Raw genomic sequence first — 40558 nt, 5'->3', positions numbered from 1 at the left:
TGTGTGTTTTCCGGTTGTAAGTTCGGCTAAAATTTTCAGTTTAAAGGGTTCTGAATACCGTCTAATTACTTTGTCATTTCTATACATAATGTTTAAAATTATGTAGCCTTTATTCAGGACGGGTCAGAAGTTTCGCTAACGGTTTTGTATAAGATTAGTTGCGTGGTTTAGCAACGAATTTAGCAAATACAAACCGAATAGAAAATCCGCGAGGATTTTCGTAAGCTGGCTCGTACCAAGCAATTAATTTTATACGTTGTTGCCAACTGGCTTTTTTCAATTAATAATCTTGAATTAAAACTTCAGTAGGAATATGTAGAGTAGTGTTGAGTTTTCTAATCATATCTAGAGTCAGTTTTCTTTTTTTATTCAAAATTTCGCTAACTCTACTTTTAAATCCGACAACTTCTGCTAAATCCTTTTGTTTCATTCCCATTTGTTCCATTCGGAATTTAATTGCTTCGATTGGGTCAGGCATTCCGATTGGGAATTGTTCATTTTCATATCTATCAATCAAAATTGACAGGATTTCCAATTCGTCTCCATCTTCCGTTCCTTTTTTTGCATCAAAAATTTCCTCAAGTCTGTTGAGTGCGTTTTGATAGTCTTTTTCGTTTCTAATTGGTAATATTTTCATAATTAGATATTATTTGCGTCAATTTTATCATATTCAGCGTGAGTTCCGATAAACCTTATCCAGCATATTCCGTATTCAAAATTAAATTTTGCAATCAAACGATAATTATTACCTTTTATATTGTAAACAATTCGATTGTCTTTTAAAATACTAGCACTCGGATATTCACTTTTTAATTCGTTAATATTTTTCCATTCGGATTTTTCAGTTTCTCTATACCACGACTTTAATTGTTCTTCACAATCAGCGTGTTTTTCCCAAAAATCTCGTAAAGTTCGTTTTGCGATTACTCTCACATTATAATTGTTTGACGCAAATATAATAAAAAAGTTACCAATTTGGTAATTAGTTCGGTTTTTTTTAGCTTGTTGGCAATGCATTTTGATATGAATCCGTTTTAATGATTTATATCAGCAGTTAGCGAAGTTACCGAAAAAGGGTTTTAGAAACAAGTTAAATTAATTTCCAATATCCAAAGCTTTGGTTATCTTTGATTCTTTATGAAAAAAGTCAAAATTATAGAATGTCCACGTGACGCCATGCAAGGAATAAAATCGCATTTTATTGCTACAGAAGACAAGGCAAACTATATCAATGCGTTATTGCGTGTAGGTTTTGACACAATTGACTTTGGAAGTTTTGTTTCACCGAAAGCGATTCCACAAATGCGGGATACAGCAGCAGTTTTGGCAAAATTAGATTTGTCATCAACACAAAGTAAATTGTTGGCAATTATTGCCAATGTTCGTGGTGCAGATGATGCTGCTCAGTTTGAAGAAATTGATTATTTAGGCTATCCGTTTTCAATCTCAGAAAACTTTCAAATGCGAAATACGCATAAAACCATTGCAGAATCTATAGAAACCTTGGACGAAATTTTAAACATCGCCAACAAAACCAATAAAGAAGTGGTGGCGTATTTATCAATGGGATTTGGAAATCCGTACGGAGATCCTTGGAATGTTGAAATCGTGGGGGAATGGACAGAGAAATTATCGAAAATGGGCGTTAAAATTTTATCGCTTTCTGACACGATTGGTAGTTCAACTCCAGAAGTTATCGAGTATTTGTTTTCTAATTTAATTCCAACGTATCCACAAATAGAATTTGGTGCACATTTACATACAACTCCAAATTCTTGGAAAGAAAAAGTTGATGCTGCGTATAAAGCTGGTTGTCATCGTTTTGATGGCGCAATTATGGGTTACGGTGGTTGCCCGATGGCAAAAGATGATTTAACTGGAAATATGCCAACAGAAAAATTATTGTCTTATTTTACTGAGCAAAAAGTAGAAACCGGAATTAAACCAATGAGTTTTGAAAGTGCTTATAATGTGGCAATGAATGTTTTTGGATAAGTAGCAAAGGCGCAAAGGTTCTAAGTTGCAAAGTGGCAAAGTGGCAAAGGTGTAAAGTTTAAAAGTTGTCACCTTGAACATTAGCAAAATCAAAATATATTTTGATTGAAGGTAGCTAGTGAAACTAATCGAAACCTTAAAAAATATATTAAAATGAAATCAATCAAATCAATTTTATACTTTTTATCAATAGTTCTATTTCTTTCATGTTCTCGAGACGATGGAAAAATAGATTTCACTTTTTTACAATTGAATGATGTGTATGAAATTGCTCCGATTCAAGGTGGCGAATTTGGCGGAATGGCACGAGTAGAAACGGTGCATCAAGAATTATTACAAGAAAATAAAAACACATTATTGGTGATGGCGGGCGATTTTTTAAATCCGTCTTTATTAGGAACCGTAAAATATAATGGAGAACGAATTCGTGGAAAACAAATGATAGAAACCATGAATGCCATGAATTTTGATTTGGTGGCTTTTGGAAATCACGAGTTTGATTTAAGTGCCAACGATTTACAAAAACGAATGGACGAAAGTAATTTTGATTGGATTACAAGCAATGTTTTAGAAAATAAAGACGGAAAAATAGCTCCGTTTTCTAACAAACACAATCGTATAAACGAAACCATTATCAAAGAATTTACCGACGCAGATGGAACTACAATCAAAGTCGGATTTATTAGTGTTTGTGTGCCTTCTAATCCTAGAAGTTATGTTACTTATAAAGATGTATTTGAAGAAGCAACACGTTCGTATAACGATTTAAAAGACCAAGTTGATGTGGTTTTTGGGTTGACACATTTAAGCATCTCAGAAGATAAAAAAATTGCAGAATTGTTGCCAGACATTCCGTTAATTATGGGCGGACATGAACATATAAATATGATGATTCCTGTCGGAAATTCGTTTGTAGCAAAAGCCGATGCCAATGCAAAAACGGCATATATTCATAGAATTTCTTTTGACACAAAAACCAAAAAAGCTACAATTCAATCAGAATTAAAAGAGATAAATGCATCTATTGAAGAAAATGAAAGAGTAGGAGTAGTTGTTAAAAAATGGCAAAACATTTTAAAGAAAGAGATAAAAGAAATTATTGATACTCCAGAAGAAGTAATTTTAAATGCAATAATTCCGTTAGACGGAAGAGACAAACCGATAAGAAGCGAACAAACAAATTTAGGAACTCTTATTGCAACATCAATGTCTTTTGCGTTTGATGACGAAGTAGATTGTGCATTGGTAAATGGTGGTTCTATAAGAATTGATGATGAATTGGAAGGAAATATTACAGCAGTCGATATTTTTAGAGTGTTGCCTTATGGCGGCGCTGTTTTAAAAGTTAAAATCAAAGGAAGTTTACTATTAAAAGTGTTAGATTATGGTGAAAAAGCTGCAGGTACAGGAGCTTATTTACAACGCTATAATGTTTCAAAAGCAACTTCTACATGGCTGATAAAATCAAAACCAATCAACCCAAACAAGACCTATACAGTTGCTTTTTCTGATTACCTTTTAAAAGGATTCGACATTCCATTTTTATCCGAAAAAAACAAAGAAGTACTTTCTATTTATCAACCAATTGCTACAGATATTTCTTCTGATATTAGAAATGCTGTAATTTTATACTTAAAATCTTTGTAGGTAAATAACAGTATTTCAACTTCTTATTTTAATCTCATTATTTTTTATTTAAAATAAATCTAAATAAGCTTTTTTAAACTAAAAAGTGTTTTTACTTTTGCGGCATAATTAAAACTATTTATAATTAATCTAAATAAAAATGAAAAGAATTTTATTACTTGCAATTGTAAGTTTATCAATCAGTTTATCAGCACAAGAAAATGCTGCACAAAAATTATTAACCACAAATGGTAACCAAAAAGGGCTAACAATTGGAGGTTATGCAGAAGCACATTATAATAGAGCAACAGGAAAAAATGCAACATTAGACGTGCATAGAGTTGTATTATTATTGGGATATAAGTTTAACGAAAGAACTCAATTTATAACAGAATTAGAATTTGAACATGTTAAAGAAGTTTATGTAGAACAAGCATTTTTACAGTATTCTTTAACTGATAATATTAATTTAAGAGCTGGTTTAATGCTGGTTCCGATGGGAATTGTAAACGAATATCACGAACCAACTACATTTAATGGAGTAGAAAGACCAAGTATGGATAAATCAATTGTGCCAACAACTTGGAGAGAAATTGGTTTAGGACTTTCTGGAAAGTCTAACGAAGCTTCTTTGCGTTATCAAGTATATATGTTTAACGGATTTGCTTCTAAAAACGGAAGTAAATTATTAGGAGGTTCAAATGGATTAAGAAACGGAAGACAAAAAGGAGCAGAATCTACCATGAACAATGTAAATTTTTCTGGTAAATTAGATTATTACGGATTGCCAGGATTGCGTTTAGGGTTATCTGGTTATTTTGGTAGAACACAATCTGATAAATCAATAGAAGATATTGATGGTGCAGATGTTGGTGTTGCAATGCTTGGATTGGATGCGCGTTATGCATACAAGCGTTTTTCTGCTCGTGGACAATTTATCCACACAAACATTACAGACAGTGAAGCATACAATGCATATTATGGATCTGATTTAGGTTCTTCGCTACAAGGTTGGTATGTAGAAGCTGCTTACAATTTATTATCTCAAGAAAAAGAACAAGAATTAGTAGGATTTGTACGTTTTGAAGATTTTAATACTCACGCTTCAACAGAAGGAAATTTAGCTCAAAATTTAAGTTATGATAGAAACGAAATTACTTTTGGTTTAACGTATAAAGTTGCTCCAGGAGCAGCGTTTAAAGCAGATTATCAATTTAAAAAAACTGCAATTCCGGGTGCTGATACTGTAAAACAATTAAACTTAGGATTCGGAATTTGGTTCTAAGAAAAACTATTAGTATAAATTTTAAACTAGGATATTGTTTTAAAATAGTATCCTAGTTTTATCCGTTTTAAAAACATTCATCTATTTTTGCAACATGAAAACTAGAAAATTTATATTTCTAATTATATTCTTTATAACAGCACAATTATTTGCATATCAATTACCAAAAAATATTGCAAAAAAAGTAACTAAAGAGCTTGTAAGAAATTTTAATAAAGAAAATTTACAATTAGTAAGTGTTACAATTCCTGTTGAAATAAATAATCAACTCGGTAAAAAAATTGGAAGCGCTAATTTATTTAAAATTGTTGATGGTAAAAGTGTTTTGGGTTACGCATATATTGATAAAGCACCAAGTAAAACAGATGAATTTGATTATTTAATTCTTTTAAATAAAGAGTTGATAATTCTTAAAACAAAAGTTTTAATTTATAGAGAAGATTATGGCGGAGAAATTGGGAGCGGTCGCTGGTTAAAACAATTCATAGGAAAATCGTCTAAAGATCAATTAAAATATAAAAACAACATCATGGCAATTTCTGGTGCAACAATTTCCGCATTGTCTATGACCAAAGCTGTAAATCAGTTTTTATTGGATATTGGTATTTTACATAAAAACAACATTTTATAATGCAAATTCACGGTAGTATTTCTCAGTTTCCAAAAGAAATTAAAGGCTTAGTAATCGCATTTATACTTACGCTAAGTATTGGTTTTTATTCAGGAATTCGTTTTGTTGATGAAACCAGTAATTCCAATCCAACCGGAATTGAAGAACGCTATATAGGAAACGAAAATGATGAAGATGCTACGGTTATGAAATTTAAAAAAAGCAACCAAGAAGTAATGACATTGGTTCACAATCATATTTTATCATTGTCTGTTATCTTTTTTTTATTAGGCGGAATAGTTGCTACAACTGGAATCAATAAAAAGTTAAAAGCATTTTTAATGATAGAACCTTTTGTTTCTATCCTTTGCACTTTTGGCGGAATTTATTTTATGTGGATAGGAATTTTGTGGATGAAATATGTAATTATGATTTCTGGAATTTTAATGACAATCGCATTTACAGCCTCAGTTTTTTTTATTTTAAAAGGTTTATTAATTAAAAAATAGAATTTTAGTAGCTTTTCAATTAATAATTGTAAATTTGCCTGCAATTAATTTATAAGTTGATTGTAACATGAAAGCTCACAATTCAAAACTTGTTGGAGAAGGTTTAACCTACGATGATGTACTTTTAGTACCCGCCTTTTCTGATGTGCTTCCTAGAGAAGTAAATATCCAAACAAAATTTACCAAAAACATAACGATTAACGTTCCAATTGTATCCGCAGCTATGGATACCGTTACAGAATCTGCTATGGCAATTGCTATTGCTAGAGAAGGCGGAATTGGTGTTTTACATAAAAATATGACCATTGAGCAACAAGCTCAAGAAGTTAGAAAAGTAAAAAGAGCAGAATCAGGAATGATTTTAGATCCAGTAACTTTGCCTTTAAATGCCACAGTTTTAGAAGCAAAAGTATTAATGCAAGAGCATAAAATTGGCGGAATCCCAATTGTTGATAATGCAGGTGTTTTAAAAGGAATTGTTACCAACAGAGATTTGCGTTTCGAAAAGAAAAACGATAGAATAATTACCGAGGTAATGACATCTAAAAATTTAATTACTGCTGCTATAGGAACTTCTTTAGCGCAAGCAGAATTAATTTTACAAGAAAATAAAATTGAAAAATTACTTATTGTAGATGCTGATTTTCATTTATCAGGATTAATTACATTTAGAGATATTACAAAAGTAACTCAAAAACCAACAGCAAATAAAGATACATTTGGTCGTTTACGTGTTGCTGCTGCATTAGGAGTTACTCCTGATGTTGTAGAAAGAGCAGAAGCGTTGGTAAATGCTGGAGTTGATGCAGTTATAATTGATACAGCTCACGGACATACACAAGGAGTTGTAAATGCGTTAAAAGCAGTAAAAGCAAAGTTTCCTAATCTAGATGTTGTAGTTGGTAATATTGCAACCGCAGAAGCGGCTCAATTTTTAGTTGATGCTGGAGCCGATGCAGTAAAAGTAGGAATTGGACCTGGATCAATTTGTACAACAAGAGTGGTTGCAGGAGTTGGTTTTCCACAATTTTCTGCAGTAATAGAAGTTGCAGCAGCAATAAAAGGTTCTGGTATACCAGTTATTGCCGATGGTGGAATTCGCTATACTGGTGATATCCCGAAAGCAATTGCAGCAGGAGCAGATTGTGTAATGTTAGGTTCATTATTAGCAGGAACCAAAGAATCACCTGGAGAAACTATTATTTACGAAGGAAGAAAATTCAAATCATATCGAGGAATGGGATCTATTGAAGCGATGAAAAAAGGTTCAAAAGATCGATATTTTCAAGATGTAGAAGACGATATTAAAAAATTAGTTCCAGAAGGAATTGTTGGTCGTGTTCCGTATAAAGGAGAATTAGAAGAAAGTATTCATCAATTTGTTGGTGGTTTAAAAGCAGGAATGGGCTACTGTGGCGCAAAAGATGTGGCTACTTTAAAAGAAACTGGAAAGTTTGTTAGAATTACTGCAAGCGGAATTAATGAAAGTCATCCACACGATGTTGCAATTACTAAAGAGGCACCAAATTATAGTAGAAGGTAAAACGGTTATCAGTTTTCAGTTAACAGTTATCAAATTAGTTGTCATTCGTAAATGAGTTGTAAAACGATTGAGGAATCTCATATTAGAAAAAGCAAAATATAATTTTATTGCTGCGTATAATAGCTATAATCTTTCAATACAATTTCAATAAAATCCATTGCATTTAAATCTGTTTTTATTTGTGTTAAATTGATGATTTTTGCGTGTAACTTCATCAATACTTTATGATTACGTTTTCTTTTGGCTTTATAATACACACTTTTTATGGTTTGCATATCTTTATCAGTTAAAACAGTTACTTGCGGAAAACGAGGAACGTAATTTTCTGGCAAATCTACAGCCACAGTTTGCGCTATACTTACTCTTTTCTTTTCACTAATTACAGTTGTTCCGGCTGCTAAGTCTCCTAAACGTTGTCCTTTTCCAGTTAATAAAATACTAACTATAGCTACAGAACCTGAAGACAAAGAAAAATCAATAAAATTCAACATCCAACGTAATAAATAACTACTAAAAGTTGGTTTTGATCCGTCTAATTTTACAACACGAATTTTGTTAAAATGTTTTCCAGGAGTTTGTCCGTTCATCAACATTTCAAAAATCAACGTATAAAAAAAGATTGGCAATCCAAATAATAAATAAGCAACCCAAGCATCAAAACCATTGTCTAATTTTGTTAAATTCATTATAATAACAATGATGATGATATAACCAACAATAATCAACCTATCAATTAGGTACGAACCAATTCTTGTGGTTAAATGTGCAACATTTTGATTGATAGAAATATTTTGAGCAGTTTCTATTTGAAAATTATCCATTTTTACCGTTATTTGTTAATCGTCTTTTTCATATGAAGAGCGAATATAAAAAGATTCTATGACTACTTTGATTACTTTACAGATTTTGTTATTAAATAGGTTTTTTAGTTAATGAGAGAAGCCGCATTTATAAAGAATCATAAAGAAAAGTGGCAACTCTTTGAAGCTATTTTAGCAAAGAAAAAAAGTGTTTCTCCAGATAAATTATCTGATTTATACATAGAAATTACTGACGATTTAAGTTATGCTAAAACATTTTATCCTAATAGTAAAGTAGTTACTTATTTAAACGGTGTCGCTGCTGCTGCGCATTTAAAAATTTATGTTACTAAAAAAGAAAGTAAAAATAGATTTATTACCTTTTTTAAAACGGAATTTCCTCTAGAGTTTTATCAACATCAAAAACAATTATTAATTGCGTTTTCTGTGTTTTTATTTTTTGCTTTAGTTGGTGCATTTTCTGCTGCTAACGACGGTGATTTTGTGCGTGTAATTTTAGGAGACTCTTATGTGAATATGACTTTAGAAAATATTGCAAAAGGCGATCCGATGGCTGTGTATAAACAGCAAGCAGAAATGGATATGTTTTTAGGAATTACCATTAACAATATTAGAGTTGCAATGATGGCTTTTGTTTTGGGAATATTGTTTTCTGTAGGAACTTTATATGTAATGATGCAAAACGGAATTATGTTAGGCTCTTTTCTGTACTTTTTTTATGATAAAGATTTGTTATGGGAATCGTCTAGAACAATTTGGATTCATGGTACAATCGAAATTTCTGTAATTATAATTGCTGGTTGTGCAGGAATGGTTTTAGGAAACGGTTTGTTGTTTCCGAAAACGTATTCGCGGTTAGAATCGTTTAAAAAAAGTATCAAAGCTGGTTTAAAAATTATGGTAAGTACCATTCCGTTTTTTATCGTTGCAGGATTCTTAGAAGGTTTTGTAACTAGACATACAGAAATGCCCGATTGGTTAGCCGTTTTTATCATTGTATCATCTTTAAGTTTAATAATATTTTACTACATTATATACCCAATTAGAATCACAAAAAAACTCCAAGAAAATGAATAACAATAACTACATCGAGTTTAAAAAAGAAAGAGATTTAGGAGCAATAATTTCTGATACGTTTAAGTTTTTAAGATTAGAATGGAAACCTTTTTTTGGTGCCATTTTAAAAACGGCTTTTTTACCAATTATTATTGCAATTGGTGCACTATTTTTCTACATGTATTCATTTCCGTCTATTTTTGGGAGTTTAGATACTTCTGATTTTGGTGTTTATGAAGAACCAAATTTTGGGTTGCTATTTATCTCAATTGCATTTATGATGGTTTTCTTTTTAATTGCTTATGTGATAATGAATATTACAGCATTGTATTATGTAAAATCATACATAGAAAATAATGGATCTGTAGATTTTATGATGATTCAAGATAGAGTTAAAGATAAATTCTGGTCTTTTACAGGATTATTTTTCTTGGTTGCTTTAATTGTTTTAGCAAGTGCTTTATTATGCTTTTTCCCTGCAATTTACACAGGAACAGTGTTAGCGTTAGCTGCACCAATATTGGTGTATAATAACTTGGATGCAACAGAATCTATTAGTTATTCATTTAATTTTATCAAAGGACATTGGTGGGAAACTTTTGGAGTAATGTTAGTAGTTGGAATAATTGTAAACATTATTGGATACGTTTTTTCTGTACCAGCAATCATTTATTTTTTCATAAAAGCAGGAACTGTAATAACAACAAACGATCCAACTGCTTTTGCAGAATCGCTAACAGATCCAATTTATTTGATGTTAAACGGAATTTCTTATATCGGTCAGTTTATTTTGTATGGAGTAACTTTAGTGTCAAGTGTTTTTATTTATTTTGATATTGATGAGCAGAAAAATGGAAGAGGAGCAATGGATAAAATTGATAGCTTAGGAAGTTAATTAATTTGAAAAAAAGCCTCTTATATATCGTTTTCTTTTTTATTATTTCAGGGATTTCTGCACAAGAAAAATTCCCTGAAATAAAAATTGATTCAACATCAATTATAAAAAAACAGTTTGATAAAAACAATATAGAAGATTACAAAAACGATTCTGCTTTTGATTATTCTGAAAATACATCTGGACCTTCTTTATATGAGCAAATTTCTAATTGGTTTAATAGAGTTTTACAAAAAATACTTTCTTGGTTTTTTGATGATATTGAAGCTCCGTTAGGGTTTATAAAGAGTTTTTTAAAGCTGCTGCCATACATTATTGCAGTTGTTGTTTTGTATTTGATTATCAATTTTTTCTTAAAAATTAATTCTAGAAACATTATTGGCGGTAAAAGCAATAAAGAGATTGTACACTTACAAGTTGATGAAGAATTGTTACATAGTAAAGATTTGCCAACATTGATAAACGCTGCAGTAGAAGCAAAAAACTACAGATTAGCAACTAGATATCAATATGTTTTATTGTTGCAGAAACTATCTAATAAAGAGCTAATTGTTTGGGAGCAACAAAAAACAAACGAAGATTATAGTAAAGAACTTCAAGATAAAAATATTCATATAGAGTTTGATAAAATAACCCAACTTTACGATTATGTTTGGTACGGAAATTTTGAAATTAATGACAAACAATATTTAAAAGGAATGGAAAATGTTCAAAAAATAGAACATAAAATTAAATAGATTTGGATAAGAAACTAAAAATATATTTTTCGGTTTTCATACTCATGTTTGCACTCATTATTTTTATGGAAGCAAGCAAGCCAAAACCTATCAATTGGTTTCCTAGTTATGCAACTAATCATAAGATTCCGTACGGAACTTTTGTGTTTACAGAAGAGTTTAAAAAACTATTTAAAGAAACAGAAATTAAAACGATTACCGAACCACCGTATCAATTTTTAAAAGATACTACTCAAAACGGAACCTATTTTTTTGTTGATGGTGCTTTAAATTTCGGAGAGGTTGAATTTGAAGAATTATTAAAATTTGTAGCACGTGGAAACGAAGTTTTTATGTCAACAAATGGCGCAAATATTGATACACTAAATCTAAAAACAAAACAATTAGCAACCAGCTTTTTTAAAGAAGAATCTTTTTATAAACTATTAAATAAGAACCTAGACACCACAGAATATATGTTCGACAGAAAAAATAGCAATATTGTTTTTTCTGAAATAGATACGTTAAAAACAACAGTTTTAGGAAAGCTAATTATTAAAGATTCTGATTCAATAAAAGGAGCAGAAGGCATCAATTTTATTAAATATAAACACGGAAGAGGACAGTTTTATTTTCATACATTTCCGTTAGCTTTCACTAATTACAGCATGTTAAAAGATGCAAATCATCAATACATTTCTTCGGTTTTATCTTATATTGATGAAAGCAAACCGATATTTTACGATGATTATTATAAAACAGGAAAATCAAAAATAACATCACCAATGCATTATATTTTAAGCTCAGATAATTTGCGTTGGGCGTATTATACAGCTTTAATTGGTGTGCTATTTTTTGTTGTTTTTAAAGGAAAAAGAACACAAAGAATTATTCCAGTTATAACATCATTAAAAAATCAAACAGTAGCTTTTACAAGAACTATTGCTATGATGTATTATCATAAATCAGAACATAAAAATATAGCAGAACATAAAATTAATTACTTCTTAGAATATATCAGAACTCAATTATATATTTCTACACAAACTATTGATGCTGAATTCTACAAAACTGTAGCATTAAGAAGTGGAAATGCGTTCGAAGATGTTCAAGATTTATTTAAAAACATAAACACAATACAACGTTTGAAAGTAATTTCTAAAGAGCAATTAATCGCATTAAATTCTCAAATAGAGCAATTTAAAAAACAAAGAGTATAATAAAAAACATCATATGGAAACACAATCAGAACAAAACCCAGAAGAAAACCAACAATTTTCTAGCAGAATAGATTTATCGAAGTTAAAAGAAGCTGTCGATAAAATTAAAGAGCAATTAGGAAAAGTAATTGTTGGTCAAGATGAATTTGTTGAGTTATTATTAGTTTCTTTATTAGCAGACGGACATGTTTTAATTGAAGGCGTTCCTGGAGTTGCAAAAACAATTACGGCAAAATTGCTTTCTAAAACGGTTCATACTGCGTTTAATAGAATTCAATTTACACCAGATTTAATGCCTTCGGATGTATTAGGAACTTCTGTTTTAAACATGAAAACGTCTGATTTTGAATTTAAAAAAGGACCCATTTTCTCGAACCTAGTATTGATTGATGAAATTAATAGAGCGCCTGCAAAAACACAAGCTGCTTTGTTTGAAGTAATGGAAGAAAAACAAATTACAATTGATGGAAATCAATATAAAATGAAAGCTCCATTTATGGTTTTGGCAACTCAAAACCCAATTGAGCAAGAAGGAACATACGCATTGCCAGAAGCACAATTAGATCGATTTTTATTTAAAATCAATGTTGGTTATCCAAATTTAGAAGAAGAAATTACAATCATTAATAATCACAATAATAGAAAAGGAACATCGGTAGAATCTGCAATAGAAGCGGTTTTAACAGAAGAAGAATTAATTCTATTTAGAGCAAATGTTCACGATATTATTGTAGAAGAAAAAATTGTAAAATACATCGCAGAAATTATTTTAAATACCAGAACACATCCGCATTTATTTTTAGGCGGATCGCCAAGAGCAAGTATTGCTGTTTTAATGGCTTCAAAGGCTTTTGCTGCAATAAACGGTAGAGATTTTGTGATTCCGGAAGATGTAAAGAAAAGTTTATTTCCTGTGCTTAGACACAGAGTTATGTTAACTCCAGAAAGAGAAATGGAAGGTTTTACAACAGATAAAGTGATAGAAATGATTATTCAAACCATAGAAGTTCCAAGATAATTTTGACAATCTTTAAACAACTACATATTCACAACAGGTTTTTTAGCTATATAGCAGTTCTTTCGGGAGTATTTTTACTTTCATATTGGATTTCTATTTTATTGGTTGTTGCATGGTTTTTGGCAATCACTTTTACAACAATTGCTCTTATTGATATTGTACTTTTATTTAGATTTAAAAATGGAATTACAGCAAATAGAGTAGTGCCAGAAAAATTTTCTAACTCTGATGAAAATAAAGTTTCTATCACATTAAATAATCAATATCCGTTTGCAATAAAATTAACAACTATTGATGAATTACCAATACAGTTTCAGAAACGAGATTTTGTTCATTTTAAAAGTTTAGAAAAACACGCAGCTGAAACTTTTGATTATACAGTAACACCTTTTGAAAGAGGCGAATACCATTTTGGAAGCTTAAATGTATTTGCTGCAACAGCATTATCATTTTTTTCTAGAAGATTTCGATTTGATGCAGATAAAATGGTCGCTGTGTATCCTTCTTATATTCAAATGAAAAAATACGAATTCTTAGCAATTAGCAATAAATTAAATGCAATTGGCTTAAAAAAAATAAGAAGAATCGGACATACTTTAGAGTTTGAACAAATTAAAAATTATGTTGTTGGAGATGATGTTAGAACGATAAACTGGAAAGCAACAGCGAAGAAAGGTGAGTTGATGTTGAATCAATATCAAGATGAAAAATCGCAACCAATATATTCTATTATTGATACTGGAAGAGTCATGAAAATGCCGTTTAATGAATTAAAATTATTAGACTATGCCATTAATGCAACTTTAGCTTTTTCTAATATTGCGTTGCTAAAAAATGATAAAGCTGGAATGTTAACGTTTTCAAAATCAGTAAATAACTTGGTTTTGGCAAGCAATAAAAAAACAAATTTATCAGTAATAAACGAAACGTTGTATAATATTAATACAGAATATTCAGATTCAGATTTTGGACTGTTATACGGAACCATTAAACGTAAAATTAATCAACGAAGTTTATTGATTTTATATACAAATTTTGAACATATTTCTTCTTTAAAAAGGCAATTGCCTTTTTTATTAGCCCTTTCAAAAAAGCATTTATTAATTACTGTATTTTTTGAGAATACAGAATTAGATGAATTAATTAAAAACAATGCAAATGATTTACAAGAAGTTTATCACAAGACCATTGCAGAAAAATTTTCTTACGATAAAAGGCTTATTGCTAAGGAGTTGGAAAGCAAAGGAGTAAATACTATTTTAACTAAACCAGAATTACTTTCTGTTAATGTTATTAATAAATATTTAGAGTTTAAATCTAAAGGATTGATATAAAAAAAACCAGCACAATTGTACTGGTTTTTGTTCAATAAAATTTAGTGTTTATTCTTTAATTCCTAATTTGGCTAAAACCAATTTAGTAATGTCATGATTTATGTCTAAATACGCAAAGTTATTACCAGATACAGTTAATATTTGTGTGTATCCTTTTTCTTTTGCAATTCCTTCAATAACTTCATTTACTTTTTGATATAAAGGACGCATAAAGTCGTTTCTTCTTAATTGCATCATGGTAGTTCCGTTTTGTTGAAACTGAGTAATCTCTTGTTTTAGTTTAGAAATTTCTGTAAATTTTATTTTTTTATCAGCTTCAGATAGCGTTTTAATATTATCATTAAATTCTTTTACAGAAGCATCGTGTTTTGTAATTTTTGATTTATTTATTGAATCTAATCTTGCACCATATTTACTAATACGATCTTGTACAGTTTTTAATTGTGGCATTTTTGCAATAATAAATTCTCTATCTACAGTTCCAACTTTTGTTTGTGCAGTTATGGTTAAGCAAACAAAAAAAGTAGCAATGATTAATGTAATTTTAGTTTTCATTTTTATAAGTTTTTGGCAAATATAAGAAAGCGAGTGCTTTCACCTAATTTATTAAGAGTTTTTAACAGCTTTAAAGCCTTTTTCTATCAATTTAATAATAGATGTAACTTCTGTTTTATAATTAAACCAAGCAATACTTTCGTCTTTTTTAAACCATGTTATTTGTCTTTTAGCAAAACGTCTCGTGTTTTTTTTGATTTCATCTATAGCAAACCCTTTAGTTATTGTACCGTCAAAAAAGGAAAATAATTCTCGATAGCCAACGGTTTGTAAAGCATTTAATTTTTTATTTGGATATAGTTTTTTAGCTTCATCTATCAATCCGTTAGCAATCATCATATCAACACGTTGATTAATTCTATCGTATATAATTTCTCTTTCTGCTGTTAAACCAATTTTTATCGATGTAAAATTCCTAGGAGTTTTTGGTTTATTTTTAAAACTCGAATACGTTTTACCAGAACCAATACAAATTTCTAATGCCCTTATAATTCTATGCGGATTATCAATTGCAATAGTTTTATAAGTTTCTAAGTCTAATTCTTTTAATTGTTGTTGTAAACTTTCTATTCCGTTTTTTGCTAAATTTTCGTTTAATTTTTTTCTAATTGATGGGTCTACATCAGGAAAATAATCCAATCCATTGATTACAGCATCAACATATAAACCGCTTCCGCCAACCATAATTACAACATTATTATTTAAAAAAAGTTCTGATATTTTTTTTAGAGCATCACGTTCAAACTCTCCAACATTATAGTTCTCAAAAATACTTCTATCTTGAATAAAGTAATGTTTTGCAGCGTTTAATTCTTCTTTAGTTGGAGCAGCAGTTCCGATTGTCATTTCTTTATAAAACTGACGAGAATCACAAGAAATAATTTCGGTATTAAAATAGTTTGCAAGCTGAATACTCAAAGCAGTTTTACCAATTGCAGTTGGGCCAACTATTGTAATTAAATAGGTATTGTTTAATGAAGACATTTAGTGAATTTTACTTCCACATTTGTAACAAAACTCTGCTTTATCTTTATGCTTATCAGCTAAGCAATTTGGACAAGATTGTGTGTTGGTATTAACACTGTCCATTTTAGTCATTTCTGAGCTTATAATTCCTGTAGGTATTGCAATAATTCCATAACCTAAAATCATAATAATACTTGCAATTAATTGTCCTAAAGGCGTTTGTGGAGTTATATCACCAAAACCAACTGTAGTTAACGTTACAATTGCCCAATATACACTTCTAGGAATGCTAGTATAACCATTTTCTTCACCTTCAATCATATACATAACGGTTCCTAAAATGGTACAAATAATAACAATAAAAAATATAAAAACAGCGATTTTTGCTTTACTTGCTCTTAATGCAACCAAAAGTCTATTTGAAGCACCAATATATCTTGCCAACTTTAAGATTCTAAATATTCTTAACAATCGCAAAGCTCTTAAGGCAATTAAGTTGTGTGAACCTATGAGTACAAATGAAAGATATTTAGGAATTGTAGATAATAAATCTATAATACCGTAAAAACTAAACACATATTTTAAAGGTTGTTTTATAGAAACTAAACGTAAAATATATTCAATTGTAAATAAGATGGTAATTACCCATTCAGAAATATTTAAAATATTATGATATTCAGTATCTATACTTGCAACACTTTCTAACATTACTAATATAACACTTGTAATAATTGCAATAAATAAAATTACATCAAAAATTTTTCCGCCTTTAGTGTCAGCTTCATAAATAATTTCATGAATTCGATGTTTCCAATAAGTTGTTGGTTTTTGGTTTCTCAAGTGTAAAAATATTTTTTGCTAATTTACTATAAAATATAATGATAAAAGCTCTAGTTTAATTTTAAACTAGAGCTTTTTTGTTTTTTTTACTATTATCTACTTATTCCTTTTTGACAAAAATAAAATCTCCACCTTCATCTCCAATTCCGTAAATAGTTCCATATTGCGGAGTATTCGGACTGTTGTTCATAACAGGTTCTTCTATTTTATCAAATAATTGACGAGCAGATAAATAATTATTTGGATTGTTTTGTAATCTATCTAAAAGGTATTTTAAAAACATACTTTTGTTAGGAACTGTTTTTAGAGTACCACTTGTAATTGCTTTTCTACTTGTTAACTCAAATTTCTTTTGAATAGATTTCGGAGATTTATCAAACGAACGTGTTTTAAAAATACTACCACTAAAACAAGCATCAGAAATTAATAATGTGTGTTTAGATCTAATCGATTTTAAGAAATCTACTACTTGAGAATTACTAATTAAATTTAGCTCGTATTCCATATCAGCATCAGAAGGTAACCAATGTCCAACCTGACTAACTTCATCATAAACTCCATGACCAGCGTAGAATACTAATAAGTTGTCTTTATCGGTAACTTTCTTTTTTAGTTTGCTAAATTCTTTAATAATATCATTTTCTGTCGGACTATTATTTAGGATAACTACATTTTGTTTTTTAAAGCTGTATTTGTTTATCAAAACATTTCCTAAGTCTTGAGCATCTTTTGTTGGTAATCCGCCTAAATCTGTAATTGCGCCATCACCATAATCACTAACTCCAATTAGTAATGCATAATATTCTCCGAAGCCTTTATTATCATTATTTACAACAATAACATCATCATCTTTAACATCAACAACATCTGGAGATTTTCTTTTAATTGTAAATGTTTTGGTTGATGAAGCTTTCTTCATATCTGTAGCTTTTACAATTAAGTCATTTTCTCCATATTTTAAAGGAACATTTGCTGTAAATGTTCCATTTTCAGAAACACTTGCTTCAACACCATTAACTGTAATTTCAAAGATTCCATCTTTATCTGTTGCTTTACCACGTACTAAAATCGTTTTTGTTTTAACAATTTTAAATCCACGCTGAACAACTGGTTCAATAATTACAACTTCTGGAGGTGTATTAAAACTAGAAGATGGGTAAGTAACATTCAAATAGTCAACAGAAATTTCTTGTTGATTATAAACACTAAACCCAATATAATCTCCAAAAAATTTAGAATATGGAGCTTCATTTACATATTGATCATTGATATAAATTCTCAATAAATTATTGGTTTTTACAATTTTTATTTTATTTGGTTGATATGTTTGAGTGTTAAGAGTAGTAGTTTCTGTCCATGGAATTAATTTATTAGAAACATCATTTTCTAACTTTCTAAATAAATAGCTACCATCTTTAGATAAAAATAAATCAAACTCGTTTGTGTTATTTTGACGACCAAAAACAAAAGCTATAGAACCATTAGATGAACTGGTAAGTCTAGTTAACGATGTTTCTATTATAAAATCTCTACTAGTATCTATTCCAACTTTTTTACTTATAAAAGCACCACCTTTTTCGTTGTTACTTTTTACATAAAGCTTACCATTACTAATTCTGGTTTTTGCATTTGTATCATCAGATAAGTTCCATCCGTTTGTATTATTAGCAAAACTTTCGTTTAATGGAACAGTTAAAGTGTTAGAAGTTACAATAGTGTTTTTTGATTTTTTTAAATATTTAATTGTAATATAATCAACACTAATTTTTTGTTTGTTAAAAACAACATAACCTAATCGATGTCCAAAAAAGGCTTCAAAATCTGTCTGTGTAATAAAAGTATTATTGATATAAAATTTATATTGCCCACTTTCTTTTCTAATTTTTAGCGTATTAAACTCGCCGTTTCCTTTTTTAATTGCTGATGATAGTGTAAACTTTTTAATCAGTTCCTCTTTATCATCTACTACACGTGCAATTTTATAATAACCGTTTCCTGTAATATAAAAACGGAAGCTACTTTTACCTTCTTTTCCCCATTGCAATCCATATGAAATATTGTTAACTCCACTAGCTTTTTTAATTCTAGTTATAATTTCAAAATCTCTAGAAGTATCAATAGTTTTTGGGATGTTAACAGCCCAACCACTAGATTCATTTAAATGTTCAAAATTATAATAATTGTTTGCGACACTCATAATTGTATTGCCACTAGAATTTGTAGTTGGCCAATTATTATTGTTGTTTGTAAAATAATCTGAAAGTACATTTTCTCCATTAGCAACAACAACATTGTCATTATTGTCATTTTGATTTATATACTTGATATTTAAATCGTCGATTGCAACTTTTTGTTTATGATATACAACATAACCAAAACGATTGCCCATAAAGGGTTTATGCGTATATAAAGTTAAATACCTATCGTTTACATAAAATTTTATAAACCCTCTTTCTTTTTTTATTTTTAAGGTATTTACTGCATTATCTCCAGTATTTATATAAGAGGATTTAGTCCAATCTTTTAGAGCTGTATATTTACCGTCTATATATTGATCTATTGAATAGGAACCGTTAGATGTAATGGTAAAAACAAATTGATTATCGCCATCTTTTCTTCCAAAAACAAAACCAAAACCATTGTTATTAATACCACTAATTTTTGTGAATTTAGATTCAATTTCAAAATCTTTGTTGGTGTCAATATCAACAACTTGTGTACTTGTCCAACCACCTGAATCTCTTTTATGACTAAAATAATATTTGCCATTTCTAAGCTCAATTTCAGCACTTTCAGTTGATGATTCTGCCCAACCATTTTTATCTGAAGAAAAATCATCTTCCATAATTACACTACCGGTTGTTGTTGTGGTAGTAACATTGTTATTTACTGTAACATTACTTTGGTTTATGTATTTTATTTTTAAATCATTAATAGCAATTTTTTGATCATTGTAAACGATAAAACCAAAGCGATTACCTAGAAATGGTTTGTGCGTATATAATGTTAAATATCTATCATTTACATAAAACTTAATAAAGCCTCTTTCTTTTTTTATTTTTAAGGTATTGTAAGCATAATCACCAGTTTTTATATGTTCTGATTTTGTCCATTCTTTTAATGCAGTATATTTTCCATCTACATATTGATCTATAGAATAAGAACCATCTCCTGTAATTGTAAAAACAAATTGATTATTTCCATCTTTTCTACCAAAAACAAATCCATAACCGTTATTGTTAATTCCGCCAATCTTTAAAAAACGAGATTCAATTTCAAAATCTTTATTGTCATCAATATCAACAACTTTTGTACTAGACCAACCTCCAGAAGTTCTTTTGTGTTCAAAATAATATCTATTATTTTTTACTTCTAAAACTGCATCACTTGTAGACGATTCTGCCCAGTTACCTTTATTAGAAGTAAAATCGTCTTCTAAAATTATATTGCCATTTGTTGTAGTAGTGTTTACAATAGGGTTTGTACTAATTTGAGTAGCTTTAATGTAGTCTATCGCAATTTTTTGTTTATCAAAAATGTAAATTCCCAGCCTTTTACCAGTGAAAGCATTATAATTTTTACTTTCTAAAAAACTATCATTAATGTAAAATGACATTACATTACCAACTTTTTTTACTTTAAACCTGTTGGTTGCATTGGTTCCTGTATTAATAGCACTTGAAGTTTTCCATCCTTTATAGTTTACATATTCATCATTTCTTTTATCTGAAACTCTGTATTGATTGTTGCTCAAATAAAAATGAAAAGTATTTTTATCATCTTTATTACCAAACATAAAACCAAAAGCATGGTTTGCATTGTCAAAAGAAATTCTTTCTATGGATGTTTCTAGTTCAAAATCACCATTTAAATCAATTTCAAGTTCTGGAGTTCTTACATTCCAGTTTTTATCTTTTCTTTTATGTTCAAAATAATATTTTCCGTTTTTAACAATTAACTCTCTGGTAGTATTATTTCCTTCTGGCCAACCATTAGTACTAGAATATGTTTCGTTATAAATTACTTGTTGCGCATTTGCAATAAAAGTAAATGTTAAAAAAAAGAAAGCTAAGAATAAATGTTTAGTTTTCATGATGTTGTTTTTTATTGGTGATTCATTTCTATAAAAATAGGCACTACTTTAGCATTGCTATTTGATGATTTTGTTTCAAAAGCAATTTTGCCATCATTAAATTTAATGTCAGATCCATTATACATTTTGTTTTGTAATGCTTTTTTAACTCTAGAAACAAAATCTCCAGAACCAAATTTTGATGAACTTACAATTTTATCAATGTCTAATTTTTCTTTACTATATAAAACACAAAGTATATCTCTACCTGGATTAGAATCAAATTCTATAAAGTAATCTTCATTTGGTAATGCAATTTCACTATCTACATAATTAAAATAATCACTAAAGTTTTCGAAAGGATATAATTTATTTACAGATTTATCTGCAGATCCATATCCAATTAAATATACATAACCTCTTTGTTTACTTTTTAAGTAAATTCTAAACTGAGTTCCAGAAGTATAACTTTTTTCTATTCTATAAGTAGTTTCAGTTGCTTTTACAATGTTAAAATTTCTTGAAGCTCCTTTTGCTAAAATTGGAGTCATATTTTGACCGTTGCTTAATTTTAAAGTAAGTTCTCCTGCTAAAGTATTTGTATTGTTTGTAACAACTACATCGTCATTATCATCTGGAGATACAATTACTTTAGGTTTAGGACTTTTGTCTACTAAAACATAAGCAGTTTTTGTGTTGGTTTTAAAATCATCGTAACGTACCCAAATGTATCCGTTATTACCCCAGTTTGTGCCCCAAGAATTTAATAATTCAAATGCTCCACCATATTTATCATCATCATAACCAACAACAACCATTGCATGTCCGCCTGGTTTACTTGTATGAACTCCGTTCCAAGCACCTTTTGCTTTAAAGAATGTAGAAGAAACTTGCATTCCAATTACTACTGGATTTTTATTTGCGATTGCTTTTTTTACTTTTCCAACCAAATTATAAGGATTATCCCATTTTGCTAATCTTTCATAAGTTAAAATTGTGTTTTGCTTTGCTTTTTGTAAACCATAAGTAGATGGACTTTTAACACAGTTTGTTTGATCGTAAGTAAAATCTTTTAATTCTAAAACTCCGTAAATATTTAGTAATTTCATTGCATCAGCAATATAAGATCCACGTTTACAATCATTATCTCCTTTAAATTTAATTAAGTTGTAAACAAATGCTGGCGAAAACGTGTTTTGATTGATTTTTGCAGTATTATTTGCCCAACCATTTTTAACTGCATTTGCAATTGTTCTTGCTCCGTAACCACTTGCCCAGCCAACACATGATGGTTGACGACCTTGGTTTCCTGGAGTTGGAGAATAAGATTTGATACTGTAACTTCTCGGAACAGAAGTTACACTTCTAGTAATTAACGGAACTGTTTCAGTTACTTCTTCGTATTTCTGTTGACTAAATTCTAATCCTGTTACAAATTCTTGTGCATAAAATGTTGTACTTAGAAATAGTAGTAATACAATAAATGAAAACTTTTTCATGATGTTTGTTTTTAGGTTATTGTACAAAAATGGGGGATATGCGTAAAAAAAACAATACGCAGTTTTTCGTATATTTTATAAAAATAAATAAAAATGATTAAAATTTTAGAAAAATGATAAGAAATAACTTACTTTTTTTCTAAAGTAATTATAGTAGATTGTGCTTTTACTATTTGATTAAAGAACTCTTTTAAAGCAAAATACTCTACGTTTGTATATTCTACCTTGTTGAGTTGAAATTTATAATAGATGGTAATTTTAGAATTTATTTTTTTTATGTTAAAAATAAAGCTCCCGCCATTATTTGGTAAAGAAAATGCTCTACTTTTAGGCAATTCTCCAATGGTATAATTTTCAGGTAAACTTATACTTGCTCTGTATGTGTAGTTTCGTTTATAACCAAAGTTAACTGGATATAAACGTTCTGTTAGTTGAAACGGATTTGATTGTGTTTTTTCATGAAAAAACGGATTGAAATAAATTTTATCTTGTAAACCATCATTTGTAGTTTCAAAATTAAAATTAAAGGTTTGCGATATTTGATTACTCTTTCTATCTAAACCAGAAATTTTATAATCATTTACTTCTAAATTATTATCAGATTCGTATTTTTCTAAATAACTTTCTTCGCTAGAAGAATTTAGTTCAGATTTTAAAGTATAGGCTTCATAACCAGTATTAATAACTCTTAACAGTCCTTTAATTTCTCCAATATCTGTAATGGTTACACTTAAGTCTATTTTTTCATTTGAATCAATATTTGGACTTAATGCTTTCCAATAACTACCTTCTTTAAAATCCATAACTCGTACATCACCGTTTAATGTAGAAAACGGAGTAAGACCAAAAGTTAATCGTTTGTTTGTAGCATCTAAAAAATATTCTTTATCAGCAATTTTTAAAAGCACAATCACATAATTAAAATCTGTAATTACAGGATAAACTTTTGTAGGTAAACCATTATTTCTGGTTGATAACAAGGCTATTTTAACATCTAAATCTGCCGATTTTAAGGCATTAAATAATGAAATGTTTATATCTGCAAGTGTGCCATTTTTATCGTTAAAAGATCTTTTGGTATCAATTTTATTGTAAGAAAAACTTTTACCGTTATTGGTATAATGATTCTGAATAAAGTAATAAATGTTTTTAGCTTTTGTTAAGGCATTACTTTCAGTAATTATTTCTTTTGGTAAATTCTTTTTAAAGAAATTAGATTTTCTTAGTTCTGAGCCAAAATATTCTCCAGATTTAAATTTTTTATCTGTCGATTTCCAAGTATCTGTATATCTAATTTTACTTCCGCTTGCATTTGTAAACGTTTCTAACTCAAAAGTAACCCTAGAAATAAAATTCTTTTTGCTTGTCATAAAACCTTCTTCTTTAAAAGCAGGTATATGATTCATTCCTAAAGATAAAACTGTACAACCTCCTTGCGTTAACCCTGGAATATTTACACATCTTTTGATAACAGACGGATTGTTTTTATTTAATTTTAAAAATCCTTTTAAACCAACATTATACATGTAATTTCCGAGAATTGCAGATTCATATTCACTTTTTATTTTAGGAATATCTGACTGAAAATACCAATCGTCTAATTGTTGAAAATATGGAGTTGTATAAGTATATGAATACTCAATTACAGAACCAACTTTAATATCAGGAAGTGTAAAAGATAAAGTTGTCCAATTTTCAGTTTCCTTATTTTCAAAAATGTCTTTATCTAATAAATGTTTTTTCTGAATAGAATTTGCTACAATATTATAAGTAATTGCTTTGACATCATCAATAGATTCTTTTTTATAAAATGGAACTTGAATAATTCCTTTTTTAAAACCTTCTTTTTTAAGTATTTTAATTCTGTAATAATAGGTTGTACTTAAATTGTGGTCTTTCGCAGGATTCATAAACGTATTTCCTTGCTCGTACAGAACAACAGCTACAGCGGTAGAATCTTTGTCATAAACGGTCATTTGTAATTCCTCTAAAGTTGCTTGACCCATTTTAGCTGACTTAGATTTTTGTGAAAAAGAGAATGTTGTTATAAATAGAATGCCAATGAGTAAAGTGATGTTTTTCATAAACTAATATCTTACAATTTTTAAAACAGATTTATTTTTTAAATAGTTTTTTATAATCGTTTTTGCCAACTTTTTATTTAAAATAGGAGTAAGCATTTCTTTTAAAATACTCATTTGATTTTCTTGAAATGCCAAATTAGTATAGCAATATCCTAAAACTTCGTTATTTTCTATTACAATTACTGAGTTTTCACCAACAGTTCTTCCTTTATCAATTAAGAGCATATTATCACTATTAAAGTTTTCTAAAGTAAGTCTTTTTTTACTTTTTAAATTATACTTTGGTTTGTTTAAGTCTAATTCTAAAAAATATTTTAAGCTGGTAAGTAATAGGTTTCCAGTAAGTTCGTAGCTTATTGATGTAGTTTTATTTTGAACCTTTACGCTTCGTTTTGTAGTTTTTATAAATTGATTTGTAAGATCGCTTTTTATGTTATTTCCTTTACCCATAAAAATAATTTCTCCATCATCTTTATGTAAATAATAAATGCCCATAATAGTTGGAATTTCTTCCACCAAACCAGTTAATTTTTCAGTAACTTTCTTACAATCAAAATGTTTAATTGTACTTTTTATTATGGTTTTATCAACATCTTTATCTAACAATAATTTAAAAAGCTGAATGGTTGCTAAGGCATCTCCAGAAGCCCTATGTCTATCGTTCATTGGTATTCCGAGCGATTTACATAATTTACCTAAACTGTAAGAAGGTTTATCTGGAATTAATTTTCTACTTAACTCAACCGAACACAACGTGTCTCTTTTAAATTGATATCCTAAACGCTTGTATTCTGTTTTTAAAATTCGATAATCAAAACTAGAATTATGAGCAACAATAATACAATCCTCTGTAATTTCTAATATTCGTTTTGCTACTTCGTGAAATTTTGGAGCATTTCGCAGCATTTTATTGTTGATTCCAGTAAGTTGAACCACAAAAGGCTGAATATCTTTTTCTGGATTTACCAGCGTAATAAGTTGATCTATAACTTTATGTCCGTCAAATTTATAGATTGCAATTTCGGTAATTCCTTCTTCGTTAAATTTCCCTCCGGTAGTTTCAATATCTAAAATTGCGTACAAATTATTTTTCTTTTATGTAAAATTAAGCAATATAATTTCTTGCACCAAAAATAGCACTTCCAACTCTAACCATATTACTGCCATTTTTTATTGCTAATTGATAATCACCACTCATTCCCATTGATAAAACTGTAAGTGTAGAATGTTGTGCTTTAAGTGTGTCAAAAAAGTTTTTTAATGCTGTAAACTCTTCGGTTAATTGTTCTTGGTTGTCAGTAAATGTTGCCATTCCCATTAAACCAACAATTTTAATGTTTTCTAATTCTAATACTTCTTCGGATGAAATAATTCCTTCAATATCTAAAAAAGACAACCCAAATTTAGTTTCTTCTTTTGCAATTTTAGCTTGCAATAAACAATTGATAATTCTATTGTGTTTTTTTGCTTGTTTGTTAATTTCTTTCAAAGTTTTAAAACTATCTACACCATGAATTAAATCAACAAAATGCGCCATGTATTTTACCTTATTTCGCTGTAAATGTCCAATCATGTGCCATTGAATATCTTTAGGTAATTCATCATATTTGGCAGCCATTTCTTGAATTTTATTCTCACCAAAAACTCGCTGACCAGCGTTGTAAGCTTCTAAAATATCTGAATTCGATTTTGTTTTAGAAACAGCAACTAAAGTTACCTTTTCTGGTAAACTTTCTTTTATTTGAAATAGATTTTTTGCAATCATAATTAAAACTCATAAATAGTTAATGCGCTTCTTAATTTTGGTTCAATATACGTAGTTTTTGGAGGCATTAACAAGTCTGCATCAACGATATTTTTAAGTTCTTCGATAGTTGTTGGTAACATCCCGAAAGAAACTTTAAAATCACCAGCATCTACTTTCGTCTTTAATTCTAAACTATCAGATTTATTTTGAGAATAAATAATTTTAGAATCATTTCTAATATCTAAAATTCCTAAAATAGGTTTTAATATTGTTTGGTATAAAATTTCAGCATCTAGTTCGCTAAGAGTATCAGTAAACTTATAAATAGTCTTCCTTAAATATAATGCATAAAAATCACCATTTAAATACATACTAAAATGATGTTTTTCTTTTGGTTTGTATAATTCTTGTCCACGATTTTCAATTCTAAAATACGTATCTAATTCAATTAAAAATTCATCTGGTGTTAATCCGTTTAAATCCTTAATAAAGCGATTAAATTCATAAATACTAAGTTGACTTTCAGGCAATAGATAACTCATAAAAAAGTTATAATCTTCGTTACCAGTATGCTTTGGATTTTCTTTTGCTAAGTTTTCTGCCAATAAACACGAGGATGTAGATCGATGATGACCATCAGCAATATATAAAGTATCTACTTTTTTAAAAGCTTCAGTAATTTTATCAATATCTTTCTGATTATTTACAATCCAAAGTAAATGAGCATCTTTATCTGTTGTAGAAAATTCATATTCTGCTCTAGTTTTTTGATATTTTTTAATGATGTTCTCAATTACATCATTATCTGGATAGGTTAGGAGTACAGGTTCTGCATTAAAGCCTGTATTTTTTAAATAATTTTCAAATAACAATTCACGTTCTTGCAAAGTGCCTTCGTGTTTTTTGATGATATTATTATTGTAATCATCTACAGCAGTTGCAGCAATAATTCCACAAAAAGAATTTGTTGTAGTTGTTTTCTGATAAATATAAAAAGCGGGAGTTTCGTCTTGAGTAAAAACACGATTCTCTTTGAATTCTAAATACCTATTGTGTACTAATTTAAAACGTAAATCTCCACTTACATCTTGTTTATGATACTTATATCCAGGATTTATAACATGTAAAAATGTATATGGGTTAAAAGCCAATTTGGCATTTAACATATCTGGAGTATAAATTTCGCGTGATTTTGTAGAAACTAACGCAACTTTATCTCTTGTTGCTCTAACTGCCTTAAAAGGTTTTAGAATTGCCATATTACTTTTAAGAAAGTAATTTTATAATTTGATCGGCTAATTCTTTACCAATTCTATCTTGTGCTTCTACAGTTGCTGCTCCAATATGTGGAGTTAAAGAAATATCAGGATTCATTAATAATTGAATTTCTGGAGTTGGTTCTTTTTCAAACACATCTAAACCAGCATATTTTACTTTTCCAGTTTCAATTGCGTTAACCAAAGCAACTTCGTCAATTACTCCACCACGAGCAGCATTTATGATTCCAACACCATCTTTCATCAATTCAAATTGTTTTGCTCCAATAATATATTCATCTTGATTTGGAACATGTAACGTAATAAAATCTGCTTGTTTTATAACTTCATCAAAAGATTCAGTTTCTATTTTTACATCAATAGATTGCCCGTTGTAAAAAGGAACATTAATAATTGCTTCACCAACAAAACCATCATTAGCAATTACTTTCATACCAATTCCTAAAGCAATCTTAGCAACTTCTTTTCCAATTCTACCAAAACCGATAATTCCAAGAGTTTTTCCTCGTAATTCTGTTCCGCCAGCAAACCCTTTCTTTAAATCTTTAAATCGCGTATCACCTTCTAAAGGCATTTCTCTATTTGCTTGATGTAAAAAACGAACCATTCCGAATAAATGTGCAAAAACTAATTCTGCAACAGAACTAGAAGAAGCATTTGGTGTATTAATTACGTGTAAACCTTGGTTTATTGCATAATCTACATCAATATTATCCATTCCAACACCACCACGGCCAATCAATTTTATACTCGGACAAGCGTCAATTAGTTCTTGACGAACCTGGGTTGCACTTCTTACTAAAATTGCATCTATTGAATTTTCGTTGATAAAATTTTCTAACTGATTTTGTGCAACTTTTGTGGTGATAACTTCAAATCCACCTGCCTCAAGTGCTACAATTCCGCTTTGTGAAATTCCGTCGTTTGCTAATACTTTCATTCTTTTATTTAAATATTCAAAAATTTAAAAACTCAAAAATTGTTACATTTTCAAATTTTTAAATTGTTACATTAATTTTTTCTTTCTAATTCTTTCATTACATCAACCAAAACCTGAACGCTGTATAATGGCAAAGCATTGTATATACTTGCTCTGTATCCGCCAACACTTCTGTGTCCGTTAATGCCGCTAATGCCAGCTTCTGCACACATCTTGTCAAACGTTTGTTTTAAGCTTTCATCAACAAGTGTAAAAGTAGCGTTCATGTTACTTCTGTCTTCTTTTGCAGCAAATCCTTTAAATAACGGATTTCTATCAATTTCGTTATAAATTAATTCTGCTTTTTTGTTGTTTGCTTTTTCAATGAATGATATTCCGCCTAAATCTTTTAACCACTCTAATGTTAGCATAGAAACATAAATTGCAAAAACAGATGGCGTATTAAACATGCTTTCTTTGTCAATATGAACTTGATAATTTAACATTGATGGAATTGCTCTGTCTACTTTTCCTAAAATTTCTTCTTTAATTACAATTAAAGTTGTTCCTGCTGGACCTAAATTTTTTTGTGCTCCTGCGTAGATTAAATCGAACTTAGAAAAATCTAATTGACGAGAAAAAATATCTGAACTCATATCGCAAACAGTAACGCCGTCAAATTCTGGAAATTCTTTTATTTGTGTTCCAAAAATGGTGTTGTTACTTGTGCAATGAAAATAATCTACATCTAAAGGAATTGTATATCCTTTAGGAATGTATGTGTAATTATCGTCTTTTGAAGAAGCAACTTCTACTAATTCTCCAAATAATTTAGCTTCTTTTATAGCCTTGTCAGACCAAGTTCCGGTGTTTAAATACGCCGCTTTTTTATTTAATAAATTGTAAGCCGACATTAAAAATTGAGTACTTGCGCCTCCTTGTAAAAATAAGACTTTATACCCTTTATTTTCTAAGTTTAATAACTCTAAAACTAGACTTTTTGCCTTTTCCATTACAGCAATAAAAGGTTTGCTTCTATGAGAAATTTCTAATATTGATAAACTTTTATTATTAAAATTTAGAACAGCTTCGGAAGCTTTTTTTAGGACTTCATCCGTTAAGATAGATGGTCCTGCGCTAAAATTATGTTTTTTCATTATTGAGTTGTGTTGTTGTTTGTAGCACAAATATCCTACTTTTTGATGATTTTCTTTTTAAATTTTTGCTAAAAAATCTAATGTATTTATTCCGTCTGCATAATCCCACAATTGTGGATTCTGAGTTTCGCCAAATCTTATTTCAGAATCTAAAACACCTTTAGCTACAACACATTGTATTTTATCAGCATCTGTACTTAGTTTTTCTTTTAATTGGTTGATGTCTGAATAATATTCGTAAAAAACAGTTGCAATTGGCGAAGAATAACTTTCGTCTTCTTTAATCATTAGAAAACCGTTTTCTAACAAATCAAATAAACTCATTAAATACACAGCTTTATTATAATCGTAATTGTTGGCGTATTTTGCGTTGTTTACAATATCTTTTTTGGTGTACATTCCGTTAAAAAAGGCATCAAAATTATATCCTTCAGGAACAAATAATTTAGAAACACTTCTGCAACCTAAACCAAAATATTGAAAAACATCATCGCTTAGATTTGCTAATTCTGTTTCAGATTCATTTCCTGTTAATACAGCAACAGAATTTCTATTTTTTCTAATGATGCTTGGTTTTCCTTTAAAATAATGTTCAAAATAACGCGCTGTATTGTTACTTCCTGTTGCAATTACAGCATCAAAGTTTGTTAATTCCTTTTCTGTAAATTCAATTTTACTTTTAAAAGAAGGTGCAACAAACTCTAAATATTTCGCTAAAAAAGGCATCAAATTTTTATCGTTTGATGATTGCTTCACTAAAACTGAATGTCCAGAAATCAACACCGATAAAAAGTCATGAAAACCAACTAACGGAATGTTTCCTGCCATAATTACAGCCACTTTTTTTTCAGAATTATGAAATGAAATATCAGAAACCCATTTAGAAAGATTGTCTTTTGTAAGCGCATTAGACCAACTTTCTAAAGAAAATAAAATATTGTCTTTTGTAAACCAACTATTATTTTCTTCAGCTAATTTTAGTTGATGTTTAAATCCATCAAAAAATAAATCATTATAAGCAATATGCTCTTTCTTTTTGATGCCAGTTTGAGAAAACTGACTCAAAAACGTTCCTAATTTTACAAAAGCGTCAATTCGTTGTTGCATTCTGTCTATTTCTTTTGGTTGTGAATTATTTTGGGCTTATTTTTGCACCGCAAAGGTACATAAACTCAAAGAAAAAAACTATGGCAATTATTATTACTGATGAATGTATAAATTGTGGAGCATGCGAACCAGAATGCCCGAATACAGCAATTTACGAAGGAGCAGATGATTGGAAGTATGCAGACGGTACAGATTTGTCTGGAAATGCTGTGTTGCCAAACGGTAAAAAAGTAGATGCTGATGAATCAAACGAACCTGTTTCTGACGAAATTTATTATATTGTTGCAGATAAATGTACAGAATGTGTAGGTTTTCATGAAGAACCACAATGTGCTGCAGTTTGTCCTGTAGATTGTTGTGTTCCTGATGAAGATAATGTTGAAACAGAAGAAGAGTTGTTAGCGAAGCAACGTTTTATGCATAATGAATAGATAAGAGATTCTAGAAAATAGAATTTTAAACCTCGAATTAATTCGAGGTTTTTTTATGCTTAAAATTGTAGATAAATCAACTATATTTGCACACGAAAAATTTTCAATAACTATTACATGAAAGCAGGAATTGTAGGATTGCCAAACGTAGGGAAATCAACCTTATTTAATTGTTTATCAAATGCAAAAGCGCAAAGTGCAAACTTTCCTTTTTGTACGATTGAACCTAATATTGGAGTTGTAAATGTGCCTGACGAAAGATTAGAGAAACTAGAAGAATTAGTAAATCCAGAAAGAGTTGTGCCAGCAACTGTAGAAATTGTTGATATTGCAGGATTGGTTCGCGGCGCAAGTAAAGGAGAAGGTTTAGGAAATCAGTTTTTAGCAAATATTAGAGAAACCGATGCAATTATACATGTATTGCGTTGTTTTGATAACGATAATATTATTCATGTTGATACAACCATCGATCCGATTAGAGATAAAGAAACCATTGATATTGAATTACAGTTAAAGGATTTAGAAACTGTAGAAAAACGTTTAGAAAGAGTTAAACGAACAGCAAAAACAGGAAATAAAGAAGCGCAAGCAGAATTGGTAATTTTATTAAAAATCCAAGAAACTTTATTGCAAGGATTATCAGTAAGAACTATTGATTTTTCAGAAAAAGAAGAAGAGTTTGTAAAAACATTACAATTGATAACATCTAAACCTGTTTTATATGTATGTAATGTTGATGAAAATTCAGCCGTTTCTGGAAACGCTTATGTTGATAAAGTAAAAGAAGTTGTTGCCAACGAAGATGCAGAAATTATTATTTTGGCAGTTGGTACAGAAGCAGATATTACTGAATTAGACGATTACGAGGAGCGTCAAATGTTTTTAGCTGACATCGGATTAGACGAGCCAGGTTCATCAAAACTGATTAGATCTGCGTATAAATTATTAAAACTACAAACCTATTTTACAGCTGGAGTAAAAGAAGTAAGAGCTTGGACCATTAATATCGGAGATACTGCGCCTCAAGCGGCAGGAGTTATTCACACTGATTTTGAAAAAGGTTTTATTAGGGCAGAAGTTATTAAATACGAAGATTATGTTGCTTTAGGAAGTGAAGCAAAAGTAAAAGAAGCAGGAAAATTATCTATTGAAGGGAAAGAATATATTGTGCAAGATGGTGATATGATGAATTTTAGATTTAATGTGTAAACGCTTAAAAAAAACATCAAAAAATATTTTAAAACTCTGTTGATAACTAATTCAATAGAGTTTTTTATTTTTTACGCTTATTGCTATTTTAGCAAGGCATTCAACCCGCAAAATTTTATGGCACAAGAAACAAAGTATACCGAAGATAATATTCGATCTCTCGACTGGAAAGAACACATCCGAATGCGTCCTGGAATGTATATTGGTAAATTAGGTGATGGCTCTTCTCCGGATGACGGAATCTATATTTTATTAAAAGAGGTATTAGACAATTCTATCGATGAATATGTGATGGGCGCTGGAAAAACCATCGAAATTTCTATCAGAGACAAACAAGTTACTGTTCGCGACTATGGTCGTGGAATTCCGTTAGGAAAAGTAGTTGATGTGGTTTCTAAAATGAATACGGGCGGAAAATATGATTCTAAAGCATTTAAAAAATCGGTAGGATTAAATGGAGTTGGGACAAAAGCTGTAAATGCGTTGTCAGAATACTTTAAAGTGCAATCTATAAGAGAAAATAAAACTGCTTGGGCAGAATTTAATCAAGGAAATATAATTGAAGTTGAAGATGCGCACGAATCATCGTTAAGAAAAGGAACAAAAGTGCAGTTTATTCCTGATGAAACTATTTTTGGTAAATATAAATTCAGAAATGAATATGTTGCTAAAATGTTAAAAAACTATGTGTATTTAAACACAGGTTTAACCATTTTGTTTAATGGCGAAAAATTTCATTCAGAAAATGGTTTAAAAGATTTACTAGAAGAAAATACTTCGGCATCCGATTTATTATATCCAATTATTCATTTAAAAGATGAGGATATAGAAATTGCAATTACACACAGTAAAACGCAATATTCAGAAGAATATCATTCGTTTGTCAACGGGCAACATACAACGCAAGGCGGAACGCATCAAGCGGCCTTTAGAGAAGCAATTGTAAAAACAATTCGTGAGTATTTTGGTAAAAACTACGAATCTTCTGACGTCCGTAAATCAATTATCTCTGCAATTGCCATTAAAGTAATGGAACCTGTTTTTGAAAGTCAGACAAAAACAAAATTAGGTTCAACAGAAATGGGCGGAGGTTTGCCAACAGTTAGAACATTTATCAACGATTTTGTAAAAACAAATTTAGATAATTACTTACATAAAAATACTGATGTTGCAGAAGCTATTCATCGTAAAATTTTACAAGCAGAACGTGAGCGTAAGGAATTATCAGGAATTAGAAAATTAGCAAAAGACAGAGCTAAAAAAGCAAGTTTGCATAACAAGAAACTACGTGATTGTAGAGTGCATTTTGATGATATCAAAAAAGAAAATTATTTAGACACAACACTTTTTATAACCGAGGGAGATTCTGCTTCTGGTTCTATTACAAAATCTAGAAACGTAAATACGCAAGCGGTTTTTAGTTTAAAAGGAAAACCTTTGAATTCGTACGGATTGTCAAAGAAAATTGTATACGAAAATGAAGAATTTAATTTACTGCAAGCAGCATTAAATATTGAAGACGGAATAGAAGGATTGCGTTATAATAATATTGTTATCGCAACTGATGCCGATGTTGATGGAATGCACATCAGATTGTTATTGATTACCTTCTTTTTGCAATTTTTTCCTGAAGTGATTAAAGAAGGACATTTGTATATTTTAGAAACGCCGTTGTTTAGAGTTCGAAATAAAAAAGACACGTATTATTGTTATTCTGATGAAGAAAAACAAGAAGCAATTGAAAAGTTAAGAGGAAAACCAGAAATAACACGATTTAAAGGGTTGGGAGAAATTTCTCCAAATGAATTTGTTCATTTTATTGGGAATGACATTCGTTTAGCTCCTGTAATGTTAGACAAAGAAATGTCGGTTGAAGAAATGTTGTCGTTTTATATGGGTAAAAACACACCAGATAGACAAAAGTTTATTATTGAGAATCTGAAAGTTGAATTAGATTTAGTTGAGGAATAGTGTTAGATTATGAGTGAAAATATTAGATTTATAATTGCTGCTTTAGCTGGAGTTTTAATCATAGTTCATTTTTTTAGGATTAATTTTAAAAATTTGTCTTGGAAAGAAAATGGTTCATCTTATTTAGGAATCATAAGTATGATTTTGATAATAATTGCAATGTTATTATCTAAATAATAGACAAAAGAGAAAAAGAAATTAAAATTGGAGTTCGCAATTTGCGTACTCAAGAGTAAAAAATGCAAGAAGAAAAAGAAAAAAGTATGATTCCTGATGAAATCATTACTAACAAAATTTATTTGATTCGCAATCAAAAAGTAATGTTAGATAGAGATTTGGCAGAATTATATCAAGTAGAAACAAAAGTTTTAAAACAGGCTGTTAAAAGAAATTTAAACCGTTTTCCAGAAGATTTTATGTTTGAATTGACTAAAAGCGAGTTTGATAATTTGAGGTCACAATTTGTGACCTCAAGTTGGGGAGGAAGCAGATATTTGCCTTTGGTCTTTACAGAACAAGGCGTTGCAATGTTGTCAAGTGTGTTAAATAGCGATAGAGCAATTGCAGTAAATATTAAAATTATTAGAATATTTATAAAAATGTGTCAGTTATTAAGTGATAATTTATCGCTACAATTTGAAATAGAAAACATTAAAAAGAAATTAACCAATAATTCTAAAAATATTGAATTGGTTTTTAATTATTTAGATGAATTGGTTGAGAAGAAAGAAAAGATATCAGACAGAAATATAATAGGCTATAAAAAGTAGTTTTTATAAAATAAATAAACTCTTAAACGAATAAACGTTTTTTTAAATGAGTGAAGAAATAAACGAACACGAAGAAATAAATCATCCAGTAGAAAATACGGAGACCATCACAAAAGTTACAGGAATGTACAAAGAATGGTTTTTAGATTACGCTTCGTATGTAATTTTAGAAAGAGCAGTTCCTGCAATTGATGACGGATTTAAACCTGTACAGCGTAGAATTTTACATTCTATGAAAGATTTAGACGATGGTCGTTACAATAAAGTAGCGAACATTGTTGGTCATACCATGCAATATCATCCGCACGGAGACGCTTCTATTGGCGATGCAATGGTGCAAATTGGTCAGAAAGAATTGCTAATTGATATGCAAGGAAACTGGGGAAATACGCTAACTGGTGATCGCGCCGCAGCATCAAGATATATTGAAGCACGACTATCAAAATTTGCATTAGATGTCGTTTTTAACCCAAAAACTACAAAATGGCAATCTTCGTACGACGGGCGTAGAAAAGAACCTGTAAATCTCCCTGTGAAATTTCCGATGTTATTGGCGCAAGGTGGAGAAGGAATTGCAGTTGGTTTATCAACCAAAATATTACCACATAATTTTAATGAATTAATTGATGCTTCCATCAAACATTTAAAAGGAAAGAGTTTTAAAATTGTTCCTGATTTTTTAACGGGCGGAATTGCAGATTTTACTAATTATAACGAAGGAAAACGTGGCGGAAAAGTTAGAGTTAGAGCTAAGGTTTCTCAACTTGATAAAAAGACCTTGATTATTACAGAAATTCCGTTTAGTACAACTACAACAACGCTGATCGAAAGTATTATTAAAGCCAATGAAAAAGGAAAAATAAAGATTAAAAAAATTGAAGATAATACAGCCGCAAATGTAGAAATCTTAGTGCATTTACCATCTGGAATATCTCCAGATAAAACCATTGATGCTTTGTTTGCATTTACCAATTGCGAGAATTCAATTTCGCCTTTGTGCTGTGTTATTGAAAACAATAAACCTGTTTTTATTGGGGTACATGAAGTATTGCGTAAATCAACAGATAATACGGTTGAATTATTAAAATTAGAATTAGAAATTCAGTTAAATGAATTAGAAGAGCAATGGCATTTTGCTTCCTTAGAACGTATTTTTATTGAAAACAGAATTTATCGAGATATTGAAGAAGAAGAAACTTGGGAAGGCGTTATTGCTGCAATTGATAAAGGATTACAGCCGCACATCAAACATTTAAAAAGAGCCATTACAGAAGAAGATATTGTGCGTTTAACAGAAATCAGAATTAAAAAGATTTCAAAGTTTGATATTGACAAAGCAAAACAGCATATTGAAAGTTTAGAAGATAAAATTGCAGAGGTAAAAAATTACTTAGCAAATTTAATTGAGTTTGCAATCGACTTTTTTAAGCGTTTAAAAGCAACTTATGGAAAAGACAAAGAGCGTAAAACAGAAATCAAAATATTTGATGATATTGTTGCAACTAAAGTAGTAATGCGTAACACAAAACTCTATGTAAATAGAGAAGAAGGCTTTATTGGAACGTCGTTACGTAAAGATGAATATGTAACCGATTGTGCCGATATTGATGATATTATTGTCTTTAGAAGTGATGGAGGAATGATGGTGACGAAAGTTGATGCTAAAACTTTTGTTGGTAAGGATATCATTCACGTTGCTGTTTTTAAGAAGAAAGACAAGAGAACCGTTTACAACTTTATGTATAGAGATGGTGCAAAAGGTCCTTCTTATATGAAACGTTTTAATGTGACTTCGGTAACGCGTGATAAAGAGTACGATTTAACCAACGGAAGTAAGGGTTCTAAAGTATTGTATTTTTCTGCAAATCCGAATGGAGAAGCAGAAGTTGTTACCATTAATTTAAGAGCTGTTGGAAGTATTAAAAAACTAAAATGGGATATCGATTTTGCTGATTTAGCAGTAAAAGGTAGAGCCGTTAGAGGAAATACAATTACAAAGTATCCAATTAAGAAAATTGAATTTAAATCGGCAGGAGTTTCAACATTAAAACCACGTAAAATATGGTTTGATGATACCGTTCAACGTTTAAATGTGGATGGAAGAGGTGAGTTGTTAGGAGAATTTAGAGCAGAAGATAAATTGTTAATTGTGCATCAATCTGGTAAAGCAAAAGCGGTAACGCCAAATTTAGCAAGTAGGTTTGAAGATGATATGATTGTCTTAGAAAAATGGAAACCAAATAAGCCTTTATCAGCAATTTATTTTGATGGAGAAAAAGAACGTTATTTTGTAAAGCGCTTTTTAATTGAAAACGTAGATAAAGAAGAGTTATTTATTTCAGAACATCCAAAGTCGCAATTAGAAATTATTGCAACAGATTACAGACCTGTAGCGGAAGTGCAGTTTTCTAAAAGAAGTTTAGCTAATATTGAAGTTAATTTTGAAGATTTTATTGCCATAAAGGGAATAAAAGCACAAGGAAATCAATTAACTACGGATAAAATTAAACAAGTAAACTTATTAGATTCTTTGCCTTATGAAGAGCCTGAAGAGTTGACTTCTGAAGAAATAGAAGTAGTAGAAGAAGAAGTTGTTTCTGATGAAATTTTACCTTTAGAAATTACAAATTTAGAAAAGTCTTCAGATAAACCAAGGCTGTTAAGCAGTGAAGAAAAAGCAGAAAAAGCTTTGCAAAAAACCATTGAAAAGAAAAAGGCAGATCAAAAGGCTAAAGATGATGAAAGTCAAACCACATTGTTTTAGAAATTTGTAATTAAGATATAAGAAGCGTCAACTTTTTTTAGAAACTATTTCATTTTTTCAAAGAAAGTTGTCGTGTACTCTTTAAGTAATTCTGGATGCGTAATTTTAATAATATCTTTTAATACTAAATCTGGTCTTGTAGGGCCTAATTCAAAGTAAAGTACGCCGCCCGTTTCTCCAGTTTTGGTTGCAAAAGTATATAATTGGTCATTTTTAAAAGCTGTAAACTCTTTATAATATGCGTTCTTTTCTAACATTTGTTTTTTTGATGAAAAATAACCTGGTGCAATCCAAATTTTAGCAGATTTTCCTTTGTCCAAAATACTTTCAAAACTAATAGATAAGCTTCCTTTTCCTTTAGAATCTTTCCATAAATAATTTGTATTTGCATCTGTTAAAAATTGCGCTACAAAGCTTTCTCCTGCTGGTAAATTCCAAATATCTTTACTCATAATGGCACCAGATAAAACAGTAGGTATTTTTGTAGCATTATTTGCGAGCTTTTTTGCTGCTTTGTAGTTAGTTTCAATTACATTAAAGATACTGTCAGCTTCTTTTTCTTTGTTGTACAAAATACCAAAGAACTTAATCCATTCTGCTCTTCCAAGCGGCGTATCTTCTAACCAATCTCCGTTTAACACAACAGGAATTCCTGATTTTTCAATTAAATTTAAAGACTTATTTGTTTTTGTCATGCTGTAACCGATTACAACATCAGGATTTAAATCCAATAATATTTCTGTATTTAAAGCATCCTTTACACCAATTTCTTTCACAAAATTTGCGTCAATTAATTTTCTTGTTTTGGTTGATGAAATGTATTTTGTATGCGGAAAACCAATCAAAGAATTTTCTACACCTAGCAATTCTAACATTGGAATATGCGTTGTAGAAGTTACCACAACTTGCTGAATTGGAGTTGTAATTATTGTTCCTTTAATTGATGTAAACTCTTTGTTTTCGGAATTGCTTAAAATGTATTCAAATTGTTCCTTGGAATTTTGATAAGGCGACTTAATAATTAGTTTTTTATAACTGTCAAAATACTGAATATCAAATCCTTTAGCATACCTTACCTTTTCTGATTGTTTAACTTTAAAATTTGCTGTTTCAGAACTGTTTTTTTCTTTGCAATTAATTAAAATTAATGATAAAACAAATACTCTAACTAAAAATTTCATGTGTACATAATTTGAACTGCAAGGTTACAAAAATGTTGTGAATAAAATTTCACTAATGATAATAAATCATTTACATTTGTCGCGAAATTTGGTTTTATCAACTTTATAAATTAGTTGATGAATTAAAAGGGAATTTGGTGCTACAATTTATATTGTTATCCCAAAGCTGTTCCCGCAACTGTAAGCTTCGTTCTTTTAGAAAGAATGCTTGTAATTATTCTTTAAGCCACTGTTAAAAATGTTGAAAATTAATTCAACATAAAATGGGAAGGTAAATTACAAGACGCGAGCCAGGAGACCTGCCATAATCACTGAGTAAAAACTTTCGGGACAAAAGTTTTTGTACAATTCATATCGTACAAAATATCCTGATTTATTTGTTAAATTAAATCATTAGTAATGAACAAACAATTAAGTATTGTTGGACTGCTAACTTTCTTTCTAGTTGGCACAACTGCGTATTCGCAAAAATCAAAAGTAAAAGAAATTGAATTAGAAGAGGTTGTAATTTCTGCAACAAAATTCAAGTTAAAAAAAGAAAAAGTAGGGAAGGTGATTCATAAAATCACCCAAGAAGAAATTCAGAATAACGCTGGTAGAACCGTATTAGAATTGTTAAATGCAATTCCTGGAATAGAAATTAAAGGTTCAAATTCTGTTTTAGGAGAAGTCAAAGGAACTTATATTAGAGGAGGAAGAAATAGACAAGTGTTGGTCTTAATTGATGGTGTTCCATTAACAGATCCAACAGGAATTAGTTTAGAGTATGATTTGCGTTTGCTAAGTTTAAACCAAATAGAATCTATTGAAATTATGAAAGGCGCATCTAGTACAATGTATGGCTCTGGCGCTACTACTGGTGTAATTAATATCGTCTTAAAAAAAGCATCAACAAATGCAATTTCTGGAACTTACCAAGTAAGTTTGGGGACAAATAATTCGGCGATTTCAAAAAACAAAAGCTTGTTGGATAAAAATCAAACGGCAACAATTAGAGGAACTGTAAATAATTTTAATTATTTAACTTCTTTAAGTTTTACAGCTGTAGATGGACTTTCAGCGGCAAAAAGCAACACAAATCAAGAATTTACAACAGACCCATTTTACAGTGAAAATGGTTTGGTAAAATTAGGTTATGATTTTTCTGATAAACTTAATATTGAATCATTTTTTAACATCGATAACTTAGAATATAGTTTTGATGCAGGCACAAATAACGATTCTAAAACCAACCAAGCTACTCAAAAGCAACTTAGAATTGGTATAAAACCAAATTATACATATAAAAACGGAAATGTTGTTGCTATCGCTTCTTTAAACAGAGTAAAAAGAATTTTGTTTGACGATACTTTTGAAGGAAATTCTACTAATATTGAAGTAA

35 protein-coding genes and 1 riboswitch (1 of these 36 cut by a window edge) are annotated in these 40558 nt (G+C 29.7%); of the genes, 19 read left to right on the top strand and 16 right to left on the bottom strand.

Translation table 11 applies throughout. The annotated features are described in order from the left end of the window. Positions 1-280: 280 nt before the first annotated feature. On the bottom strand, positions 281-637 hold the full coding sequence (locus ABDX67_RS10905; protein ID WP_068449010.1) for a helix-turn-helix domain-containing protein: 357 nt from the start codon (positions 635-637) through the stop codon (positions 281-283). 2 nt (positions 638-639) lie between these two features. Further along, positions 640-933, bottom strand: a complete 294-nt coding sequence (locus ABDX67_RS10900; RefSeq protein ID WP_347175060.1) for a type II toxin-antitoxin system HigB family toxin — start codon at positions 931-933, stop codon at positions 640-642. A 204-nt stretch (positions 934-1137) separates the two neighbouring features. Between ABDX67_RS10900 and ABDX67_RS10895 the strand changes: the two genes are divergently transcribed. The 6 genes from ABDX67_RS10895 to guaB all read left to right on the top strand — a co-directional run bounded on the left by ABDX67_RS10895 (position 1138) and on the right by guaB (position 7568). Next, the gene (locus ABDX67_RS10895; protein ID WP_347175059.1) at positions 1138-1995 is read left to right on the top strand and encodes a hydroxymethylglutaryl-CoA lyase; all 858 of its coding nucleotides are present in this window, start codon (positions 1138-1140) and stop codon (positions 1993-1995) included. A gap of 153 nt (positions 1996-2148) precedes the next feature. After that, positions 2149-3642: a bifunctional metallophosphatase/5'-nucleotidase gene (locus ABDX67_RS10890; protein WP_347175058.1), complete on the top strand. Its 1494-nt coding sequence runs from the start codon at positions 2149-2151 to the stop codon at positions 3640-3642. 139 nt (positions 3643-3781) lie between these two features. Then, the gene (locus tag ABDX67_RS10885) at positions 3782-4906 is read left to right on the top strand and encodes a porin (protein WP_347175057.1); all 1125 of its coding nucleotides are present in this window, start codon (positions 3782-3784) and stop codon (positions 4904-4906) included. A 94-nt stretch (positions 4907-5000) separates the two neighbouring features. Continuing rightward, on the top strand, positions 5001-5537 hold the full coding sequence (locus tag ABDX67_RS10880; RefSeq protein WP_347175056.1) for an FMN-binding protein: 537 nt from the start codon (positions 5001-5003) through the stop codon (positions 5535-5537). Further along, positions 5537-6025, top strand: coding sequence for a hypothetical protein (locus tag ABDX67_RS10875; protein ID WP_347175055.1), 489 nt, complete (start codon positions 5537-5539; stop codon positions 6023-6025). The genes ABDX67_RS10880 and ABDX67_RS10875 overlap by 1 nt, the downstream gene beginning before the upstream one ends. A 67-nt stretch (positions 6026-6092) precedes the next feature. Beyond that, complete coding sequence (gene guaB / locus ABDX67_RS10870; protein ID WP_347175054.1) at positions 6093-7568, top strand: IMP dehydrogenase; 1476 nt, start codon at positions 6093-6095, stop codon at positions 7566-7568. Positions 7569-7672: 104 nt separating this feature from the next. Here guaB and ABDX67_RS10865 read toward each other — a convergent pair whose 3' ends face one another. Further along, complete coding sequence (locus ABDX67_RS10865) at positions 7673-8389, bottom strand: RDD family protein (RefSeq protein WP_347175053.1); 717 nt, start codon at positions 8387-8389, stop codon at positions 7673-7675. Positions 8390-8500: 111 nt separating this feature from the next. On the opposite strand from ABDX67_RS10865, the gene ABDX67_RS10860 reads away from it, so the two are divergent. The 6 genes from ABDX67_RS10860 (at position 8501) to ABDX67_RS10835 (ending at position 14628) form a co-directional block, all read left to right on the top strand. Next, the gene (locus ABDX67_RS10860) at positions 8501-9466 is read left to right on the top strand and encodes a stage II sporulation protein M (protein ID WP_347175052.1); all 966 of its coding nucleotides are present in this window, start codon (positions 8501-8503) and stop codon (positions 9464-9466) included. After that, on the top strand, positions 9459-10340 hold the full coding sequence (locus ABDX67_RS10855; protein ID WP_347175051.1) for a hypothetical protein: 882 nt from the start codon (positions 9459-9461) through the stop codon (positions 10338-10340). The genes ABDX67_RS10860 and ABDX67_RS10855 overlap by 8 nt, the downstream gene beginning before the upstream one ends. Before the next feature lie 5 nt (positions 10341-10345). Next, positions 10346-11077 carry a DUF4129 domain-containing protein gene (locus tag ABDX67_RS10850; RefSeq protein WP_347175050.1) on the top strand — a complete coding sequence of 244 codons (732 nt, stop codon included), beginning with the start codon at positions 10346-10348 and terminating at the stop codon, positions 11075-11077. Positions 11078-11142: 65 nt separating this feature from the next. Then, positions 11143-12276 (top strand): DUF4350 domain-containing protein, encoded by a 1134-nt coding sequence (locus tag ABDX67_RS10845; RefSeq protein WP_347175049.1) that lies wholly within the window; start codon positions 11143-11145, stop codon positions 12274-12276. Between the two features lie 13 nt (positions 12277-12289). Then, positions 12290-13294, top strand: coding sequence for an AAA family ATPase (locus ABDX67_RS10840; protein WP_347175048.1), 1005 nt, complete (start codon positions 12290-12292; stop codon positions 13292-13294). A gap of 2 nt (positions 13295-13296) precedes the next feature. Further along, entirely contained in the window at positions 13297-14628 is a 1332-nt protein-coding gene (locus ABDX67_RS10835) for a DUF58 domain-containing protein (protein WP_347175047.1), read from the top strand. Positions 14629-14676: 48 nt separating this feature from the next. Here ABDX67_RS10835 and ABDX67_RS10830 read toward each other — a convergent pair whose 3' ends face one another. From ABDX67_RS10830 to ABDX67_RS10775, 12 genes are all read right to left on the bottom strand, one after another. After that, positions 14677-15183 (bottom strand): OmpH/Skp family outer membrane protein, encoded by a 507-nt coding sequence (locus tag ABDX67_RS10830; RefSeq protein WP_347175046.1) that lies wholly within the window; start codon positions 15181-15183, stop codon positions 14677-14679. Between the two features lie 51 nt (positions 15184-15234). Beyond that, positions 15235-16167, bottom strand: coding sequence for a tRNA (adenosine(37)-N6)-dimethylallyltransferase MiaA (gene miaA, locus ABDX67_RS10825; RefSeq protein ID WP_347175045.1), 933 nt, complete (start codon positions 16165-16167; stop codon positions 15235-15237). Then, positions 16168-16989, bottom strand: a complete 822-nt coding sequence (locus ABDX67_RS10820) for an ion transporter (RefSeq protein WP_347175044.1) — start codon at positions 16987-16989, stop codon at positions 16168-16170. 100 nt (positions 16990-17089) lie between these two features. Further along, positions 17090-21082, bottom strand: a complete 3993-nt coding sequence (locus ABDX67_RS10815; RefSeq protein WP_347175043.1) for a caspase family protein — start codon at positions 21080-21082, stop codon at positions 17090-17092. Between the two features lie 11 nt (positions 21083-21093). After that, entirely contained in the window at positions 21094-22560 is a 1467-nt protein-coding gene (locus ABDX67_RS10810; RefSeq protein WP_347175042.1) for a C1 family peptidase, read from the bottom strand. A 128-nt stretch (positions 22561-22688) separates the two neighbouring features. Then, on the bottom strand, positions 22689-24644 hold the full coding sequence (locus ABDX67_RS10805; protein ID WP_347175041.1) for a DUF3857 domain-containing protein: 1956 nt from the start codon (positions 24642-24644) through the stop codon (positions 22689-22691). Between the two features lie 3 nt (positions 24645-24647). Then, on the bottom strand, positions 24648-25727 hold the full coding sequence (locus tag ABDX67_RS10800) for a 3'-5' exonuclease (RefSeq protein ID WP_347175040.1): 1080 nt from the start codon (positions 25725-25727) through the stop codon (positions 24648-24650). Between the two features lie 22 nt (positions 25728-25749). Beyond that, positions 25750-26409, bottom strand: a complete 660-nt coding sequence (locus ABDX67_RS10795) for a YggS family pyridoxal phosphate-dependent enzyme (RefSeq protein ID WP_347175039.1) — start codon at positions 26407-26409, stop codon at positions 25750-25752. Positions 26410-26411: 2 nt separating this feature from the next. After that, complete coding sequence (locus ABDX67_RS10790; protein WP_347175038.1) at positions 26412-27650, bottom strand: DUF1015 domain-containing protein; 1239 nt, start codon at positions 27648-27650, stop codon at positions 26412-26414. Positions 27651-27657: 7 nt separating this feature from the next. Beyond that, positions 27658-28608 carry a D-2-hydroxyacid dehydrogenase gene (locus ABDX67_RS10785; protein WP_347175037.1) on the bottom strand — a complete coding sequence of 317 codons (951 nt, stop codon included), beginning with the start codon at positions 28606-28608 and terminating at the stop codon, positions 27658-27660. A gap of 71 nt (positions 28609-28679) precedes the next feature. Further along, the gene (gene serC, locus ABDX67_RS10780; protein WP_347175036.1) at positions 28680-29744 is read right to left on the bottom strand and encodes a 3-phosphoserine/phosphohydroxythreonine transaminase; all 1065 of its coding nucleotides are present in this window, start codon (positions 29742-29744) and stop codon (positions 28680-28682) included. Positions 29745-29801: 57 nt separating this feature from the next. Next, positions 29802-30851: an acyl-CoA reductase gene (locus ABDX67_RS10775; RefSeq protein WP_430438130.1), complete on the bottom strand. Its 1050-nt coding sequence runs from the start codon at positions 30849-30851 to the stop codon at positions 29802-29804. 80 nt (positions 30852-30931) lie between these two features. On the opposite strand from ABDX67_RS10775, the gene ABDX67_RS10770 reads away from it, so the two are divergent. From ABDX67_RS10770 to ABDX67_RS10745, 6 genes are all read left to right on the top strand, one after another. After that, entirely contained in the window at positions 30932-31282 is a 351-nt protein-coding gene (locus ABDX67_RS10770; protein WP_347175035.1) for a 4Fe-4S binding protein, read from the top strand. Between the two features lie 117 nt (positions 31283-31399). After that, positions 31400-32491, top strand: coding sequence for a redox-regulated ATPase YchF (gene ychF, locus ABDX67_RS10765; protein WP_347175034.1), 1092 nt, complete (start codon positions 31400-31402; stop codon positions 32489-32491). Between the two features lie 117 nt (positions 32492-32608). After that, positions 32609-34462: a DNA topoisomerase IV subunit B gene (locus tag ABDX67_RS10760; protein ID WP_347175033.1), complete on the top strand. Its 1854-nt coding sequence runs from the start codon at positions 32609-32611 to the stop codon at positions 34460-34462. A gap of 9 nt (positions 34463-34471) precedes the next feature. Continuing rightward, the gene (locus ABDX67_RS10755; protein ID WP_347175032.1) at positions 34472-34639 is read left to right on the top strand and encodes a hypothetical protein; all 168 of its coding nucleotides are present in this window, start codon (positions 34472-34474) and stop codon (positions 34637-34639) included. A gap of 62 nt (positions 34640-34701) precedes the next feature. After that, the gene (locus ABDX67_RS10750; protein WP_347175031.1) at positions 34702-35232 is read left to right on the top strand and encodes an ORF6N domain-containing protein; all 531 of its coding nucleotides are present in this window, start codon (positions 34702-34704) and stop codon (positions 35230-35232) included. A 46-nt stretch (positions 35233-35278) separates the two neighbouring features. Then, entirely contained in the window at positions 35279-37996 is a 2718-nt protein-coding gene (locus ABDX67_RS10745) for a DNA gyrase/topoisomerase IV subunit A (RefSeq protein WP_347175030.1), read from the top strand. Between the two features lie 44 nt (positions 37997-38040). Here the strand turns inward: ABDX67_RS10745 and ABDX67_RS10740 are convergent, their stop codons facing one another. Beyond that, complete coding sequence (locus ABDX67_RS10740; protein ID WP_347175029.1) at positions 38041-39177, bottom strand: ABC transporter substrate-binding protein; 1137 nt, start codon at positions 39175-39177, stop codon at positions 38041-38043. 72 nt (positions 39178-39249) lie between these two features. Continuing rightward, a riboswitch (cobalamin riboswitch) is annotated at positions 39250-39498 on the top strand. 78 nt (positions 39499-39576) lie between these two features. Between ABDX67_RS10740 and ABDX67_RS10735 the strand changes: the two genes are divergently transcribed. After that, positions 39577-40558, top strand: partial view of a TonB-dependent receptor plug domain-containing protein gene (locus ABDX67_RS10735; protein WP_347175028.1) — the 5' portion only. 929 nt of this gene lie beyond the right edge of the window; only the first 982 of its 1911 coding nucleotides appear in the window; the start codon lies at positions 39577-39579; its stop codon lies off the right edge, out of view.

It is taken from the genome of Polaribacter uvawellassae, assembly GCF_039748955.1.
In the GTDB taxonomy this organism is placed as follows: domain Bacteria; phylum Bacteroidota; class Bacteroidia; order Flavobacteriales; family Flavobacteriaceae; genus Polaribacter; species Polaribacter uvawellassae.
Note: the sequence above shows the minus strand (reverse complement) of the source record. Positions and strands in the feature narration are given on the sequence as shown.

Bases quoted from the DNA above. Each gene is read 5' to 3' on its own strand.
- ABDX67_RS10905 (WP_068449010.1), bottom strand. From the start codon at position 637: ATGAAAATATTACCAATTAGAAACGAAAAAGACTATCAAAACGCACTC.
- ABDX67_RS10895 (WP_347175059.1), top strand. From the start codon at position 1,138: ATGAAAAAAGTCAAAATTATAGAATGTCCACGTGACGCCATGCAAGGA.
- ABDX67_RS10890 (WP_347175058.1), top strand. From the start codon at position 2,149: ATGAAATCAATCAAATCAATTTTATACTTTTTATCAATAGTTCTATTT.
- ABDX67_RS10885 (WP_347175057.1), top strand. From the start codon at position 3,782: ATGAAAAGAATTTTATTACTTGCAATTGTAAGTTTATCAATCAGTTTA.
- ABDX67_RS10880 (WP_347175056.1), top strand. From the start codon at position 5,001: ATGAAAACTAGAAAATTTATATTTCTAATTATATTCTTTATAACAGCA.
- ABDX67_RS10875 (WP_347175055.1), top strand. From the start codon at position 5,537: ATGCAAATTCACGGTAGTATTTCTCAGTTTCCAAAAGAAATTAAAGGC.
- guaB (WP_347175054.1), top strand. From the start codon at position 6,093: ATGAAAGCTCACAATTCAAAACTTGTTGGAGAAGGTTTAACCTACGAT.
- ABDX67_RS10865 (WP_347175053.1), bottom strand. From the start codon at position 8,389: ATGGATAATTTTCAAATAGAAACTGCTCAAAATATTTCTATCAATCAA.
- ABDX67_RS10860 (WP_347175052.1), top strand. From the start codon at position 8,501: ATGAGAGAAGCCGCATTTATAAAGAATCATAAAGAAAAGTGGCAACTC.
- ABDX67_RS10855 (WP_347175051.1), top strand. From the start codon at position 9,459: ATGAATAACAATAACTACATCGAGTTTAAAAAAGAAAGAGATTTAGGA.
- ABDX67_RS10845 (WP_347175049.1), top strand. From the start codon at position 11,143: ATGGAAGCAAGCAAGCCAAAACCTATCAATTGGTTTCCTAGTTATGCA.
- ABDX67_RS10840 (WP_347175048.1), top strand. From the start codon at position 12,290: ATGGAAACACAATCAGAACAAAACCCAGAAGAAAACCAACAATTTTCT.
- ABDX67_RS10830 (WP_347175046.1), bottom strand. From the start codon at position 15,183: ATGAAAACTAAAATTACATTAATCATTGCTACTTTTTTTGTTTGCTTA.
- miaA (WP_347175045.1), bottom strand. From the start codon at position 16,167: ATGTCTTCATTAAACAATACCTATTTAATTACAATAGTTGGCCCAACT.
- ABDX67_RS10815 (WP_347175043.1), bottom strand. From the start codon at position 21,082: ATGAAAACTAAACATTTATTCTTAGCTTTCTTTTTTTTAACATTTACT.
- ABDX67_RS10810 (WP_347175042.1), bottom strand. From the start codon at position 22,560: ATGAAAAAGTTTTCATTTATTGTATTACTACTATTTCTAAGTACAACA.
- ABDX67_RS10805 (WP_347175041.1), bottom strand. From the start codon at position 24,644: ATGAAAAACATCACTTTACTCATTGGCATTCTATTTATAACAACATTC.
- ABDX67_RS10795 (WP_347175039.1), bottom strand. From the start codon at position 26,409: ATGATTGCAAAAAATCTATTTCAAATAAAAGAAAGTTTACCAGAAAAG.
- ABDX67_RS10790 (WP_347175038.1), bottom strand. From the start codon at position 27,650: ATGGCAATTCTAAAACCTTTTAAGGCAGTTAGAGCAACAAGAGATAAA.
- ABDX67_RS10785 (WP_347175037.1), bottom strand. From the start codon at position 28,608: ATGAAAGTATTAGCAAACGACGGAATTTCACAAAGCGGAATTGTAGCA.
- serC (WP_347175036.1), bottom strand. From the start codon at position 29,744: ATGAAAAAACATAATTTTAGCGCAGGACCATCTATCTTAACGGATGAA.
- ABDX67_RS10775 (WP_430438130.1), bottom strand. From the start codon at position 30,851: ATGCAACAACGAATTGACGCTTTTGTAAAATTAGGAACGTTTTTGAGT.
- ABDX67_RS10770 (WP_347175035.1), top strand. From the start codon at position 30,932: ATGGCAATTATTATTACTGATGAATGTATAAATTGTGGAGCATGCGAA.
- ychF (WP_347175034.1), top strand. From the start codon at position 31,400: ATGAAAGCAGGAATTGTAGGATTGCCAAACGTAGGGAAATCAACCTTA.
- ABDX67_RS10760 (WP_347175033.1), top strand. From the start codon at position 32,609: ATGGCACAAGAAACAAAGTATACCGAAGATAATATTCGATCTCTCGAC.
- ABDX67_RS10755 (WP_347175032.1), top strand. From the start codon at position 34,472: ATGAGTGAAAATATTAGATTTATAATTGCTGCTTTAGCTGGAGTTTTA.
- ABDX67_RS10750 (WP_347175031.1), top strand. From the start codon at position 34,702: ATGCAAGAAGAAAAAGAAAAAAGTATGATTCCTGATGAAATCATTACT.
- ABDX67_RS10745 (WP_347175030.1), top strand. From the start codon at position 35,279: ATGAGTGAAGAAATAAACGAACACGAAGAAATAAATCATCCAGTAGAA.
- ABDX67_RS10740 (WP_347175029.1), bottom strand. From the start codon at position 39,177: ATGAAATTTTTAGTTAGAGTATTTGTTTTATCATTAATTTTAATTAAT.